At 58.7% G+C, this 49938-nt stretch carries 41 protein-coding genes, 2 rRNA genes and 4 pseudogenes (2 of these 47 cut by a window edge); 27 read left to right on the top strand and 20 right to left on the bottom strand.

The window, feature by feature from the left end; genetic code table 11:
- The 3 genes from ACTG2B_RS22400 to tcdA form a co-directional block, all read left to right on the top strand.
- Positions 1-689 (top strand): 23S ribosomal RNA (locus ACTG2B_RS22400) (it extends 2201 nt beyond the left edge of the window).
- 81 nt (positions 690-770) lie between these two features.
- Positions 771-885 (top strand): 5S ribosomal RNA (gene rrf, locus ACTG2B_RS22395).
- A 194-nt stretch (positions 886-1079) separates the two neighbouring features.
- On the top strand, positions 1080-1916 hold the full coding sequence (gene tcdA / locus ACTG2B_RS22390) for a tRNA cyclic N6-threonylcarbamoyladenosine(37) synthase TcdA (protein ID WP_421347447.1): 837 nt from the start codon (positions 1080-1082) through the stop codon (positions 1914-1916).
- A gap of 21 nt (positions 1917-1937) precedes the next feature.
- On the opposite strand, the gene ACTG2B_RS22385 is transcribed toward tcdA, so the two are convergent.
- The gene (locus tag ACTG2B_RS22385) at positions 1938-2372 is read right to left on the bottom strand and encodes a SufE family protein (protein ID WP_213387855.1); all 435 of its coding nucleotides are present in this window, start codon (positions 2370-2372) and stop codon (positions 1938-1940) included.
- Between the two features lie 13 nt (positions 2373-2385).
- Positions 2386-3605, bottom strand: a pseudogene (locus ACTG2B_RS22380) (aminotransferase class V-fold PLP-dependent enzyme).
- A gap of 180 nt (positions 3606-3785) precedes the next feature.
- On the opposite strand from ACTG2B_RS22380, the gene rep reads away from it, so the two are divergent.
- The gene (gene rep / locus ACTG2B_RS22375) at positions 3786-5798 is read left to right on the top strand and encodes a DNA helicase Rep (protein ID WP_202003547.1); all 2013 of its coding nucleotides are present in this window, start codon (positions 3786-3788) and stop codon (positions 5796-5798) included.
- A gap of 2 nt (positions 5799-5800) precedes the next feature.
- Here rep and ACTG2B_RS22370 read toward each other — a convergent pair.
- The 5 genes and pseudogenes from ACTG2B_RS22370 to ACTG2B_RS22350 all read right to left on the bottom strand — a co-directional run bounded on the left by ACTG2B_RS22370 (position 5801) and on the right by ACTG2B_RS22350 (position 11847).
- Positions 5801-8075: pseudogene (locus ACTG2B_RS22370) on the bottom strand (putative bifunctional diguanylate cyclase/phosphodiesterase).
- A gap of 84 nt (positions 8076-8159) precedes the next feature.
- The gene (locus ACTG2B_RS22365) at positions 8160-8615 is read right to left on the bottom strand and encodes a c-type cytochrome (RefSeq protein WP_041234042.1); all 456 of its coding nucleotides are present in this window, start codon (positions 8613-8615) and stop codon (positions 8160-8162) included.
- Between the two features lie 197 nt (positions 8616-8812).
- The gene (gene tdh / locus ACTG2B_RS22360; protein WP_439996868.1) at positions 8813-9841 is read right to left on the bottom strand and encodes an L-threonine 3-dehydrogenase; all 1029 of its coding nucleotides are present in this window, start codon (positions 9839-9841) and stop codon (positions 8813-8815) included.
- Between the two features lie 55 nt (positions 9842-9896).
- Positions 9897-11087, bottom strand: coding sequence for a glycine C-acetyltransferase (locus ACTG2B_RS22355; protein WP_263085105.1), 1191 nt, complete (start codon positions 11085-11087; stop codon positions 9897-9899).
- Between the two features lie 115 nt (positions 11088-11202).
- A complete protein-coding gene (locus ACTG2B_RS22350; protein WP_005340848.1) occupies positions 11203-11847 on the bottom strand; it encodes a TetR/AcrR family transcriptional regulator in 645 nt (214 codons plus the stop codon).
- A 158-nt stretch (positions 11848-12005) separates the two neighbouring features.
- Here ACTG2B_RS22350 and rfaD point away from each other — a divergent pair, with 158 nt between their 5' ends.
- The 8 genes from rfaD to ACTG2B_RS22310 all read left to right on the top strand — a co-directional run bounded on the left by rfaD (position 12006) and on the right by ACTG2B_RS22310 (position 21378).
- Complete coding sequence (rfaD, locus tag ACTG2B_RS22345; RefSeq protein WP_005340846.1) at positions 12006-12962, top strand: ADP-glyceromanno-heptose 6-epimerase; 957 nt, start codon at positions 12006-12008, stop codon at positions 12960-12962.
- A 118-nt stretch (positions 12963-13080) separates the two neighbouring features.
- On the top strand, positions 13081-14844 hold the full coding sequence (locus ACTG2B_RS22340; RefSeq protein WP_439996867.1) for a polysaccharide deacetylase family protein: 1764 nt from the start codon (positions 13081-13083) through the stop codon (positions 14842-14844).
- A 2-nt stretch (positions 14845-14846) separates the two neighbouring features.
- On the top strand, positions 14847-16055 hold the full coding sequence (locus ACTG2B_RS22335) for an O-antigen ligase family protein (RefSeq protein ID WP_429202053.1): 1209 nt from the start codon (positions 14847-14849) through the stop codon (positions 16053-16055).
- Positions 16052-17143, top strand: coding sequence for a glycosyltransferase (locus tag ACTG2B_RS22330; protein WP_429202055.1), 1092 nt, complete (start codon positions 16052-16054; stop codon positions 17141-17143). Before ACTG2B_RS22335 ends, ACTG2B_RS22330 begins: the two co-directional genes overlap by 4 nt.
- A 40-nt stretch (positions 17144-17183) precedes the next feature.
- On the top strand, positions 17184-17897 hold the full coding sequence (locus tag ACTG2B_RS22325) for a glycosyltransferase family 25 protein (RefSeq protein ID WP_234822124.1): 714 nt from the start codon (positions 17184-17186) through the stop codon (positions 17895-17897).
- Between the two features lie 3 nt (positions 17898-17900).
- On the top strand, positions 17901-18917 hold the full coding sequence (locus ACTG2B_RS22320) for a glycosyltransferase family 9 protein (protein WP_234822041.1): 1017 nt from the start codon (positions 17901-17903) through the stop codon (positions 18915-18917).
- Between the two features lie 28 nt (positions 18918-18945).
- Positions 18946-20043: a glycosyltransferase family 9 protein gene (locus ACTG2B_RS22315; protein WP_115522751.1), complete on the top strand. Its 1098-nt coding sequence runs from the start codon at positions 18946-18948 to the stop codon at positions 20041-20043.
- Positions 20044-20178: 135 nt separating this feature from the next.
- Entirely contained in the window at positions 20179-21378 is a 1200-nt protein-coding gene (locus ACTG2B_RS22310; RefSeq protein ID WP_139463390.1) for a 3-deoxy-D-manno-octulosonic acid transferase, read from the top strand.
- Positions 21379-21421: 43 nt separating this feature from the next.
- Here the strand turns inward: ACTG2B_RS22310 and ACTG2B_RS22305 are convergent, their stop codons facing one another.
- Entirely contained in the window at positions 21422-21961 is a 540-nt protein-coding gene (locus ACTG2B_RS22305) for a hypothetical protein (protein WP_042079897.1), read from the bottom strand.
- Positions 21962-22260: 299 nt separating this feature from the next.
- On the opposite strand from ACTG2B_RS22305, the gene ACTG2B_RS22300 reads away from it, so the two are divergent.
- The 7 genes from ACTG2B_RS22300 (at position 22261) to ACTG2B_RS22270 (ending at position 27871) form a co-directional block, all read left to right on the top strand.
- Positions 22261-22977, top strand: coding sequence for a substrate-binding periplasmic protein (locus ACTG2B_RS22300; protein WP_439996866.1), 717 nt, complete (start codon positions 22261-22263; stop codon positions 22975-22977).
- A gap of 60 nt (positions 22978-23037) precedes the next feature.
- The gene (locus tag ACTG2B_RS22295) at positions 23038-23859 is read left to right on the top strand and encodes an AraC family transcriptional regulator (RefSeq protein WP_439996865.1); all 822 of its coding nucleotides are present in this window, start codon (positions 23038-23040) and stop codon (positions 23857-23859) included.
- 40 nt (positions 23860-23899) lie between these two features.
- The gene (locus ACTG2B_RS22290) at positions 23900-24535 is read left to right on the top strand and encodes a LysE family translocator (protein WP_159142747.1); all 636 of its coding nucleotides are present in this window, start codon (positions 23900-23902) and stop codon (positions 24533-24535) included.
- 57 nt (positions 24536-24592) lie between these two features.
- On the top strand, positions 24593-25723 hold the full coding sequence (locus ACTG2B_RS22285) for an ABC transporter substrate-binding protein (RefSeq protein WP_429072412.1): 1131 nt from the start codon (positions 24593-24595) through the stop codon (positions 25721-25723).
- A 390-nt stretch (positions 25724-26113) separates the two neighbouring features.
- Entirely contained in the window at positions 26114-26770 is a 657-nt protein-coding gene (locus ACTG2B_RS22280) for a DUF3313 domain-containing protein (RefSeq protein WP_139748100.1), read from the top strand.
- A gap of 100 nt (positions 26771-26870) precedes the next feature.
- On the top strand, positions 26871-27233 hold the full coding sequence (locus ACTG2B_RS22275; protein ID WP_439996864.1) for a cystatin domain-containing protein: 363 nt from the start codon (positions 26871-26873) through the stop codon (positions 27231-27233).
- A gap of 125 nt (positions 27234-27358) precedes the next feature.
- Positions 27359-27871, top strand: a complete 513-nt coding sequence (locus tag ACTG2B_RS22270; protein ID WP_124928175.1) for a cupin domain-containing protein — start codon at positions 27359-27361, stop codon at positions 27869-27871.
- Positions 27872-27972: 101 nt separating this feature from the next.
- Here the strand turns inward: ACTG2B_RS22270 and ACTG2B_RS22265 are convergent, their stop codons facing one another.
- Positions 27973-28473: a DUF1993 domain-containing protein gene (locus ACTG2B_RS22265; protein WP_439996863.1), complete on the bottom strand. Its 501-nt coding sequence runs from the start codon at positions 28471-28473 to the stop codon at positions 27973-27975.
- A gap of 311 nt (positions 28474-28784) precedes the next feature.
- On the opposite strand from ACTG2B_RS22265, the gene ydfZ reads away from it, so the two are divergent.
- Complete coding sequence (gene ydfZ / locus ACTG2B_RS22260) at positions 28785-28982, top strand: putative selenium delivery protein YdfZ (RefSeq protein ID WP_439996862.1); 198 nt, start codon at positions 28785-28787, stop codon at positions 28980-28982.
- A 204-nt stretch (positions 28983-29186) separates the two neighbouring features.
- The gene (locus ACTG2B_RS22255; RefSeq protein ID WP_439996861.1) at positions 29187-29588 is read left to right on the top strand and encodes a DUF2846 domain-containing protein; all 402 of its coding nucleotides are present in this window, start codon (positions 29187-29189) and stop codon (positions 29586-29588) included.
- Here the strand turns inward: ACTG2B_RS22255 and ACTG2B_RS22250 are convergent.
- Positions 29519-30681, bottom strand: a protein-coding gene (locus ACTG2B_RS22250; RefSeq protein ID WP_439995850.1) for an IS3 family transposase whose coding sequence is annotated in 2 segments (ribosomal slippage) — positions 29519-30426 and positions 30426-30681 — 1164 coding nt in all. Because the reading frame shifts where the segments join, the coding sequence is not laid out codon by codon here. The two genes, ACTG2B_RS22255 and ACTG2B_RS22250, sit on opposite strands and share 70 nt — an antisense overlap.
- Positions 30682-30749: 68 nt before the next feature.
- Here ACTG2B_RS22250 and ACTG2B_RS22245 point away from each other — a divergent pair.
- Together ACTG2B_RS22245 and ACTG2B_RS22240 are read left to right on the top strand one after the other, a co-directional pair.
- A pseudogene (locus ACTG2B_RS22245) lies at positions 30750-30866 on the top strand (DUF2846 domain-containing protein); the annotation flags it as partial.
- A gap of 225 nt (positions 30867-31091) precedes the next feature.
- Positions 31092-31622, top strand: a complete 531-nt coding sequence (locus ACTG2B_RS22240; protein WP_258721930.1) for an REP-associated tyrosine transposase — start codon at positions 31092-31094, stop codon at positions 31620-31622.
- 50 nt (positions 31623-31672) lie between these two features.
- Here the strand turns inward: ACTG2B_RS22240 and ACTG2B_RS22235 are convergent, their stop codons facing one another.
- Positions 31673-32227 carry a hypothetical protein gene (locus ACTG2B_RS22235; RefSeq protein ID WP_042039882.1) on the bottom strand — a complete coding sequence of 185 codons (555 nt, stop codon included), beginning with the start codon at positions 32225-32227 and terminating at the stop codon, positions 31673-31675.
- 150 nt (positions 32228-32377) lie between these two features.
- Positions 32378-34549, bottom strand: a complete 2172-nt coding sequence (gene uvrD / locus ACTG2B_RS22230) for a DNA helicase II (protein WP_439996860.1) — start codon at positions 34547-34549, stop codon at positions 32378-32380.
- Positions 34550-35055: 506 nt separating this feature from the next.
- Here uvrD and ACTG2B_RS22225 point away from each other — a divergent pair.
- The 4 genes and pseudogenes from ACTG2B_RS22225 to ACTG2B_RS22210 all read left to right on the top strand — a co-directional run bounded on the left by ACTG2B_RS22225 (position 35056) and on the right by ACTG2B_RS22210 (position 39793).
- Positions 35056-36054, top strand: coding sequence for a BMP family lipoprotein (locus ACTG2B_RS22225; RefSeq protein ID WP_005340803.1), 999 nt, complete (start codon positions 35056-35058; stop codon positions 36052-36054).
- A gap of 85 nt (positions 36055-36139) precedes the next feature.
- The gene (locus tag ACTG2B_RS22220; RefSeq protein ID WP_043821432.1) at positions 36140-37705 is read left to right on the top strand and encodes an ABC transporter ATP-binding protein; all 1566 of its coding nucleotides are present in this window, start codon (positions 36140-36142) and stop codon (positions 37703-37705) included.
- Positions 37705-38825, top strand: a pseudogene (locus tag ACTG2B_RS22215) (ABC transporter permease). Before ACTG2B_RS22220 ends, ACTG2B_RS22215 begins: the two are co-directional and overlap by 1 nt.
- Positions 38826-38827: 2 nt before the next feature.
- The gene (locus ACTG2B_RS22210) at positions 38828-39793 is read left to right on the top strand and encodes an ABC transporter permease (RefSeq protein ID WP_021230728.1); all 966 of its coding nucleotides are present in this window, start codon (positions 38828-38830) and stop codon (positions 39791-39793) included.
- Positions 39794-39877: 84 nt separating this feature from the next.
- On the opposite strand, the gene mgtE is transcribed toward ACTG2B_RS22210, so the two are convergent.
- From mgtE to ACTG2B_RS22170, 8 genes are all read right to left on the bottom strand, one after another.
- The gene (gene mgtE, locus ACTG2B_RS22205; protein ID WP_201902629.1) at positions 39878-41302 is read right to left on the bottom strand and encodes a magnesium transporter; all 1425 of its coding nucleotides are present in this window, start codon (positions 41300-41302) and stop codon (positions 39878-39880) included.
- 146 nt (positions 41303-41448) lie between these two features.
- Positions 41449-42849 (bottom strand): siroheme synthase CysG, encoded by a 1401-nt coding sequence (cysG, locus tag ACTG2B_RS22200; protein WP_439996859.1) that lies wholly within the window; start codon positions 42847-42849, stop codon positions 41449-41451.
- Positions 42850-42861: 12 nt separating this feature from the next.
- Positions 42862-43674 (bottom strand): nitrite transporter NirC, encoded by an 813-nt coding sequence (gene nirC / locus ACTG2B_RS22195; RefSeq protein ID WP_236320592.1) that lies wholly within the window; start codon positions 43672-43674, stop codon positions 42862-42864.
- A gap of 56 nt (positions 43675-43730) precedes the next feature.
- The gene (gene nirD, locus ACTG2B_RS22190; RefSeq protein ID WP_042079916.1) at positions 43731-44048 is read right to left on the bottom strand and encodes a nitrite reductase small subunit NirD; all 318 of its coding nucleotides are present in this window, start codon (positions 44046-44048) and stop codon (positions 43731-43733) included.
- Positions 44048-46594 (bottom strand): nitrite reductase large subunit NirB, encoded by a 2547-nt coding sequence (nirB, locus tag ACTG2B_RS22185; RefSeq protein ID WP_439996858.1) that lies wholly within the window; start codon positions 46592-46594, stop codon positions 44048-44050. Before nirB ends, nirD begins: the two co-directional genes overlap by 1 nt.
- 297 nt (positions 46595-46891) lie before the next feature.
- Positions 46892-47980 (bottom strand): ABC transporter permease, encoded by a 1089-nt coding sequence (locus ACTG2B_RS22180; RefSeq protein ID WP_439996857.1) that lies wholly within the window; start codon positions 47978-47980, stop codon positions 46892-46894.
- A 3-nt stretch (positions 47981-47983) separates the two neighbouring features.
- Positions 47984-49093 (bottom strand): ABC transporter permease, encoded by a 1110-nt coding sequence (locus tag ACTG2B_RS22175; RefSeq protein ID WP_439996856.1) that lies wholly within the window; start codon positions 49091-49093, stop codon positions 47984-47986.
- Positions 49090-49938: the end of an ATP-binding cassette domain-containing protein gene (locus ACTG2B_RS22170; protein WP_439996855.1), read on the bottom strand. The gene runs 921 nt beyond the window's last position; the window shows 849 of its 1770 coding nt (coding positions 922-1770); its start codon lies beyond the right edge, outside the window; it ends in the stop codon at positions 49090-49092. The genes ACTG2B_RS22175 and ACTG2B_RS22170 overlap by 4 nt, the downstream gene beginning before the upstream one ends.

Raw genomic sequence — 49938 nt, 5'->3', positions numbered from 1 at the left:
GGCTCGCGGACAGTGCCTGGTGGGTAGTTTGACTGGGGCGGTCTCCTCCCAAAGAGTAACGGAGGAGCACGAAGGTTGGCTAATCCTGGTCGGACATCAGGAGGTTAGTGCAATGGCATAAGCCAGCTTAACTGCGAGACGGACAGGTCGAGCAGGTACGAAAGTAGGTCATAGTGATCCGGTGGTTCTGAATGGAAGGGCCATCGCTCAACGGATAAAAGGTACTCCGGGGATAACAGGCTGATACCGCCCAAGAGTTCATATCGACGGCGGTGTTTGGCACCTCGATGTCGGCTCATCACATCCTGGGGCTGAAGTCGGTCCCAAGGGTATGGCTGTTCGCCATTTAAAGTGGTACGCGAGCTGGGTTCAGAACGTCGTGAGACAGTTCGGTCCCTATCTGCCGTGGGCGTTGGATGATTGAAGGGAGTTGCTCCTAGTACGAGAGGACCGGAGTGAACGAACCTCTGGTGTTCGGGTTGTCACGCCAGTGGCACTGCCCGGTAGCTAAGTTCGGAATCGATAACCGCTGAAAGCATCTAAGCGGGAAGCGAGCCCTGAGATGAGTCATCCCTGACCCCTTGAGGGTCCTAAAGGGCCGTTGGAGACCACAACGTTGATAGGTGGGGTGTGTAAGCGCGGCGACGTGTTGAGCTAACCCATACTAATTACCCGTGAGGCTTAACCATACAACACCCAAGAAGTGTTCTAAGGCTTGTAGCAAATACGAACGAATTACTTACGTCAGCTTTCTCAGATTGAAGAATTTGCCTGGCGGCCATAGCGCCGTGGAACCACCTGATCCCATGCCGAACTCAGAAGTGAAACGCGGTAGCGCCGATGGTAGTGTGGCATTCGCCATGCGAGAGTAGGACACTGCCAGGCACCAAATACAAGAAACCCCGCTCAATGAGCGGGGTTTTTTATTGGCTGCCATTCAGAAAGTCGGCTGATAATTGACCTTTTATTCTCTCTTCCCTGCCGTTTTCTCCATTTTTCCTCCTCGATTTTCTCCGGTTCTGCCATCGCGGCTGGCGGTGGTTGCCGTTATAATGGCCGCCCTCAAGCAAGGTGGTGGTATGAAAGCAGAATATCTACAGCGATTCGGGGGCATTGCCCGTCTTTATGGTCAGAATGCCCTGCGTTCCTTTAGCCAGGCCAAGGTCTGTGTGGTGGGGATCGGCGGCGTGGGCTCCTGGGCGGCCGAGGCGCTGGCTCGTGCTGGCATCAACCAGATCACCCTGATCGACATGGACGATATCTGCATCACCAACACCAATCGCCAGATCCACGCCTTGCTGGGTACGGTTGGTCGCCTCAAGACCGAGGTGATGGCCGAGCGCATTCGCGCCATCAATCCGGATTGCGAAGTGATCGAGGTGGACGATTTCGTTACCGCCGATAACCTGGCCGAGCATATCAAGCGGGAGTGTGACTATGTGGTGGACGCCATCGACTCGGTCAAGGCCAAGGTGGCGCTGATTGCCTTCTGCAAGCGTAACAAGATCCCGGTGATTGTAGCGGGTGGTGCTGGCGGGCAGATGGATCCGACCCAAATCACAGTGGCCGATCTGGCCAAGACTATTCAGGATCCGTTGGCGGCCAAAGTGCGCTCCGACCTGCGCAGATTGCATAACTTCAGCAAGAATCCGGCGCGCAAATTCGGAGTGGAGTGTGTCTTCTCAACCGAGCAGCTGAGTTATCCGGATGGCAATGGCGGTACCTGTCAGGCCAAGGCGGCCAGCGATGGCACCATGAAGATGGATTGCGCCTCCGGTTTTGGCGCCGTGACGCCGGTGACGGCAACCTTCGGACTGGTTGCCGCGTCCCGGGTATTGAAGAAGATTGCAGAGCGGGGCGCCCGAGCCGAGAAAGAGGCCGGGAATGAAGATGCTGGGTCGATTGGCGAAGCCTAATCGACCACTGAACAAGGCGGGTTAGGCCGCTTGTTCCCGGATCGCCAGTACGATCGCTCTGAGCCCGTTACCTCGTGACGGGCTCAAGTGTTTCTCAAGCCCCAGTTCGCTGAAATACCCTTCCATATCAAAAGCCTGGATCGCCGCAGACGATTGGTGGTTGAGCGCCGCCAGCACGATGACGATAAGGCCCCGCACGATGCGAGCATCGGAATCACAGGCAAAGTGCCAGCAGCCATCCTCGCTTTTTTCTCCCTTCAGCCACGCCTGACTTTCACACCCCTTGAGGCGGAACTCCTCCTGCTGCCATTCGCCGGGTAGCACCGGCAGCTGTTTGCCGAGCTGGATGATGAGCCGGTACTGGTTCTCCCAGCCGTGAGCGGCGGCAAACTGCTGGCGGACGGTGTCGGCGTTGGGCTCAAGGCCAATCTGGGTATATCTTGCGAGGTCACTCATTCGGTTGTCTGCCTTAGAAGAAGTCACTGAGTTTGTGCAGGGCGGCCAGCAGGGTGTCGACATCGTCCCGATTGTTGTAGCAGGCCAGCGAGGCGCGCATGGTGCCGCCGATCCCGAGGGATTCCATCAGTGGCATGGCGCAGTGATGGCCGACTCGCAGGGCGATCCCCTGCATATCGAGCAGGGTAGCAGCATCTTGCGGGTGGATGTCGTCGAGCAAGAAAGAGACCGCACCGGCGCGTTTGCCGGGTTCGCCGATCAGACGCAGCCCTGGCACCTGTTGCAGACCAGCGGCCAGATAGTCGGTCAGTGCCTGCTCATGTTGGGCGAGCCATTCCCTATCTTGCCCCATCACAAAGTCGATGGCGGCGGCGAGGCCGATAGCGCCAGCGATATGGGGGGTGCCGCCTCGAATTTGAAAGGCAGGGTATTGAAGGTAGTGCCGCTGAAACTGACCCGATCGATCATCTCGCCACCGGCTTGCCAAGGCGGCATCCGCTCCAATAGCTCGGTGCGGCCCCACAACACACCGATGCCGGTCGGGCCATAGAGCTTGTGGCCGGAGAAGGCGTAGAAGTCGCAACCGATGGCTTGCACATCCACCTCGAGATGAGCCACTGCCTGGGCGCCGTCGATTAGCGTCACGGCGCCAACCGTTTTGGCGGCAGCCACTATCTCTTTGACTGGATTGACGGTACCGAGGGCATTGGAGACGTGGGCTACGGTCACCAGCCGGGTGCGTGGCCCCAGCATGGCGTGATAGGAGGCCAGATCGAGATCGCCCCGCTCATTGAGCGGGATGACCCGGATCACCGCGCCGGTACGCTGGGTAACCAGCTGCCACGGGACGATATTGGCGTGGTGCTCCAGCGTACTGAGGATGATTTCATCCCCCGCCTTGAGCTCGCTCATCCCCCAGCTCTGGGCCACCAGATTGATCGCCTCCGTGGTGCCACGGGTCCAGATAACTTCGTGGCTGCGAGGCGCATTGATAAAGCGGGCGACCGTTTCGCGGGCAGCTTCGAAGGCGCGGGTAGCGCGGCCACTCAGAGCATGGGCGGCGCGGTGCACATTGGCATTGTCGGCCCCATAGTAGTGAGCGATGGCATCCAGTACCGTTTGAGGCTTCTGGGTGGTGGCGGCGTTGTCCAGATAGACCAGAGGGTGGCCGTTTACCTCCTGCGCCAAGGCCGGAAACTGGCTGCGCAGTTGGTCGTGCTGTTGCTGATTCATGCTCCCCTCATCATCTGGAAAAAGTCATCATCTCGAAAGGTCGGCCATGATCCTGAAAATAGCGCCCGAACACAAGGCGGATAAGCCCGATGGGCGGTTGCCTGCCGTGCAGCAGGTACGGCTCATCGAGAGATTTCTGGTACAATGCCGCCCCTCATCATAAGCCAAGAGATCCGGCCCATGAAGCTCAACCCCAATCAGAACGAAGCGGTCAAGTATGTTTCCGGCCCTTGCCTGGTGCTGGCGGGTGCCGGATCGGGCAAGACCCGCGTCATCACCAACAAGATTGCCTATCTGGTGCAGCAGTGCGGCTACAGTGCGCGCAACATAGCTGCGGTCACCTTTACCAACAAGGCGGCGCGGGAGATGAAGGAGCGGGTCGGCCAGACCCTGGGTCGCAAGGAGGCGCGGGGGCTGATGGTCTCCACCTTCCATACTCTGGGTCTCGATATCATTCGTCGGGAGCACAAGAGCCTGAATCTCAAGGCGAACTTCTCCCTGTTCGATGACACCGACCAGCTGGCGCTGCTGAAAGAGTTGACTGAAGACGAGCTCGACAACGACAAGGACAAGCTCTCGGCCCTTATCAGCCAAATCTCCAACTGGAAAAACGACCTTATCCTGCCAGCCCGCGCCATGCGCATCGCTCGCGGGCCGGAAGAGGTGTTGATGGCCCAGCTCTACGAGCGTTATCACCGCCAGATGGTGGCCTATAACGCGCTGGATTTTGACGACCTCATCGTGATGCCGACCCTGCTGCTCAAGAGCAATCAGGAGGTGCGCGAGCGCTGGCAGAACAAGATCCGCTATCTGCTGGTCGATGAGTATCAGGACACCAACACCAGCCAATACGAGCTGGTGAAGCAGATCGTCGGCGAGCGGGCACGTTTTACCGTGGTAGGGGATGATGACCAGTCTATCTACTCCTGGCGCGGTGCCAAGCCGCAGAATCTGGTGCTGCTGAGCGAGGATTTCCCCAGCCTCAAGCTGATCAAGCTGGAGCAGAACTACCGCTCCAAGCGGCGGATCCTCAAGTGCGCCAACATCCTGATCGCCAACAACCCCCACGTCTATGACAAGGCGCTCTTCTCCGAGTTGGATGAAGGGGTGAAGCTCAAGGTGCTGTTTGCCAAGAACGAGGAGCACGAAGCGGAGCGGATCGCCGCCGAGATGATGGGACACAAGTTTATGAACCGCACCCGGTTCAAGGATTACGCCATCCTCTATCGGGGCAACCATCAGTCGCGCATCTTCGAGAAGGCGCTGATGACCAACCGGATCCCTTACCGTATCTCCGGCGGCACCTCGTTTTTCTCCCGCACCGAGATCAAGGACATCATGGCCTACCTCAAGCTGCTGGTGAATCCGGATGAGGACACCGCCTTCCTGCGGGTGGTCAACCTGCCGCGTCGCGAGATCGGCCCCACCACCCTCGAAAAGCTTGGCCAATACGCCAACCAGCGCGGTAAGAGTCTGTTTGCTGCCAGCTTCGAGCTGGGGCTGGAGCAGCACCTCTCCGGCCGTGGCCTCGTGGCCCTGCAGGCCTTCACCAACTGGCTGGTTCGCCTTGGCGATCAGGCGCAGCGTGGCAATCCGGTGGAGGCGGTGCGGGACATGATTAAGGAGATCCACTACGAAGAGTGGCTCTACGAGACCTCCCCCAGCCCGAAAGCGGCCGAGATGCGGATGCAGAACGTCTCCACCCTCTATCGCTGGATCACCGAGATGCTGGAAGGGGATGAGCTGGAGGAGTCGATGACGCTGGCTCAGGTGGTCACTCGCCTCACCCTGCGCGACATGATGGAGCGCAACGAGGGGGAAGATGATGCGGATCAGGTGCAGTTGATGACGCTGCATGCCTCAAAGGGGCTGGAGTTCCCCTATGTCTACATGGTGGGGATGGAGGAGGGCTTGCTGCCCCACCAGACCAGCATAGATGAAGACAACGTGGAGGAGGAGCGGCGTCTCGCCTACGTGGGGATCACCCGGGCTCAGACCGAACTGACCTTCACCCTCTGCAAGGAGCGGCGTCAGTTTGGCGAGTCGGTACGGCCAGAGCCGAGCCGCTTCCTGCTGGAGCTGCCGCAGGATGACCTTGAATGGGAAAACCAGAAGAAGGTGACAGCCGAGGAACGCCAGCAGAAGGGGCAGGTCGGTGTTGCCAACCTGCGGGCGTTGTTCAAGAAGGATTAATCCTAAGGATTGGCCGGGGTCAGTAGCGGTACTATGTCTGCTCCCGGCATGGGCGGTGAGATATAGCGCCCTTGCCCCATCCGGCAGCCGATATCAATCAGCTTCTGCAATTGCTGCTGGTTCTCGATCCCCTCGACGACCAGGGTGTAATCAAGATCCTGACAGATATCCCGCATGGCGCGGATCAGCGCCAAATCTTTGGGTGATTGCAGCATCCGCTGGGTAAAGCTGTCATCCACCTTGATGTAATCCACCGGGAAGTGGAACAGGGCGTTGAGGGAGGAGAAGCCGGTGCCGAAATCATCGAGGCTGATCTGGATACCCTTGGCCCTCAGGTCATGCAGGGATGCCAGCGCATCGGAATCTTGCCGCGACAGCTCCCGCTCGTTGAATTCAAAAATCAGATAGCCGGGGGCGACCCCCTCCTCTTCGATAATTCCCATCAGCCGCATGATGTGGTCATGGTTGACCAGATGTGCCCGACAGATTGATGGCGATCTTGAACTTGCCCTGCCCGGAGATTGGCAGCCAGTTCTTCAGCTGTTGGCAGGTGTGGCGCAGGATCTGGTAATCCAGCTCCAGAATCAGGCCGCACTGCTCCGCCAGCGGAATAAAGTCGAACGCATCCTTCAGAATCCCCTCCTCGGTCAGCCAGCGCGCCATCACCTCCAGTCCGGTCAGGCGGCTATCCTGCAGCCGGATCACCGGTTGGAAATAGGGGACGATACGCCCCTCCCGCAGGGCTCTGGCCAGCATCTCTTCCGGCGAATTCCAGTTCTGGTTGATGCAATCATCCGAGTAGCTGACGATGCGACTGCGGCCATTGCGCTTGGCCTGATACATGGCCAGATCGGCCTGATGGAGCAGCTGGCTGATATCTGAGGTTTGCTCGGATACGCTCGATACCCCAAGGCTGACGGTAATGCTCAGCTCGTTGCCGAGTAGCCGGAAAGGGTAGGAGAGACGGCTGATAATGCGGTTGAGCACCGGGCTGATGTCATCGTCGCTCTTACTGCTGTCCAGATAGATGACGAACTCATCGCCCCCCAGTCTGGCCACCAGATCGTTTTGCCGGATGCAGGTCTGCAGGCGGCGGCTGACCTCCTTGAGCAGCTGATCGCCAGCACTGTGGCCCAGGGTGTCATTGATCTGCTTGAAATGATCCACATCGATAAAAATTACCGCGAATCCCGGCGACTTGTAGCGGTTGTAGTGGGTCATGGCATGGTTGAGGTGGTTCATCAACAGCGCGCGGTTGGGCAGCTGGGTCAGCGGGTCGTGAAGCGCATCGAATTGCAGCCGCCGTTCCAGCTCCTGATGCTGCTTGAGCTGCTTTTGCAGCCTGAGGTTGGTCTGACGCAGCTGTTGCAGCCGCTGGTTGATGGAGTCTTCGGTATTGATGTCGTTGAGCTGCTGGCGGATCCGTCTCAGCTCCAGCAGCAGGGTGAGCTGACCACGCAGGAAGTCGAGAAACAGCTTGTCGTCGGTCTCAAGCGGTTGAGCCGTACTGATGATGAAGTGGGCGAAGTACTGTTGTTGCAGCCGCAGCGGCATGCTGTGCCAGTAGCGGGACTCCCTGCTCACCTCGATATTGCTGGTGCTGTGGCACAAGCCGCTGATGAACTCGTCTCCCTGATGGGGATGGGCAGGGTAGATCTTTTCCAGCTTCTGACTGGTTAACCTGACCAGCAGCATGTCCTCGATGGTGAGCATCTGGCGCAGTACCGCTTCCAGTTGGGAGAAGAGCGCCTGAGCCGGCAGGGTATTGGCGAGCCGCATGATGCGGCTGATGCTCTCGATTTTCTTTTTCCAGTTCGGGTCTTTGCGGATCAGCGGCGAAGGCAGCTCGGTGAGATGGGATCCCGCCTGGGTTTCGGTCAGCCGTTTGGCCAGACACTCCAGCAGCAGACGCAGGGTCGGCAGGTCGGCTGGTGTGCCACGCGCCAGCAACCACTGTATCTGGCCATGCTCGATGGGGAAGACGCACCACCCTTCGGCCTCATCCAGCTGGGTGAGTTGATCGGTGATGCGGGACTGCTCCCGGCCCAGCTGTTGCTTGAAGATGTCGCTGACCTTGTAGGCGTAAAGCCAGTTCAGACCGGTATCGGAGAGGCCCAGCATGCCGAAATGTTGCAGCGGGCAGAGTTGGTCAATCTGCTGGATCAGGGCATCGTAATCGTCAGACGTGGCGGTTTGTGGCGCCGGGAAGTCCATAATGGCAGAGACCAACGCCAACAGAGGAGTTGAGTAGTGGGGTTCGATGGATTGGGCCGACATGTGCAACTCCCGATATGTCTACCTTACAAGAGTAGTCGGAAGCCGATAGATTGAAAGGGCCGCAATTGCGGCCCTTTCAAATACTTACAGCTTGTCGATCATGTAGTGAATGGCGTTTTCAATCTCTTCATCACTACAGTTCGCACAGGTGCCGCGCGGAGGCATCATGCCGGACTTGCCGGTAAAGCCTTCAATGGCATGTTTCTTGAGAGTATCAATGCCCTGGGCGATGCGAGGATCCCAGGCTGCCTTGTCACCCCGTTTGGGGGCACCGGCGGCGCCGGTGTCGTGACAGGCAAAGCAGGCGCCCTTGTATACCGTTTCGCCATCGCGGGGACCGGAAGAGGCGGCCGCCGTCGGTGCAGCACTCGCGCCGGCAATACCTTCCAGATCCTTGGCGGTATAGACCTGACCGATTGGTTTGATCCGCTCGGCAATGGCCTCCGGTGACATCTCATCGGCAGCAAGCACTGCCCCAGACAAGCTGGCGGCCGTCATCCCGACAGCCAGCAAATAGCTCAGTTTTTTCAACACGCTCATATACTCCCAGCAGTCTTTTATTATCCATGTAAACGACGGGATTATAACCGAATAGTTACAGCCATTTAAACGCTTGTGTGTGAAGTGTTAAACACTCTGCGTACAAAGTTTTGGCCGATATCACGGCAATTCAGGCGGTGGAGATAAAAAGAAACCCGGCATTCGCCGGGTTTCGGGTACCCAAGGGGTGAAATGGGTTATTTGTCCCAGCTCAGGATCACCTTGCCGGAGTGGCCGGAACGCATCGCATCGAACCCCTGCTGGAATTCGTCGATGTGGAATCTGTGGGTGATGATGGGGGAGAGATCCAGCCCGGACTGGATCAGGCTGGCCATCTTGTACCAGGTCTCGAACATCTCGCGGCCATAGATCCCTTTGATAAACAGCCCCTTGAAGATCACCTTGTTCCAGTCGATGGCCATGGTGGAGGGGGGGATGCCGAGCATGGCGATCTTGCCGCCGTGGTTCATCTTGTCGAGCATCTCCTGGAAGGCGCTCGGGACGCCGGACATCTCCAGCCCCACGTCGAAGCCTTCGGTCATGCCCAGCTCGCTCATCACGTCGGCCAGCTTCTCCTTGGCCACGTTGACCGCGCGGGTGGCGCCCATCTTGCGGGCCAGCTCCAGTCGATATTCGTTGACGTCGGTGATCACCACGTGGCGTGCACTCACATGGCGGCAGACGGCGGCTGCCATGATGCCGATGGGGCCTGCCCCGGTGATGAGCACATCTTCACCCACCAGATCGAAGGAGAGGGCGGTGTGCACCGCATTGCCGAACGGGTCGAAGATGGCGGCCAGCTCGTCCGGGATGTTGTCCGGCAGCTTGAAGGCGTTGAATGCGGGGATCACCAGATACTCGGCAAAGGCACCCGGGCGGTTGACGCCAACGCCAATGGTGTTGCGACAGAGGTGAGTGCGCCCGGCGCGGCAGTTGCGGCAGTGACCGCAGGTGATGTGCCCTTCACCGGAGACCCGATCGCCGATGGCGAAGCCACGCACCTCCTGACCGATGGCGACCACTTCCCCAACATATTCGTGGCCGACCACCATGGGTACCGGAATGGTCTTCTGGGACCACTCGTCCCAGTTGTAGATGTGGATATCGGTGCCGCAGATGGCGGTTTTGCGGATCTTGATCAGCAGGTCGTTGTGGCCGAGCTCGGGGGCCGGCACATCCGTCATCCAGATGCCGACCTCTTTGTGCAGTTTGGAGAGTGCTTTCATGGCTGTTCCTTCAATATGAATGCAGAAAAAAGGGGCTGCAGCCCCTTGATTCAAATCAGATAACGCCGAGTTCACGGCCGATGCGGATAAAGGCGTCGATCGCCTTGTCCAGCTGCTCGCGGGTATGGGCGGCAGACATCTGGGTGCGAATGCGGGCCTGACCCTTGGGCACGACCGGGAAGGAGAAGCCCACCACATAGATGCCGGCTGCCAGCATGCGGTTCGCCATTTCGGAGGCCAGCTTGGCATCCCCCAGCATCACCGGAATGATGGCGTGGTCGGCGCCTGCCAGAGTGAAGCCAGCGGCGCTCATCCGCTCGCGGAAGTAACGGCTGTTCTCTTTCAGACGTGCTCGCAGGTCGTGACCTTCCGCCAGCATGTCGATCACCTTGATGGTGGCGGCAACGATGGAGGGGGCCAGCGAGTTGGAGAAGAGGTACGGGCGGGAGCGCTGACGCAGCCAGTCGATCACCTCTTTCTTGCCGGAGGTATAACCGCCGGATGCGCCGCCGAGCGCTTTGCCCAGGGTGCCGGTGATGATGTCGACCCGCTCCATCACGCCGCAATATTCGTGGGTGCCGCGACCGTTTTCGCCGATAAAGCCGACGGCGTGGGAGTCATCCACCATCACCAGCGCATCGTATTTGTCTGCCAGATCGCAGATGGATTTGAGGTCGGCGATGACGCCATCCATGGAGAAGACACCGTCAGTGGCGATCAGCTTGAAGCGGGCGCCGTCGGCATCAGCCTGCTTGAGCTGGGCTTCCAGCTCGGCCATGTCGTTGTTGGCGTAGCGATAACGCTTGGCCTTGCACAGCCGCACACCGTCGATGATGGAGGCGTGGTTGAGGGCATCGGAGATGATGGCATCTTCGGCGCCGAACAGGGTTTCAAAAAGACCACCATTGGCATCGAAACAGGAGGAGTAGAGGATGGTGTCTTCGGTACCGAGGAAGGCAGACATCTTCTGCTCCAGCGCTTTATGCTGGTCCTGGGTGCCACAGATAAAGCGCACCGAGGCCATGCCGAAGCCGTGGCTGTCGAGTCCCTGATGGGCGGCAGCGATCAGGTCCGGGTGGTTGGCCAGTCCCAGATAGTTGTTGGCACAGAAGTTCAGTACCTGCTCACCGCCGACGGCGATACTGGCCTGCTGGGCGGAGGTGATGATGCGCTCCTGCTTGTACAACCCTTCAGCTTGCACCTGGTTCAGTTGCTCGGTCAGGTGACGATAGAATCCGTTAGACATCCTCGATCCTTATTGGCTATTTCAGCTGCGTATCAACAGAGGGCGACATTTTACTGCAATCTGTTGCGGTAAATTCAAATGATTGTGCTGATATTCAACAAATGTGAAACAGATCTCACCCAGCTGGTTGGGCCAGCTGACGGTAGTGCTGTTCCAGTTGCTGGATCTGTCCGGCCACCTGGGGTTGCACATAAGGGCGCAGCAGGAACAGCACCTTCAACACGCCCTGATAGAGCAGCGGTTTGGTGATGCGGGTGTTGGGGGCCTGGGCAATCTGGAACGGGATCCAGCAGGTCACCACCATCTTGATGGTCTGGCCCAGATCCGGCAGGTCTTCATCGCTGACATCGATAATGCCCCCTTCGCGCAGGCTCCGGAGCAGCGCGACCACGGAGGAGCGCATCTGCTCTTGGGCCTTGAGGTACTTCTGTTGCAGTGGTTCGTCACGGCTCAGGATGTCCGGCAGATTGGCGTAGAAGAAGCGGAACTGCCACATCAGATAGAAGATGGCATCCAGATAGCCCATCAGATCCTGCAGGGTGATTTCACGGTTGCGGGTCGGCACGAAGCTCTCGCTCAGGTGACGGGCATACTGGTCGAAGATGGAGTGGATGATGTCTTCTTTATTGCGGAAGTGGTAGTAGAGGTTGCCCGGGCTGATACCCATGTGCGCCGCAATATGGTTGGTGGTGATGTTGCGTTCACCCTGATCGTTGAACAGCTCGGTCGCGCTGTGAATGATCCTGTCTCTGGTTTTCATCACTCATTCCTCCAACAGGTTCCGATCGGGGCAGTTTTGAACAAGGTCGAATCCCCGGACGGCCCGTGATAAACTTTTCGGCAATTTCAAATTGGCTCACTATACACAGCTTTAACAAGCAGTCACATGTAGCCATCAACGTACGAGAGGCAAACTCCATGATCGTAGTAACTGGCGGTGCTGGCTTTATCGGCAGCAATCTGGTCAAGCAGCTGAACGCTCAAGGACGGACCGATATCGTGGTCATTGATGACCTGACCGACGGCACCAAGTTCGTCAACCTGGTCGATCTGACCATCGCTGACTACATGGACAAAGACGAGTTTCAGGCGCGCATCGTCTCCGGTGACGAGTTTGAAGAGTGGGATAACGGCATCGAGGTGATCTTCCACGAAGGCGCTTGCTCTGCCACCACCGAATGGAACGGCAAGTTCATCATGGAGGTCAACTACGAGTACTCCAAGGATCTGTTCCACTACTGCATCGAGCGTGAAATCCCGTTTATTTACGCCTCCTCTGCCGCGACCTACGGTGGCCGCAACGACAACTTCATCGAAGATCCCAAGTTCGAACAGCCGCTCAACGTCTATGGCTACTCCAAGCAGCTGTTTGACCAGTACGTGCGCCGCTGGATGCCGGAGATCAACTCTCAGGTCGTTGGCCTCAAGTACTTCAACGTCTACGGCCCGCGCGAGCAGCACAAAGGCTCCATGGCTTCCGTCGCCTTCCACCTCAATACCCAGGTGAAGAAGGGCGAGAATCCCAAGCTGTTCGAAGGTTGCGATGGCTTCCCGAACGGTGGTCAGATGCGTGACTTCATCTATATTGACGACGTCTGCAAGGTAAACCTCTGGTTCTGGCAGAACCCGCAACACTCCGGCATCTTCAACTGCGGTACCGGCCGTGCCGAGCCGTTCCAGAACGTGGCCGAAGCAGTGATCAAGCATCATCAGAAGGGAGCCATTGAGTACATTCCCTTCCCGGATCACCTCAAGGGCCGCTACCAGAGCTTCACCCAGGCTGATATGACCAAGCTGCGCAGCGTGGGTTATGACGCCGAGTTCAAAACCGTTGCCGAAGGGGTAGCGGATTACATGGCCTGGCTCAACCGCTAACAGGTGAGCACAACGCGGCAGTTTGAGCGCAAAACCGGAAGTGGGCACTCGCCTGCTTCCGGTTTCTGGTCTCTGTGGCTGCTTGCCGTTCCTCTCTTATCTACCGGGTAACCGCGCGATGAATATATTGATGGCACTCTCCCAGCTCGAGGTAACGGGAGCTGAGGTCTATGCCACCACGGTCGGTAACGAACTGACCCTGCGTGGTCACCACGTCTTTTATGTGTCAGATACCCTGACCAAGCCGACCCTTGGCCCCGTCTTCAAGCTGAGATTCAATAAGCGCAGCATTCTGCGCCGCTTCTGGCACGTCTTCTACCTCATCTACCTCATCAAGAAGCATCATATTCAGTTGGTGCATGCTCACTCCCGCGCCTCCGGCTGGAGCAGTTATGTGGCCTGCAAGTTGACTGGCACCCCGATGATCACTACGGTTCATGGTCGCCAGCCGGTGCACGCTTCGCGCAAAGCCTTCCATGCTCTCGGCTATCGGGCGGTTGCCGTTTGTGAAGATATTGCCCATCAGATAGTCGACAATCTGGGGGTCGATCCCGCGATCGTGCAGGTGCTGCGCAACGGTATCGAAACCGACAAATTCCAGCCTGTGCCTGTGCCGGACAACCCAAAGCCGGTGATTGCCATCATCGGGCGCCTGAGTGGCCCCAAGGGGGAGCTCTGTTACCGTTTGCTCGATGAAGTGCTCGACCTGGATGCCTGCAAGGTGCGGATTGTCAGCGGTACCAAGGTACCGGAGCGCTTTGCCCGTTTCGCAGGACGCGCCGAGTTTGTTGGGTACGTCGATGATGTTCCCGCTCTGCTGGCTGGCAGCGATTTGGTGATAGGCGCCGGTCGGGTAGCGATGGAAGCACTGCTCTGCGGTCGGCCCGCCTTTGCCATTGGTGAAGCCAAGGCAGTTGGTCTGGTAACCGAACAGAATCTGGATGATGCTCTGGCGAGTAATTTTGGCGATATCGGCCCCAAGGATCTAGCTATCGATTTTGCTGCGCTGAAGGCTGAGATTGCATCTGCCTTGGCCAGTAAAACAGTGCCGGAAGCCATTCGCCAACGCATTCAGGATGAGTATGGCTTGCAGGGGGTAGTATCCGGCCTCGAAACCATCTATCAGGATGCCGTAGTCGAAACCCTGCGCCGCGAGATGCCCGTCATCATGTACCACCGTTTTATCGAGCAGGATAGCGAGAAAGGAGTGCATGGCACCTGGATGCCGATCACCATGTTCGAGAAGCATCTGCGACTGATGAAGTGGCTCGGATATGAGACCCTGACTTTCCGCGATTTGGCGGACAAAGGTTTTATCCACCGTCTGCAATACGGCAAGAAGTACCTGATGATCACTGCCGATGACGGCTATCAGGACAACCTGACCCGCATGCTGCCGCTGCTGGAAAAATATGGTTATAAAGCCGTGGTGTACGTGGTCACCGGTGAAGGCTATAACCGTTGGGATGTGGAGCATCCGACTAATCCGGATACCAAGGTTTCATTGATGAGTGGTGAGCAGGTCAAGGCGTTGGCCGCCAGCGGTCATGTGGAAATTGGTGGTCATACCCTGACCCATCCCCGCTTGAGTCAACTTACTGCCGAACAACAAGTCCATGAAATTCAGGAGAATAAACGCCAACTGGAGGCCCTGCTTGGCCATCCGTTGCTCTCGTTTGCCTATCCTTACGGAGACATCAACGACAGTGCTAAAGAGCAGGCCATAGCCGCAGGGTATCGTTTTGCCGTTGCCACCAACAGCGGCCCCAAAGCGATGCACCAGGACCCTTTCCAGATCCGCCGGATTGCCATCTTCCCCCGCACAGATGTATTCGGGCTGTGGCGCAAAATTCGTGGGAATTATGTTTTTAGAAAGGCATGACCATGACGCTAGCTGCAAAATACTGTCATCGACTTAGTGTTGTACTCTGTTCATTAACGTTATTTTTCACATTGTGTGGGCTATTCATTGTTCCGTTAGGCCCGCATTATCTGACCAATTTGCTGGTTTTTTCATCCGTAGTAGGGGTGATAAATTACTTTGTGGGAAATAAAACTCTGGTTGGGGTATCAGCAAGGAATCTTTATTGGTGTGTTATTATTTATATTATAGCAATTGGTATCAGTCGCTTAGTCCACGATGATGAAAGCTGGTTGATTAGAAACCTGTTATATATTTTGGCATTCTTCTTGTTAATGCCAAGAGAGCCAGTTTTGGTTAATGCATTCAAGTTGGGTTCCCTTGTTGGTGGGATTGCTATTGGTTTGCTTGCTGTGTGGCAATATCATAATGGAATGCTTCGGGTTGAAGGGTTTACCAATGCTATCCTGTTTGCTCAAGGAGCTCTGATTTTAGCCATTTTGAACAGTTTTTTCGCACAAGAGTCATCTACTGTTTTAACCAGATATAGTTATATTGTTAGTGCAATGTTTGCAATTTCGGCCATATATTTTTCTCAAAGCCGAGGTGTATGGCTGGCACTGATTGTCGTAGTTACGTTTGTACTTTTTGCTAAAGCAATAAAAGAACCAATAAAATATTTGTCATGGTTTTTAATACTATCTTGTGTACTGGCAATAACTTTCTATGAGAGTGATATCTTAAGAGCACGTATTCATGAAAGTATTTCTGAAGTCAATATGCTGGAAAGTAACAATTACACATCATCGTGGGGACTGAGGCTAATGGCATGGAAGAGCGCCTGGGCAGGGTTTGTTGGTGACCCATTGCTAGGTGTAGGGTTAGATGGTTTTAAAACCATGCAGCAACAACAACTACAGGATGGCATAGTAAATGATTTCTATGTTAGTTTTGGCATGTATCATGCGCATAACCAGTTTATGCAAAATATGGTCATCAGAGGTATTGTGGGACTGCTAGCTGCATTGGCCATATTAGTTTATCCAATGAGATTGTTTTGGCACCAATCAAAACTTGTTTCTGTAGGCTTTATAATAACATTGGGCACATTCGTTTGTGCTCTTACGGATGTTCCAATAGAACACCAAAATACTCTTTATATATATTTGATTTCTTTGTTTGTTATCTTCTTTAAGAACGAAGGAAGATTCAATGACAAGGTTGCCTCATGACTAAACGCCTTCTGTTTTTTATCCATTCGCTAGGTATGGGGGGGGCAGAAAAAGTTCTCCTCACTTACGTAAATGGATTGGTGGATAATTATGGCTACCATATTACTATTGCTACCAACGAGGATAGCAGCGAATATGTTGTTGCTAAAGATATCGCCAAAATAGCAACAATTGTAAATGTCGATTTTAATGTTGGTTACTCTATCTTTTCAAAATTAATTTGCTCAATAAAGAAAAGACAAAAAATCAATAAACTTGTTGAAAGTAGCGATCTGGTGGTTGATTTCCTTGACGGCGATTTCTTCAAGTATTTGAAACACTGCTCCAAGCCAAAGGTAATGTGGTTGCATTCAAGTTTTTATAATCTTGAGTTGCGAAAAAGACATATGAGGAAAAGGTGTGATAAATACGATAGGGTCGTTTTGATCTGTCAGGATATGTTCGCTGAACTTCAGTGTGAGAAAATGAATTGGTTAGAGAGAACACATGTTATTTACAATCCATTTGATTTTTCTCATATATTAAGTCTCAGTGAAAAACATGAAGAGAATTCCTTTGCTGAAATAACTTTTTTACAAAAAAAATATGTCTTAAGTGTTTCTCGTCTGGATGAGCAGACCAAGGACATTGAAGGCTTAATACTGGCTTATGCCAAAGCGTTGGATCATGACTTTGATAAAGACCTGGTTATTATTGGTGATGGTCCAGATCGGGACTATCTGGAATCGGTAGCCGCTAACTTGAATTTGCATGACAGAGTCCACTTTATTGGTCTTAAAGCCAACCCCTATGTATGGATGAAGCATGCTGATACCTTCGTGCTGAGTTCACGGGGAGAGGGATTTGGGTTGGTGTTGGTAGAGGCATTATTGCTATGTGGCCGGGTTATTTCTACCGATTGCCCTGTTGGCCCCAGTGAGGTACTTGAGCGTGGGCGGCTAGGTACCTTGGTACCTATGGGGGATGTGTCTGCATTGACTGATGCATTGCTCAACCCTCCCCCGAAATTATCAAATATTGACCTTGCCAAATATTCAAGTGAGAGTGTCTTGAGAGAATTTGATAATATGTTGCGCGAGCTTTTATAAACAATTTCATCCCCCTTGCTCGATGAATGAGGGGGTTCGGATGGTAGATAACATGATCCCAGTTTTTGTCATCAGTCTTTCCCGTAGTGCCGAACGCCGAGAGATGGCGTGCAAGCAGATGAAGCATTTAGGTATTGAGTTCAGCTTTTTTGATGCCATTGATGGCCGTAACTTGACGGAAGGAGATATCGGGCTGGTTGATATGGTTGAAGCCAAGGCTTTTTCCGGACATGAACTGAGCCCTGGCGAGATTGGGTGCGCACTTAGCCATATCAAGCTTTACGAGATGATGGTCGCAAAGGGTATCGAGCGTTGTGTCATTCTTGAAGATGACGCTTACCTGCATATGTACTTTAAGAAAATCGTTGAAAAGATAGCCTCCTGCAATCGCTCCGACATTGTCTTCCTGCACCATGGTAAGGCTAAAAAATGGCCTCTTTTGCGAGCCCTGCCAGAAGGTTACAGACTTGCCAAATACAGAACGCCCAGCAAAGGTTCAAAGCGAGCGGTGCTGTCTGCTGCCGGTTACATATTGACGCTGGAGGGTGCCAAAAAATTATTGGCCAAGGCCTATCCGGTACGGATGCCGGCTGACTACCTGACGGGTCTCCTGCAGCTGACGGGCGTGAGTGCGTCTGGTGTTGAGCCCTGCTGTCTCGATGTCGATCTGTTTGCCACCACTATTGACGATCGTGCCTATGGCCACTATCTCGAGCAGAACGCTGACGGCAAGCCGTCTGTGCTGGGCGAATAGATCATGAATCTGAAGAAATTTGCCAAGTTCCGGTTTGCTCGCCATCTGCTCCGTGCCCAGCCTGCGGCGAAGAAGATTGAAGAGCCAGTCCGTTCTCTGCTTGTTATCTGTTTCGATGCCATCGGTGACTTTGTGTTGTCACTGCCAGCACTGGATGCCTTGAAACGGCGTTATCCAGAGGCCGCCGTTGAGCTGCTGTGCAGCCCGCGCAATGCCGCCTTGGCTCGTACCGTGGACGGAGTGGTGGCCTGTCATTCTGTTACGTTGAACGATCGTCTGTGGGATGCAGACGGTTGGCGTCAGTTGCGAGCATTGAAGGCACGACAGTTTGATCTGGTGATCAATCTCTTTGATGAGCCGGACGAATTGGCCATGGCCAAGATGCTGTTTGTTGCCAATGGTCGCTTGGTCTCTCTACCGCTGCGGCGCAAAAGTGACAATCAACAGAGATTGATGCCCGATTTCCGGCAGCGAGCTCGTGAAGTGGTGGCCGCTCGCGAGCCTCATTTCGTCAACAGGATGCTGGCTATTGCTGAGGGGGAAACCTCAGCAATCAATATTCCCTGCCCTTGCAATCCCGATTATGAGACCGGCAGTTTTGGGCGCTATGTGATCGTCAATCTGGCTGGCAGCCAGCGTGGCAATACCATTGGCCGTGAGCTGCAAGGTGAGTTGCTGCGGGCTCTTCCTGCTCATGACAAGCTTCGCTATCTGCTCTTTAGTCGCGAACCCCTTGCTGTTGCCCGACCTGACCTCACTGTAATCTATCCGGATTCGATTCTGGATTCAGCGACGCTGATCCGCGATGCCTGCGCCGTGTTATCCACCGATACCTCGATTATCCACATTGCGGCCTCCTACGAGGTTCCCACTCTGATCCTGATGAACAGCGAGCCGTGGCGCGATGCATTTATTCCCCTTTATGGTCCCTATCAGCTGGTGAGAGCCCCGGGAGAGAGCCTCGCGACCCTGAAGGTGGCCGAAGTGAGTGCCGCCCTCAATAGCATGCTGGTATCCTGAGCCTCTTTGTTTGCATTCCGAGGTCTCCATGGGTCTGATTAATGAGCTGCAACTGGTGCGTGATGTAATGCGCCGTCGGTTGGGTCGCTGGTTGTTTGACCGGGCGCGCAGTCGCCCAGCTGACGATGGCAATGGCAAGGTGGTGCTGCTTCGTTGGGATGCCAAGCTGGGTGATGCCATCGTCTCCTCCTGGGTTGCACGGGAAATCCGCCGGGCCCAGCCAGAGCGGGAAGTGTGGGTCGTGACGACCCATGCCATGGCCCCGCTATTTCGCGATCATCTGGGAGCAGATCGAGTCATCGAGGTACCCAAGCGTCCGGCTTATGGCGAGCTGAAAGCGCTGGCGCACTCGCTGGGGCGGGTCGGATATCTGGTCCATCTTGGCAAGTCGCTGAAGATGAAAGATATCTACTTTTTGAATCAGGTCGATGCCTGCCACATTGCGGGCATGGATGATGTGCTGGCTTCCATTGATATCAAGCTTGGCGAACGCACGGCCGGACGCCACTTTGCCGACAAGTTCGCGGCGCTGCTGGACAGCATGGGGATTCGCGACCCCGATACCCGATATGTGATCCCCCATAGTCCCGAGTGGGAGCAAAATCTGGCAGCATGGTGGCCTGCCGCGCAACAGGTGATCGCTTTCAACCCGTATGGCAGCGGCGGCGCGCGCCGTCTGCGACCGGAGATGATTGCCCGCATGCTGGAGCTGATGCTGGCCCATTGCCAGCAAACCCTCTGCCTGCTTTTCCCGCCAGGGATGGAGCAGGAGGTCGCCACATTGCGCGATAAAGCCAGCGAGCCAGCACGGATCCTGCTGTCGCCAGAGGCGCCATCGCTCGGCGGGCTCTTTACCCAGCTGCGTCACTCGGTTGGTCTGGTGTCGGTGGATACCGCTACCGTGCATATTGCTGCGGGGCTGAACTTGCCGATCCTGGGGCTCTATAACCCGGATCTGGGCGGGGGAGGCGAAAATTACGCTGAGTGGCACCCCAATACCCGGGATGCCATGACGCTGTTTTCCAAGTCGCTGACCAGTCAGGATATCAATTCGCTGGATATGAACGAGTTCGAGCAGACCTTCGTCAGATGGATTGCCTCGATGAATAGCAAGAACCCTATATAACAGGAGCCACAGGGATTGAACGAATTACAAAAGAGGAGCGGATCCAAAGGGTTGTTTTATCTGGGCCTTGGTGGGGGGCTGCTGATCTCCCTGATTTTCTTCCAGTTGCAACTCCTCACCGGCGATCAGACCCAGATGCTTTACAAGGGCTACCTTGGGGCTTATGAGGGGGTCTGGCTCAGCTATGGCAATGCGGCGAGTGCGGTGGGCAATGTACCGGGGAGCTTGTCGGCCTGGCTGATTGGCGGGCCGCTGCTGCTGTGGGATTCTCCCTATGCCCCCATGGTGTTGCTGCTGGCGATGCGGTTGGTCGGATTCCTGCTGTTTGATGCGGTGATCCGTCAGGTGTTTGATGACAGGGTGCGTCTGCTGTTTCTGGTGCTCTGCTGGCTCAACCCCTGGTTCCAGTACGAGAGTCTGCTCTACAACCCCTCCTATCTGTTCCTCTTCTCGGCCATGCACTGCTGGTCGGCCTGGCATATGCGCGAGCGGGCCTCCTTCTGGCACATGATCGTTCACCTGCTGGCCATCGGCATGGCGATGCAGCTGCACTACTCCTGGCCGCTGCTGGCGGTAATGTCCACCTATCTGTTCTGGCGCCGCATTCTCAAGGTGAGCTGGAGCGGGGTGGTGGTCGCTACCCTGCTGATCGGTGCCTCCCTGATCCCTTATGCCATGGAAGTGATGAGCAACAGCCATATCACCCAGAACGTCGATCCCGAGGCGCGCCAGCGCTATATCGGCTGGGGGCTGGTGCATGTCTATCCGGTGCTGAAATCAGTGCTCTACTGGCTGCGTTACGGCTCTTGGCTGTTTGCCAGCAAGCTGGTCAACGATACCCAGTTCATCTGGTTGGCGGGGCACGAATATCTGCAGATGGCGGCAGTCTGGCTGTGGCGGGTGGTGATTTACGGGGTAGGCTCGGCGACTGTGCTGCTGGCGGCAAAGGCCAACTGGCAGCTGTGGCGTGAGCTCAAGCCGCGCCTGCTGCGCAGCGACCGTGCGCCAGTGGATGGTGAAAGCTGGCTCGGTCTCTATGCGCTGGCGGCGGTGCTGGCGGTGCTGGTGAGTGCGGCGCTCTCGCCCATCATCTTCAACTACTGGCACCTGATGCTGATCTTCCCCTACGCCCTGTTCCCGATCCTGCTGTTACTGGTGCGTTGGAGCCGCCGTTACCCGCAGTGGCTTGGCAAGGGGCTGCTGGCAGCCACTCTGTTCTGCACCGCGGTCAACCTGATTGCGGCGTGCGACAGCACCAAGTTCTCCTATCAGGCGGACTACAAAACCCAGGTGCTGGAGTATCTGCAAGAGATGAAGCTGCAACCCAAGCAGTGAGCCATCCACGGCCAGCTCCCCGATCTCGGGGGGCTGGCTGTCACTATTCGAAACGGTCCATATGGGCGAAGTTTTTGGCTTCGGCAACCCAACCCTCACGTCCCTGCTTGTCCCGGATTTTTACCCACCACTGGTTCTGCGGTGACCGGCCGTATCTGATCTCTTTGCGCGCATAGTCATAATCGAGGATGTAGGTTTTGCCCTTGTACCAGAACAGGCTATTGCCTTCGCCCAGTCCGCCGAGGATATAAAGCGTTTCCCCTGCCTTCATATTCAACAGTGGCCCTTTGCCCTCCTTGCTGTAGCCCAGCTTGACCGATCTGAGTATTTCGACGATCCCCGGTTGTTCGGTAATGACAACCCCGGTCAGTCCTTCCACCTGTTGGCCGCGGGGTAGCCGGAACAGCGCTTTGGCCGTCAGGGATGGCTCGGCTCTGACGATCACCTCTTGCTTGGTGGTCCATGTCTTATAGGTACAACCTTCAAACGGGCAGCGACCCCAGTCGTAATAGGGCAGGCGCGGCTTTTCATCAGAACTTACAGTCGCAGCAAACAACGACAACAACAGCAAAAACAGTCTCATGAATCTACCTGTCCGGCGGGGCGCTCATCCGCCGGTTTGATGAATGGGGCCGCACTATATCTCAAGAGACCAAAATCCATCAAAGCAGCGGGATTATTGATTTTCACCGCAATAAAACGGGGGCCCATTGGTCATGGGAGTAGGGGGTGCAAGAGGCCGAAGCGCGGCAGGAGCGGATAGCCCGCTCATTTGCCTTGTGTCATGCTGATGGCTATCAGGGCATCGGGTCGGCACTTATGGGCATCTCTCGTTCGGGCACGCGTTTGGTATTACTGCTATCGGCACTTCTTCTCCCTCTTATGACCATCAGCCAGGCCGTGGCGATCAACGCGCCACTGCGGGGATGCGTCTTTCAGCTGGCGCCGCTGGTCACCATTGATCAGCAGGGCGAGGTCTCCGGGCCGGTGATCGACTACTTTCGCCGTCATATCGAACCCGCGATCGGGCGTACCATCGAGTGGCAGGGGCTCAATGTGGCGCGGCTGCTCAGCAACCTCGAGAGCGGCGAGTGCGATCTGACCCCGCTGCTGAGTTACAGTCCCGAGCGTGCTCGTCACTTTCGCTATATCGACCCCCACCTGTTGCTGCTGCGGCCAGTGCTGGTGGTACTGGTGCCATCGCGACTTCACTCGGTCGAACGGCAAGAAGATCTCTTCGGCACCACCATCGGCTGGTCGAGTCAGGCGATCGTGCCGCCGCTCTTGCAGCATCCGCAGATCCATATCGACACCCTCTCCCAGCTCAGCTGGGAGCATGGCAACATGCAGAAGTTGCTGCGTGGGCGCATCGATGCCGCGCTCTTCTCCAACGATATTTCCGCCAACCATTTTCGTGCCAAGCTCCCTGCGGCGACCCGCCTCATCTACCTGCCGGTCACCCCGCTGCAGGTGCATATCGTGCTGAACAAGTCGTTGGGGGATGGCAATCCCGAACTGGTGCAGCGTATGCGTCAGATGGTGGAGCGGGTGCCGCTCGCCTCACTGGTGGAGCCAACCCCGCGGCTGTGGGGGCGTTGAGAGGGGGTTGCGTGCAATAATCTACAAGTCCAAGGCCCGCTTCTGGTGTATCTATAACCCATGAATACCACCGATTCCCTCATCCGCTACTGGCAATCCCCGCACCTGCCGGGGGTCGAGCTGTCACACTCCCACCACAGGGCGTTCAGCTACGGCCGCCATGTCCATCTCGACTACCATATCGGGCTGGTGCAGCGGGGTGGCCAGAAGTTTATCCACAAGGGAAATAGCCACCATCTGGTGCGCGGAGTGCTCTCTACCGTCAACCCGGATGAGGTGCACGACGGCCTCAGCCTGTTGCCGGAAGGGTATGAGGTGCGGGTCTTTGCCATCGATCCGCAGCAGCTGGCGCTCTGGCTGCCGGAGCAGCCAGAACCCTTCTTCGACAAGGGATTGCAGAGCCGCCCCGACCTCTATCAGGGCTTTGCCCAGCTGCACGGCTATCTCGACAACCCCAATTCCGATGGCCTGCTGATCGAGAGCCAACTGCTCGCCCTGCTGGGGGAGCTGCTGCATCTGGCCCCCGAGGTACACCAGTTGGCGGATCCCCAGTTGCGATTCCTGCGCGACTACCTGATGGCCGCCCTCGACGAGCCCCACTCGCTGGAAGAGCTGGCGGGGCTGCTTGGGCTCGATCGCTTCGCCTTCCTGCGCCAGTTCAAGAAGCGCAGCGGCATGACTCCCTACGCCTGGCTGAAACGGCTGCGGCTGGAGCAGGGCAAGCGGCTGCTGGCGAGCGGCATGGCGGTGAGCGAGGTGGCGCTGGCGGTCGGTTTCTTCGATCAGAGTCACTTCCACCACGGTTTTCGCCAGGCATTCGGTCTGACGCCCGCCGAATTTCGTGCCCAGATGCAATCTTTTACAAGCCGCGTCCCCCGCTGATCCGCCATGCTGACTCTCCGTCGTTAAAGCGAGAGTTGTTATGCTGACCAGTCTGTTCGTTACCCTCGGCCTGATGCACCTGATTGCACTGGCCAGCCCCGGCCCCGATTTCGCCCTGATCCTGCGTACCAGCCTGCACCGGCCGACAGCCCTTGGCGCGGCGCTGGGCATCTCGCTGGCGATCATGGTGCACGCCACCCTGAGTCTGACCGGGATCAGCATGCTGATTGCGAGCCATCCGCTGCTGTTTATGGTGATCAAGTGCTGCGGCGCCCTCTATCTGGGCTGGTTGGGGTGGGGCGCCCTGATGGCGGCTCGCCAACAGAGCAGCACCCTGATGGCCAGCGCCGCCAACGAGCTACGCGGCTGGGGCAGGGGCGTGCGCACTGGCCTTGCCACCAACCTGCTCAACCCCAAGGCGCTGGTGTTCTTTATCGGTCTGCTGGCCGCCATGGTGACGCCAGAGGTGGATGGAATGACCCGCAGCCTGCTGGTGGGCGAGCTCTTCATCATTTCCCTCTGCTGGTTCGGGCTGCTGGCGTGGAGCCTCTCCACCGATCGCGCCCAGCGCTTGCTGCTGCGGGTGCAGCGGCCGCTCAATCTGGTGACTGGCGTGCTGTTTGCGGTGGTCAGCTTCTCCATTCTGGCGAGCATGGGGGCCGAGCTGGTGGCCTGACGAGTGGGCGCATGGGCCTATACTCCAACAAGGTTTACCTGTCAGGAGTACCCGGCCATGCGTCTACTGCCTCTTTGCTGGTTGTTGGGGATGACCCCGGCGCTGGCGGCCCCGGTTCAGCTGAAATTGCTGGAGTGGGGCTATCTGCCTGCGGGTTATGAACAACAGTTTGCCGACTACGCCAAAGCCCATGGGGTGGAGGCGACGGTCAGCCGGATCGAACCGCTGCTGACCGATTTCGACAGCGTCTACCGCTCCCTGCGCACCCGCAGCGCCGATGTGGTGCTGCCGACCAGCTACTTCTACAAGGCCCATCACCAGCCGCTGTTCAAGCTGCTGCTCCCCATCGATTTCAGCCGTCTGCAGCACTACGCCGAGGTGAAGCCAGCCCTCAAGAACACCGAGTATGACAAGCAGGGGGAGCGCAACTACTCGGTACCCTTCTCCTACGCCATGTTCAGCCTCGCCTATGACAGCAAGCAGGTGCCGCAAGCGCCAACCAGTTGGCAGGTGCTCGCCAACAGCTCGCCGCCGGGTCAGTTTGCCGAGTTCTGCGACCAGTTCGAGCCGCTGCTCTTTTCGGTGCTGCTCTCGCTGGGCAAGTCGCCCGCCCTGTTTGCCAGCGGCGAGATGCTGGCCGACAAGACCTTGCAGCAAGAGGTGGAGCAGCAGCTCTCGCAGCGGCTGCGAGCCAGTCGCGGCTTCTGGTTCAATCAGGCCAACCGCTGTGAGGATCTGCGCCAGCAGACCTTTGCCACCACCTGGGGGCTGGAGCTGGTGGAGTGCAACAAGCAGAACGAGCAGCAGTGGCGGATCGCCATGGTGCAGGAGGGGGCCATCTATGCCCTCGATGCGATCTCCATCGCCCGCCATGTTGGCGATGATCCTGTACGGCTCAAGGCGGCCTACCTGCTGGTGGATTTTCTGCTGAGCGCGCCGCTGCAACGCCAGATGCTGGTGGGCACGCCCACCATCTCGGCCAGTAATATTGCCTCCCGGCCGCCCCTCAGCCCGCAGGAGCAGGCGGTGCTGCCGGATCGCCCGCTGCCGGAGTTTGACGAGCGACTGTTGGTGCCCGCGTTGCCCGCCCATATCAAGAATCGCTACAAACGGATGGTGCAGCAGGCGATCGTCGCCAGCGGCAAAGAGGGGCTGGTCAAGCAGTGCCCCTGGGATCTCGATAACTGATGAATGAGCCTGCCGCTTCTCCGGCGGCAGGCAAGTTTGCGCAAGATGGCTGATGATCGGTCATCGCGCGTTCCAGGGCATTCCCCCGTTCAACTCACGCCGCTCGCTGGCCTCTATCGTTTGAAAAAACTGAGCGCTTTCCGCCGCCCCATTTAGCCGGATTAAACAACCGAACCCTCGCCAGATTGCCGTTCGTACCCTGGCTGACCCTGTACAAAAGTGCCTCAATTGTGACAACTTGGATGTGAGCTGAACAATCCTGATCTGTCCCTTGTAGGAAGGTGATGAATAGGTTATTTCTCTGTGACATTGGCGGCATCCGGCACGGGTTCTCCAGCCATGTGGTGCGAAATCCACAGCAAAAACAAACAGTAAAATGCAGGAGCAAATATGAAAAAGGTCGTGATGGTTGCCGTGGCTGCGGCCCTTCTGGGTGGCTGCGCCGTCAAGAATCAGGTATCCCACAGCTTGCAGGCGATCCCGCTGACAGCCTTCCAGCAGAGCGAGAGCAACCCCAATCAGCGCGTCTACAAGGAGCCGGGCGTTGATCTGCGCCAATACAATGAGGTGCTGCTCGATCCGCTGCAGTTTATTCGGCAGGAGAACGGTCAGTGGTATCTGCTGACCGCCAACGAACAGAACCAGATTGGCCGTTACTACCACGACAAGTTCCAGAGCGAGCTGATCAAGCAGGGCGTCAAGATCGCCACCGCCCCCGGCCCGAAAGTCATGCGGATCCAGGCAGCCGTCACCAACTTCGACCTGACCCGCCCCGACCCCAAGCTGCGTGACCTGCTGCCAGCCAAGATCGCCATCAACGTCACCCGTGAAGTGATCGGCAAGGAGCCCTACCTGCTCAAGGTGGGCAGCATGGCCCAGCTGCTCGACTCCCGGAGTGGCAAGCTGCTGGTGCGGGTGATGGATGCCCGTGAGAGTACGGACAGCACCCACAAGGATGAGCCCATCACCGCCGAGGAGATGGAGAAGATGATCGACCAGTGGGCGGCCAGCCGCGCCAAACAGCTGGCGGACAATCTGGGGCGCTGATCGATTGGTGCGTCCAAGCGGGGCGCAGCGGGAGCCTTTTGGGCTGCAATAATGGCAAGATGTTGATAAGGTGGTCATTTTGCAGGCAGGAGAAAATGATATGAAACGTGTGTTGTTACCCATCCTTGTTGCTGGCCTGTTGAGTGCCTGCAGCACCTCGTCACCCACGCCTGAGTGTGCGCCGATGGCGGGTGGCTGGCAGAGTCAGCCGTTGCCCAATACTGAAGGGGAGGCTGCGCTGGCCAGCGTGCTGGCTCGCATGAACACGACCGCCAAACTGCAGAGCATCCGCGAGGTGCGCAGCCAGGTGGTCTCCGGGGTCAACTACGACATCGAGTTCCAGCTCGACAACGGAGAGGTGTGGAACACCCGTGTCTATCGGGATCTTGCTGGCAACTACCAGATGACCCGCACGGCTGCACAGGGCGAGCTTCCGCCCTTGCCTTGCGTCAAGGCCAAGTAATTCCTGCTTGTTGAGCCCCTCGTCAGAGGGGCTCATCTGACCAGAAAATTTCTGCTTTTCTCCCCGCATTCTGGCAGTCAGGATGACCCTTCCCGTGACTGCATCCTCATAGAAAAGGAACCGCTATGAATCGCCACCCCTGCATCAAACACTGGAGCGAGCTGCAAGAGCAGACGCCGCGCTACTACTCCGGCAGTCAGGAGCCCCTTTCTCGCGGCTGTGCCCTCGGCAAGCACTTCGGCTTTAGCCGCATCGGCATTCACCACGAGATCGTCGAGCCCGGCCATCGCACCAGCTGGCCCCATGCCGAAAAGACCGAGGATGAGTTCGTTCACGTGCTGGAAGGGACGCCGGATGTCTGGCTCGACGGCGTGCTCTATCGGCTGCAACCGGGGGATTCGGTGGGCTTCAAGGCCGGTGACGGGCTGGCCCACGCCTTTATCAACAACACCGAAGAGACTGTCCGCCTGCTCTGCATTGGCGATACCGACCGGGAGGACAACCGCATCCACTACGCCGTGCATCCCGAGCGCAATATCACCCTTGGCAAGCTGCACTGGGATGATGTGCCCGAGCGCGAGCTGGGGGATCACGACGGCCTGCCCGACAAGCTGCGCGAGAACAACGGCCCCTTCTAGGGCGCAGCTCTTCTGCGCACCAGATCTGCACCACCCGATATAAAAAAGCCTGCCGCGTGGCAGGCTTTTGCTATCTGTTTGCCGCCTGTGGCGTGCAACGCTTATTGCAGGTTGAGCCCGCCCAGATAGTCGCGCTTGCCGAGATCGACCCCGGCGCGGCGCAGCAGGGCGTAGGCCATGGTGAGGTGGAAGTAGAAGTTGGGAATGCCGTACTCATGGACGCAGGTATGGCCATCCATCCCCTTGCCGCCCGCCCAGTGGGGCACGTAACGGCCGCTGGCGTACTGGCTGTAGTCCGCGTCTAGCTTGCCTTGCAGATAAGTGATGGTCTTGCCGATATGGGCGCGCAGATCGGCGATGGTTTTGGGATCATCGCCCATGGCCGGCAGTTCGCTGTGGCTGGCGGTGGCCACCACGGCGCGGGCTGCATCGCAGCAGATCAGCACCTGCTTGGACAGCGGCAGCATATCGACGATCAGCCGCTCGCCGAAGAAGTTCTCCACGTTGAACTGCTTCGCCGCGGCGTGGGCCTCGGCCTTGGCCAGACAGTGGTCGAGGTTGGTCAGCATCTTGATAAACTGGGCGGTATTGTCGCGATTCATGAGCACTCTCCATCTTGTTGAAACAGCGGCCCGCATGTGCGGCCACGGTGAATGAGACTGGCTAATCGGCCACCAATATACCCCAACCGCTGCCGGGTTCGAGCCCGCCACGACGAAAAGGGCAGGGCAGCGGTACTTCGCGCGACAGCCGCTGGCCAAGGGGCCATGCTCGCTTTCTGAACCTGTGAGTCCCTTATCGCCCCTTTTTTGATCTGTGACATAAATCACCTTTTTTCAGGGGCGTAGGCTGAATGCCGTTGTCCTGGACAGACGCCTGCGCATCCGCCAGGACACAAGAAAAGGAGAATGAGATGAAGATCTATGACCGTAACCGCAATGTGCTGAACCTGGGTCAGCGCGTCATGATTGCCGCCACTGGCGCAGTCGATTGTCTGAAAGAGGCCCACACCGACAATATGACCCCCTATCAGGCGGAGCATGAGAAGTGCGTGCTGCTGGCAAACTCCGGTGAGCGCTACGCCCCCATCGAGTTGATTAGACTAGGCTGATCCCTTTCCCTGTCACCCTACTCTTTACAATTCACCCGACCGCCGAGCCCATCTGGCGGCCGGGTTTCTGATTTCCCCCACCTTCATCCCACCAAATGCTGAAAAATTGAGCCGGGTCACATCCCGCTCGATTTGAGCGATTGTCAGCCAGCGCAGGCTCATGCGAACCTTTAAATCCCGTTAACTCACTAAAAAATAACGACTATGTTCAGGCAAATAATGATGAGTGCCGCCCTGCTGTCGGCGGCGCTACTTTCCGGTTGTGCTTCCGTACCCATGGCCGATGCCACCGTAGACGCGCAGGCCAAGCAGTTTGTGGCGCCCAAGGATGCGGCCAACCTCTATATCTATCGCAACGAGACCTTCGGTGCGGCGGTGAAAATGCCGCTGCTGGTGGATGGTATGGCGGTCGGCGATACCGTGGCCCACACCTATATCCTCAAGCAGGTGACGCCGGGCAGCCACACCATCACCTCCAAGTCGGAGAACGATGCCACCCTGACCCTCAGTACCGAGGCGGGTAAAAACTGTAGTGGTCAACTAAATCCGGACACTGGGTTAGGCCGAACCTCGGCTTTTGCTGGCGGTATCCCGTCATTGTGGTGATGTGGACGCCGCCAGTTGTAGTAATCCATCAGGTAGTAACTGATATCCCGCTTCGCCTCTCGCAAGCTCATATATCCCGTTGCCGGGAGCCACTCTGACTTCAGGCTTCTGAACAACCGTTCCATCGGGGCATTATCCCAGCAGTTGCCACGCCGACTCATACTCTGGGTCATGCGATAGCGCCACAGTCGTTGCCGAAATGCTCGGCTACCATATTGGCTGCCCTGGTCAGAGTGAAATAGCACACCGGATGGGCAACCCCGCTGCTGATAGGCCATCTCCAGTGCTTTGATTGCCAATTCTGCATCAGGTTTGTCAGACATCGCCCAGCCCACGACCCGTCGGGTGTACAGGTCAAGCACCGCTGCCAGGTAATGCCAACGACAACCTGCCCAGACGTAGGTAATATCGCCACACCACACCTGATTGGGTTGCTGGACATCAAATTCGCGGGCCAGCAGATTGGGAATGTCCGGTCGTTCAGACCGTGCCACCTTATAACGGTGTGCGCCCGGCTGTTTGGATACCAACTCGGCTTCCTTCATCAGGTTACGTACTTTGAATCGGCCAATCTGATACCCCAACTCCCGCATCATCGACATCAAGGCACGGCTGCCCGCTGAGTTCCGGCTCGCTTTGAACAAACGGCGCAGCTCACAGCGCGGTTGCATACGTTCACGGTTAATCGCCCGCCTGCGAGCCAGATAGTCGTAAAAACAGGATGTTGGAACATCGAAAGCGCAGCAGACCAGGGTGATGGGGGCTTGCTCCCTTAATCGGTCTATCAGCGCGTACGTGTGAAGTCGTCCGCCATCAAGAGAGCAGTAGCCTTTTTTAGAATGTCCTTTTCACGTTCGAGTCGATTGATACGGGCTTCCAGCTCCTGGATTTTCTGCTGCTCAGGAGTTAGCGCTTTGCTGATTGGGGTTGTGCCGCAGCGTTCGGATTGGAGCTGCTGAACCCAGCGGCGCAGTACGGTTTCACCGACATCCAGTGAACGGCTGGCTTCGGGGACTGAATATCCCTGGTCGAGCACCAGGGATGCGGCTTCGAGTTTGAATTCGGCAGTAAATGAGCGACGTAATCTTGTCATTGAACACCTCAGGTCATGGTGGCGACTGTACCACCTAAAATGATGTCCGGGATGATTAGACCACTACAAACTACTACGTCTGGCAGGAGGTCAAGATGGGCCTGCTGATGGCCCGCTCCAAGCTGAGTCAGGTCAGTGAAGAGGAGGGCAAACAAGGGGTGATGGAGAGCAAGTTGGTTAAGTGACCAGAGGCTTCCACCAAAAACAAGGCGTAGCTCCACCAGTTACGCCTTTGCCCGAAAGTGGGTGTTCCAGATTTCCTGTCCATGTAGGTTCGATTAGCGAAGCGTAATCGGACGATCGCGTAATCGAACATCCGCGTAATGGAACATCCGCCTCATCACGCCCGCAAGCAGATCGAAGTGAGGCAAGGCTATGCTTGGCTTTTCGGTCTCAACGAGGGGAAGAGGATGGCCAATTGGCGGCGGGCATGGTGGCCCGGAGGAACCTGGTTCTTTACGGTCAACCTGCTGGAGCGACGCAACAACCGGTTGCTGGTGGAGCAGATCGACCTGCTGCGTCAAAGCGTTACCAAGGTGCAACAGGCTCACCCCTTCGCCATTCACGCATGGGTGGTGTTGCCCGACCACCTCCACTGCATCCTCTCTTTACCGGAAGGGGACACCGATTTCCCCCTGCGTTGGCGGCTGATCAAAAGCCACTTTTCCCGTGCCCTGCCGGTCAATGAGCGGCGCAACCAGACCCGGCTACGCCACGGGGAGCGGGGCATCTGGCAGCGCCATTATTGGGAACACCTGATCCGGGATGAGCAGGATTACCGCCACCATATGGATTACGTCCATATCAACCCGCTCAAACATGGTCATGTCACGCGGGTGGCCGATTGGCCGTATTCCACCTTCCATCGTTATGTAGCGAGCGGCGTCTATCCGCCGGATTGGTGTGAGTCGGTGGATGGAGTATTGGGGGGATCGGAGTAAACCTATCAAGGGTTATGTCAATGTGAATGTCCGATTACGCGATCGTCCGATTACGCTTCGCTAATCGAACCTACAGACCTATTTATCTTTAAGGTGCGCATGAATTCCAACGTGTCTAAAAATAAATCAGAAAGTTCTTGTCGAGAAATCACCATATCTTCATTAACTTGCCAAGCTATACCGACGTCATAATCAAAGCCTGGATACGCTATCTGGAAGTCTGTTTTCTTGTAGTCTCTAGCTGGTTCCAGTTTTGCCAGTGGTATTCGCAAACGCGCGAATCGGGTTCTTGCAGCCTGGAATCGATGCAATACTACTACTGGGTCATCACTTTTTTGTTCTTTAAGGAGCTGAGTTAGCGTTCGCACAACCTCATACGCCCCCAAAATCCATAAATAAGAATGTGTAAGATGACGTTGTATCAAGTCATAATCGTTATTGGCATCACCACCATTCTTGTATTTTTGAACCAACTCAAAATCTATCTTGCATAGGTTTGCATCCATTTCGCCAAGATTTTGCACAAGGCTCATTAAAAAAGGCTCAAACCTGATCAATCCAATTGATACTTTAAGCCAGCGTTCAAAACGTAATTCACTATTCATTATCTATTCCGTGGAAATGGAAATTTAAAAACTCCGTAGGTTCGAATAGCGAAGCGTATTCGGACGATCGCGTATTTAAAGTCGTCGCGATGTAGCATATATAACCAACCCGCCCTAAGCCGGGTTGGTGCAGTTAAAAAGCGAGAAAAGCTACAGCGCTTCCAGTCTGGCATACGCCGTTACCAGCCATTTGGCGCCGACGTCGTCGAACTGGATCTGCACCCGGCTCTGCTGGCCGACCCCTTCGAAGTTGAGTACCACCCCTTCGCCGAATTTTGGATGGAGCACCCGCTGGCCGAGCTTGATGCCGCTGGCGTCGAAGCTCTGCTGCACCTCGTTCTGGCTAAAGCGGCCGTACTGGGTGGGGCGGCTGACCTGAGTGCGCAGCCTGATCTCTTCCAGACACTCGGCGGGCATCTCGCGGATAAAGCGGCTCGGCTTGTGGAACATCTCGCGGCCGTAGATGCGGCGGCTCTCGGCATAACAGATGTAGAGCTTCTCCATGGCGCGGGTCATGCCGACGTAACAGAGGCGGCGCTCCTCTTCCAGCCGACCCGACTCCTCGGTCGATTGCTGGCTGGGGAACATGCCCTCTTCGACGCCGACCAGCAGTACCAGCGGGAACTCCAGCCCCTTGGCGCTGTGCAAGGTCATCAGCTGCACCGCGTCGGCATATTCGTCCGCCTGATTCTCGCCCGATTCCAGCGCCGCGTGGGCGAGGAAGGCGGAGAGATCGCTCATATCTTCCAGCTCGTCCGGGCGCTGGTACTGGCGGCAGGCGGTGACCAGCTCGTCCAGGTTCTCTACCCGCGCCTGGGATTTCTCGCCTTTTTCCGCCAGATACATCGCCTTGAGGCCGGAGTTCTGGATGGCGATATCCGCCTGCTGGTGCAGCGGCAGCAGGGAGACCTGTTCCTCCAGCGCATCAATAAGATCGACAAAGCCGCGCACCGCGTTACCGGCGCGACCGGTCAGCACCTTGTCGTTGAGCAGCGCCTTGGCCGATTGCCACAGGTTGAGCCCCTGATCGCGGGCGTTGTTGCGCAGTATCTCGAGGGTGCGATCGCCGATGCCACGGGTCGGGGTATTGACCACCCGCTCGAAGCTGGCGTCGTCGCCACGGTTGTTGATAAGACGCAGATAGGCCATGGCGTCTTTAATTTCCTGCCGTTCGAAGAAGCGCAGGCCGCCGTAGATACGATACGGCATGGCGTCCTGCATCAGCGCCTCTTCCAGCACCCGCGACTGGGCATTGGAGCGATAGAGGATGGCGCAGTCGGCCAGGAGGCCGCCCTTTTCCTTCCAATCCTTGAGGCGGCCGACCACGAAGCGCGCTTCGTCCACCTCGTTGAAGGCGGCATACAGCGAAATCGGCTCGCCCTCGGCCCCTTCGGTCCACAGCTCCTTGCCAAGGCGCTCGGCGTTGTTGGCGATGACGCTGTTGGCCGCTTTCAGGATATTGGCGGTGGAGCGGTAGTTCTGCTCGAGGCGGATGGTCTCGGCGCCCTGATAGTCGGTCAGGAAGCGCTGGATATTCTCGATCTTGGCGCCGCGCCAGCCGTAGATGGACTGGTCATCGTCACCGACGATCATCACCTTGCCGCTGTTGCCTGCCAGCATCCGCAGCCAGGCGTACTGGATGCCGTTGGTATCCTGAAACTCGTCCACCAGGATGTTCTGGAAGCGGTCGCGGTAGTGCTCGAGGATGTGCGGCTTGTTGAGCCACAGCTCGTGGGCACGCAGCAAGAGTTCTGCAAAGTCCACCAGACCGGAGCGATCGCAGGTCTCCTGATAGGTCTTGTAGATCTGCTGATAGGTGCGGGTGACGGGGTCGCCGTAGAGGTCGATGTCGCCGGGGCGCAAGCCTTCATCCTTCTTGCCGTTGATGTAGCCCATCACGGCGCGCGGGGCCCAGTGCTTCTCGTCAAGGTTGAGCGCCTTGAGCACCCGGCGGATCAGCCGGTACTGGTCGTCGGAGTCGAGGATCTGGAAATCCTGCGGCAAGCCCGCATCCAGATGGTGGGCCCGCAGCAGGCGGTGGGCGATACCGTGGAAGGTGCCGATCCACATGCCGCGCACGCCGTCGCCGATCACTTTTTCGACCCGGCCGCGCATCTCGGCCGCCGCCTTGTTGGTAAAGGTGACCGCGATGATGGAGAAGGGTGAACAGCGTTCCACCTGCATCAGCCAGGCGATACGGTGCACCAGCACCCGGGTCTTGCCCGAACCGGCACCGGCCAGCACTAGCAGGTTGCTGCGGGGCGCCGCAACGGCATCTCTTTGCTTGTCGTTGAGCCCGTCGAGCAGGGTTGAAACGTCCATCACCACTCCTGTTTATTTATACAGGCGGGGATTATACGGCCATCCCCCTGCCAGACCAAATCCAAACTCGGGGGGAGGGGCGAGATGGGGGCTTGCGGGGGCGCCGGTGCGGCCATTTTTGGCTGGCGCAGAGAGAACGGGACGGGGAGGTTTCCAGCTGTAGCCAATCCTTGCTCGCGCGGTTTGTGGGGATTTTGCGAGCCGGATCACGGGCTTGCCGGGGGGCTGGATGAATAACAGGGGAAAACGGTTTACAGTAACTTGCTGAACAATAAGAGAAATGTCGTTTGGGTCTTTTGGTTGTTAGCATAAAAAACTGAAAAGTAGCTAAAAAACAACTGCTTATAAGGTTATTTGCTTAGAATTCAAACCGTTAACGCAAACGTTTTTCCCTTATCATTTGCTTGACCCGCATCGGGGCTGACTTAGAGTAAGCCTGCGTGCTAGATAGCCTGCTCTGACAGGCAAGCAAGTTCCCTCACTTAATAACAATCAAGGATACGATCGTGACTAAAGTGCTCAAGCTGGCCACTGTGGCCTCCCTCACTCTCGCTGCTCTCTCTGCTCAGGCTGCTTCCGAGCCAGCCGTCATTTATGACACCGCGGGCAAGTATGACAAATCATTCAACGAAGCCGTGTTCCGTAACGGCGTCGAGCTCTACAACAAGGACAAGGGCGTCAAGGTCAAAGAGTTTGAACCCCAGAACGAAGCCCAGCGCGAGCAGGGTCTGCGTCGTCTGGCCAGCCGTGGCAACGGCCCGATCGTGGCGGTCGGTTTCAATATGGGTTCTGCGGTAGAGAAGGTTGCGACCGAATTCCCGAAAACCCAGTTCACCATCATCGACATGGTGGTCGACAAGCCGAACGTCCAGTCCGTCATCTTCAAGGAGCATGAAGGTTCCTTCCTGGTGGGTGCGCTGGCTGCCATCGCTTCCAAGAGCGGCAAGGTCGGCTTCGTGGGCGGCATGGATATCCCGCTGATCCGCAAATTCCAGTGCGGCTACGAGCAGGGTGCCAAGTTCGTCAATCCGAAGATCGAAGTGTTCCAGAACATGGCGGGCTCTACCCCGGCCGCGTTTGCTGACCCGGCGAAAGGTGCCGAGCTGGCCAAGTCCCAGTTCGCCAAGGGCGCTGACGTGGTTTACGCCGCGGCTGGCGGTACCGGTATCGGTGTCTATCAGGCAGCCAAGGACAGCGGCAAGTTCGCCATCGGGGTGGACTCCAACCAGAACCACCTGCAACCGGGCACCATGCTGACCTCCATGGTCAAGTCTGTGGGTCTGGCCGCTTACCAGACCTGGGATGACGCTGCCAAAGGCGAGTGGAAGCCGGGTATCAAGAACCTGGGTCTGGCTGAAGGCGGTGTGGATTGGGCACTCGACAAGGACAACGAGAAGCTGATCACCCCGGAAATGAAAGCCAAGGTGGATGCCATCAAGGCTGAAATCATCGCTGGCAAGGTCAAGGTTCATGACTACATGAGCGATAACACCTGCAAATACTAATTAGATAGTTGCTACGACTCTCAACGCACCACCGGCCCGCACGGGCCGGTTTTTAGTCTTATTTCATGAAACGCAGGGCTGCATCATGGACCAGACAGATCGCTATGCCATCGAATTAAGAGGTATCGATAAGCGGTTCGGCGAAGTGTACGCCAACAAGCTGATCGACCTTAAGGTTCGCAAAGGCAGTATCCACGGCATTGTCGGCGAAAATGGCGCCGGTAAGTCCACCCTGATGAGCATCATTTATGGTTTCTACCATGCCGATAAAGGCGAGATGCTGATCGACGGGAATCCTTTCAAACCCCATGGCTCACAAGATGCGATTGCCGCAGGGGTGGGCATGGTTCACCAGCACTTCATGCTGGTCAATAACTTCACCGTATTGGAAAACGTCATCCTCGGCGCTGAGAACGGCTGGCACCTTCAGCAGAGCGTGGCGTCAGCCGAAAAGCTGCTTGGCGAACTGGCGCGGGATTATGGCCTCGACGTGCCGTTGCACGAGAAGGTCGAAGATCTGCCGGTTGGCTTGCAACAGCGGGTCGAAATTCTCAAGGCGCTCTATCGCGGCGCCCGCATCCTGATCCTCGACGAGCCGACCGGGGTACTGACCCCGCAAGAGGCGGATCACCTGTTCGAGGTGCTGAAAAAGCTGCGGGATCAGGGGGCGACCATCATCCTTATCACCCACAAGCTGCGGGAGATCTTGGCCATTACCGATCAGGTCTCCATCATGCGCCGTGGCGAGATGGTGGCCCACGTCGCCACCAAGGATACCGACAAGGAGCAGCTGGCCGAACTGATGGTGGGCCGCAAGGTGCGCCTCAAGGTCGACAAGGGGCCAACCCAGCCCGGTGAAGCCAAGCTGAAGATCGAAGGGCTCAGCTACGTCGACGCCAGCAAGGTGGAGCGGGTCAAATCGGTCAGTTTCGAAGTGCGGGCCGGTGAAGTGGTCGGCATCGCCGGGGTCTCCGGCAACGGCCAGTCCGAACTGCTCAGCCTGCTTGGCGGTATTCTCAAGCCGAGCAAGGGCGGCTTTACCATCAGCAGCCGCAGCGGCGTGCACAAGGTGAGCGCGGAGCACCCGGCCGATCCCGAGCTGGTGCGCAACTACGGCCTCGGCCATGTGCCGGAAGATCGCCACAAGATGGGGCTGATCAACCGCTTCGAGGCGAAAGAGGCTTTTATCCTCGGTTATCACCGCCGTCCGCAATACAACAAGGGGTGGCTGCAGAACAAGGAGGCGATCCAGCAGGATTGTCAGGCCAAGATGGAGAAGTGGGACGTGCGCCCGCCCCATCCCGATCACAAGACCGCCAACTTCTCCGGTGGCAACCAGCAGAAGCTGGTGATCGCCCGTGAAGTGGAGCAGGACCCGGATGTGCTGTTGATCGGCCAGCCGACCCGCGGGGTCGACATCGGCGCCATCGAGTATATCCATCAGCAGATCATCGCCATGCGCGACAAGGGCAAGGCCGTCTTGCTGGTCTCGGTGGAGCTGGACGAGATCATGAGCCTCGCAGATCGCATTCTGGTCATTGCCGATGGTCGCATCGTCGGCGAGCTGGATGGTGCCAAGGCGGATGAGCGCACCATTGGTCTGATGATGGCGAACATAGTGCCGGACGAAGTTGCCAAGGAGGCCCACTGATGAGCCAAGTACGTATTCCTGCCTGGGTCTCCGTAGGCGTCTTGTCTGCGGTCAACATCCTGCTGGCCTTCCTGGTGTCGGCCATTATTCTGTTCTACTACCTCGACATCAACCCGGTCGATGCCGCCAAGATCATGTGGTACGGCGCGTTCGGCACAGGTGAAGGGGTCGGCTTCACCCTCTACTACGCAACCGGCTTTATCTTTACCGGTCTGTCGGTGGCGGTCGCCTTTCACGCCGGTCTGTTCAATATCGGTGGCGAAGGTCAGGCCTATATCGGCGGTCTCGGTGTGGGTCTGGTCTGTCTGATGCTCGGCGATGTGCTGCCGTTTGCCCTGCTGTTGCCGCTCTCCATCATTGCCGGTGGTCTGTTCGGTGCGGCCTGGGCCTTTATTCCGGCCTGGCTGCAAGCCAAGCGCGGTAGTCACATCGTGATCACCACCATCATGTTCAACTTCATCGCCGCCTCGCTGATGGCCTATCTGCTGGTGGAGGTGTTCAAGCCGCCCGGCTCGATGGCGACCGAGAGCAAGGTGTTTGCCGAAGCAAGCTGGCTGCCCAAGATGAGCGGGCTGGCGAGCCTGTTCGGATGGAGATCCCCAACAGCCCGCTCAATATCAGCTTCTTCTGGGCGCTGATCTGTGCGGTGCTGGTGTGGGTCTTTATCTGGCACACCCGCTGGGGTTACGAGATCCGCTCGGTCGGCGCCAGCCAAAGTGCCTCCGCCTATGCCGGTATCTCCTATCCCAAGGTGGTGATCCTAGCCATGGTCATCTCCGGCATGCTGTCGGGCTTCTTCGCCCTCAACGTGCTGCAGGGTGAGCTGCACCAGATCAAGCTCAACTTCGTGGAAGGGTTCGGCTTCACCGGTATCGCGGTAGCGCTGATGGGGCGCAACCATCCGGTCGGCGTCATCATCGCCAGCCTGCTGTTCGGTTTCCTCTATCAGGGGGGCGCCGAGCTCAGCTTCGAGTTCGGTGTCGACCGCAACATCGTGGTGGTGTTGCAGGGTCTGGTGATCCTGTTCTGTGGCGCCCTTGAGCACATGATGCGTCCGCGTATCGAGCAGCTCTATCTGGCGTTTGCCAACCGCTCAGCCGCGCAAGCTAAAGGAGTCTGATCATGTTTGAAATTCTGATCCTGATGCTGGATGCGACCATTCGGACCGCACCACCGTTGATTCTGGCCGCCATGGCGGGCATGTTTTGCGAGCGCTCCGGGGTGGTCAATATCGCGCTGGAAGGCAAACTGCTGGCAGCAGCGTTCGCCAGTGGTGCGGCTGCGGCGGTCTCCGGTTCTGCCTGGATAGGTCTGGGTGCCGGGGTGGGTGTCTCCATCCTGTTTGCCCTGATGCACGGCTTTGCCACCATCACTCACCGCGGTGATCAGGTGGTGAGCGGCATGGCCATCAACATTCTGGCGGCCGGTCTGACCGTGACCCTGGGCCGTTACTGGTTCGATCAGGGTGGCCAGACCCCGGCGCTCTCCGGTGATGCCCGGTTCGCCCCCATCGATCTGCCCTATGCCAAGGAGCTGTGGGATGTGCCGGTGATCGGCCAGCTCTACAGCGAGCTGCTGAGCGGCCACTCCCTGCTGGAGTACGTGGCGTTCGCCTGTGTGCCGCTGGCCTGGTGGGTGATGTTTCGTACCCGCTTCGGTCTGCGTCTACGGGCGGTGGGTGAGGCACCGGCAGCAGTCGATACCGCCGGTATCTCTGTGGTGCGGATGCGCTACACCGCGCTCCTCATCGGCGGCCTGCTGGCCGGTATCGGTGGCACCTATCTGGCTGTGGCCCAGACGGCCCAGTTCATCCCCAACATGAGTGCGGGCAAGGGCTTTATGGCACTGGCGGCGCTGGTGTTCGGCAAGTGGCGCCCCTGGAATGCCATGGCAGCCTGCCTGCTGTTCGGTTTCCTCGATGCGGTCGCCATCCGCTTGCAAGGGGTCAGTATCGGTGGCTTCGCCATTCCGGTGCAGGCCATTGAGGCTCTGCCCTACATCCTGACCGTGTTCCTGCTGGCCGGTTTTATCGGCCGTGCCGTGGCACCCAAGGCACTTGGTACACCTTATGTGAAGGAGCGGGAGTAGCGCCCTTTAGCGCGATACTCCCACCCACGCAAATAACAGCAGGCCCACTTCGGTGGGCCTGTTTTTTATGGTTTGAGTGGCTGGTTACAGCAGGAACAGGGTCGCCAGCCCTAGGAAGATAAAGAAGCCGCCGGTGTCGGTGATGGCGGTGATCATCACGCTGGCACCGACTGCCGGGTCGCGGCCGAGTCGGGTCATGGTCATGGGGATGATGACTCCCATCAGGGCGGCCACCAGCAGGTTGAGCATCATGGCGAGCGTCATCACGGCGCCGAGCGCCGCATCCTGATAGAGCAGGTAGGTGGCAATGCCCATGGTGCCGCCCCACACCAGCCCGTTGATAAAGGCGACCCCGAGTTCCCGCAGCAGCAGGAAGGAGAGGTTGCCCGCCTGAATGTGTTGCAGCGCCAGCGCCCGCACTATCATGGTGATGGTCTGGTTGCCGGTGTTGCCGCCGATCCCGGCGACGATGGGCATCAGGGCCGCCAGCGCCACCAGTTGCGAGATGGTGTGCTCGAACAGGCCGATCACCCGCGAGGCGACAAAGGCGGTGCAGAGGTTGATGGCAAGCCAGGCCCAGCGGGTCTTGACCGCTTTGGAGACGGGCGCGAATACGTCTTCATCCTCGCTGATACCCCCCATCCGGCGCAGGTCGGTGTCGCTCTCTTCATAGACCAGGTCCACCACCTCTTCGACGGTGAGGCGGCCCATCAGCTTGCCCTTGCCATCCACCACGGCGGCGGAGAGCAGGTCATCCCGCTCGAAGGTGCGGGCGGCCGCTTCGTCGTTATCCTCCGGATCGAAGGTGACCGGATCCCGCTCCATCACGTCGCTCACCAGGGTGGCGGGCTTGTGCAGCAGCACAGTGGTGAGGGCCAGCTCCCCCAGCAAATGGTTGCGCCGATCGATGACGAACAGCTTGTCGGTGTTGGCGGGGATCTTGCCGCGCAGGCGCAGGTAGCGCTGCACCGTGGCCAGACTCACCTCGGGGCGGATGGTGATGATCTCGAAGTCCATCATGGCGCCGACGGTGTGCTTGCCGTAGCGGATCACCTCCCGCACCCGATCCCTCTCGGCGGGGGCCATATAGGTGAGCAGCCGCCCCATCAGGTTGCGCGGCAGGTACTGGCCCAGATAGATCTGGTCGTCGATATCCAGGGTGCGCAGGGCGTGCAGCAGCTCCTTGTCGCTCATCCCGCTGATGAGGCTGTCCCACACCGTCTCCGACGCTTCGACCAGGATCTGGCCGCGCTTCTCCTCCTCCACCAGCGCCCACAGGGCATGACGCTCATCGGGCGGCAGCGATTCCAGCGCATCGGCGACGTCGGCGGCGGGCAACCCGTTGACCAGCGCTGTGAGTTCGCTGGTCTGGTCACGCTGTTCGGCATCCTGCACCGCCTGCGGATCGAGCAGGCTGTCGGTGAGGGCATCATCGCGCAGCAGCAGGGTGAGAATGCGGGATCTGTCATCCGCGCGCTGCCGGGCGCTGTTCTTGATGGGAAGAGACATGGGATGAATTCCTGAGATGGTGGCCAAGGGCTCAATGCCCATAGGATACCAGACTTAAAACAACAGGTTATGACCGTGATGGGAGAATAGAGAGGTAAAAGTGAGGCCACCTGCTGGTGGCCTCATGGTGAGTTGCCGATGATCCCTTAGGCGAGGGCTCGCTGGCGCTGTGGTGCCTCGCCAAACCAGGCGAGCCGGTCGGCCAGCGTCACCACCGAGCCCACCATGATCAGCGCCGGACTCTCGACCCCCACAGCCAGCGCGGGCAACTGATCGAGGGTACCGCGAATGACCCGCTGGCTTGGCTGGGTGCCGCGCTCGATCAGCGCCACCGGGGTGTGGCCCGCCTTGCCGTGGGCCAGCAGTTGCTCGCGGATGGTGGCACAGGAGGAGAGCCCCATGTAGAACACCAGGGTCTGCTTGTCCTTGGCCAAGAGCGGCCAGTCGAGATCCCGGGCGCCACCCTTGCCGTGGGCGGTGACGAAACGCACGCTCTGGGCGTGATCGCGGTGGGTCAGCGGAATACCGGCGTAGGCCGCGCAGCCGCTGGCCGCCGTGATCCCCGGCACCACCTGAAAACCGATGCCGCTGCCGACCAGCGTCTCCAGCTCCTCGCCGCCACGGCCGAAGATAAAGGGGTCTCCCCCCTTCAGCCGCACCACCCGCTGCCCCTTCTTCGCCTCCTCCAGCAAGAGCTGGTTGACCCCCTCCTGCGGCACGCAGTGGTTGCCCGCCTGCTTGCCGACGAAGATGCGCTTGGCATCCCGGCGCACCAGTGCCATCACCTCGTCGGAGACCAGTCGGTCATAGACCACCACGTCCGCCTGCTGCATCTGGCGCAGGGCGTGCAGAGTGAGCAGACCCGGATCGCCGGGGCCGGCTCCCACCAACACCACCTCACCTCCGGTCTGGCTCTCGTCGGCAAACAGGTTGTCGGCCAGCTGGTTGGCAGAGGCGCTATTGCCCCGCGCCAGCGCCTGACCGAGTCGGTCCGCCCCGAGTAGCCGCTCCCAGAAGCGGCGCCGCTCTCCCATGTTGGCGAATCGCGCCTTGACCCGCTCCCGCAGGCTGCCGGCGAAGGCCGCCACGGCCCCCAGATGCTGCGGCAGCAGGGCTTCGAGTTTTTCCCGTAGCAGGCGGGCCAGCACCGGTGCCTTGCCGCCGGAGGAGATGGCCACCATCAGCGGTGAGCGATCGATGAGCGACGGCATGATGAAGCTGGAGCGTTTCGGGTCATCCACCACGTTGGCAAAGATCCGCGCCTGATTGGCGCTCTGGTAAACCAGCGCATTCACCTCGCGCCGATCGGTGGCGGCCACCACCAGCCACTTGCCCGCCAGTTGTTCCGGCACAAATTCACCGGCCAGCCACTCGATGCTGCCGTTGGCCGCCAGTTCCGCCAGCTCGGGGTCGAGCTCGGGCGCCACGACTGTGAGGTGGGCACCGGCATCCAGCAGCAGACGCGCCTTGCGTTCCGCTACCTCGCCGCCGCCGACCAGCAGCACGGGTTTGTTGTCGAGTCGGCAAAAGATGGGCAAGTAGTCCATGGGGCCTCCGGATCAGGCGGTTCGGGTCTGGTTGGCGGTGCTGGTGGTCTCGCTCACTGCAACCGGGCGCTCTGCTTTCGGGGTGGCATACCAGTAGCCGAGGCCCATAAAGAGGACGCCGGAGACGGTGTTGCCCAGCGTCACCCACAGCAGGTTGTGGCCGATGCCGCTCAGGGTGTAGGCCTCGGAGTGGGCGCCAAACCAGGAGAGGGCGAACAGGGTCATGTTGGCGATGGAGTGCTCGTAGCCGGAAGCGATAAAGGCCAGCAGGCACCACCAGATGGCGATGAAGCGGGCGGCCCCTTCGGTGCGCAGCGCCATCCAGATGGCGAGGCAGACCAGCCAGTTGCAGAGGATCCCCTTCATAAACAGGGTCAGCGCCGGTGCCTGGGTTTTGGCCAGCGCCACCTTGTGGGCCAGACTGCCCGCATCCGGCAGCAGGCTGCCGCCGTAGGAGTAGATGAGTGCCACCACAACGGAGCCAATCAGATTGCCCGCCCAGGTCTGCGGCAGGATGCGCAGCAGGTCGGCCATGGTGATCTTGCCCGTCTTCACCCCGAAGGTGAGGAACATGGTGTGGCCGGTAAACAGCTCGGAGCCGGCGATGATGACCAGCGTCAGGGCGATGCCGAAGGTGGCCCCCATCACCAGCGGCCGGATGGCGGGGTCCACCAGATTGCCGAGGGTGAAGATGAGGATGATGCCGAGGCCCACATAGGCCCCCGCCATGGCGGAGCTGAGCCAGAAGCCGAGCTTGTCGCTGCGCTCGAAGCGGTTGATGCGGGCCGCGTTGGCGGCGCACTTGTTAATGGTTTCCGTATACATCTTGTGAGTCCTTGAAAGGGCTGCCCACAGGCAGCCCGAAAGAGAGTGAAATCGGCTTAGACGGCGACCCAGACCTGCTGGTCGCGCACTTCAACGGGGTAGCTCTGCACCGACATGGCCGGGTTGTCGAAACAGTGGCCATCGCTCAGGCGAAAGCGCTGCTTCTTGAGCGGGCTGGCGACCCAGAGCTCGCCGTCGTGTTCGCAAATCAGGCCCCGCGACAGCACGTTGGCGGCGAAGAAGGGATCCCGGTTGTCGATGGCGAACACCTCGGCCGCCGCGTTCGGGCGAAACAGGGCGATCTGGCGCCCCTCGATCAGAGCGCAGACACCGGTTCCCGGCAGGATGTCGTTGAGTTGGCAGGCAAGTTTCATCATTTGGTCTCCACCTCGATCTGGTAGACGGGGATGCGCTCGGCCGGGGTCGCCGGTCTGTGCTGGTCGCGCTCGGCGACGAACTGAACGTCCGGGTCGCGCTTGTCGCTGTTGATGAAGTGGCTGAAGCGCTTGAGCGCCTCCTCTTCATTGAGGGTGCGCGACCATTCGCACTCGTAGCTGTCGATAAGGGTCTGGATATCGCGCTCGAGCGTCTCGGCCAGCCCCAGCTTGTCGTCGACGATCACCTCGCGCAGGTAGTCGACGCCCCCTTCCAGATTGCCGAGCCAGACCGAGGTGCGCTGCAGTTTGTCGGCGCTGGTGACGTAAAACATCATAAAGCGGTCGATCAGCTTGATGAGGGTCTCGCGGTCGAGGTCAGAAGCCAGCAGATCGGCGTGGCGCGGCTTCATGCCGCCGTTGCCGCCCACATAGAGGTTCCAACCCGCATCGGTGGCGATGATGCCGACATCCTTACCTTGGGCTTCCGCACATTCGCGGGTACAGCCGGAGACGCCGAACTTCATCTTGTGGGGGGTGCGAATGCCCTTGTAGCGGTTCTCGAGGAAGACCCCGAGGCCGACGCTGTCCTGCACGCCGAAGCGGCACCAGGTGCTGCCGACGCAGGTCTTGGCCATGCGCAGCGCCTTGGCGTAGGCCTGACCGGTCTCGAATCCGGCGGCCAGCAGCTTGCGCCAGATGGCGGGCAGATCATCCTTCTGGGCCCCGAACAGACCGATGCGCTGGGCGCCGGTGATCTTGGTGTAGAGCTTGTAGTCGCGGGCCACTTCGGCCACCGCCAGCAGCCCTTCCGGAGTCACTTCGCCACCGGCCATGCGCGGGATGACGGAGTAGCTGCCGTCCTTCTGCATGTTGCCGAGGAAGATGTCGTTGGTGTCCTGCAGCGGGATGTTGCGCGGGCTCAGCACATGCTCGTTCCAGCAGGAGGCGAGAATGGAGCCGACGGTCGGTTTGCACACCTCGCAGCCATAGCCCTGACCGTGCTTGGCCAGCAGCTCGTCGAAGCTCTTGATCCCCTCCACCTTGACCAGATGGAACAGCTCCTGTCGGGAGTGGGGGAAGTGGGCGCAGAGGTGGTTGTTGACCTCGATACCCTGCTTCACCAGCTCGGCGTTGAGCACCTGACTGATGAGCGGCACGCAGCCGCCGCAGCCGGTACCGGCCTTGGTGTGCTGCTTGATGGCGGCCAGCGTGGTGTGACCCTCGGCGACGGCCTGGGCGATGTCGCCCTTGGAGACGTCGAAGCAGGAGCAGATCTGGGCGCTTTCCGGCAGGGCATCCACCCCCAGCGTCGGCTTGGCACCGGCGTAGGCGGGCAGGATCAGGGTATCCGGGTGGCTCGGCAGCGGCAGCGCATTGAGCATCATCTGCAGCAGGTTGCCGTAATCTTCCACGTCACCCACCAGCACGGCGCCGAGCAATCGGCTGTTGTCTTCGTTCACCACGATTTTCTTGTAGACGCCGGCCTGGTCGTCCTGGAACACATAGCTGTGGCTGCCCGGGGTGCGGCCGTGGGCATCACCGATGGAGCCGACGGAGACGCCGAGCAGCTTGAGCTTGGCGCTCATGTCTGCCCCCTCGAAACGGCTGTCGCCGCCGAGCAGGTGGTCGACGGTGATTTGGGCCATCTTGTAGCCCGGCGCCACCAGCCCGAAGAAGCGGCCCTGCCAGGCGGCGCACTCGCCGATGGCATAGATGTCGGGATCGGAGGTGAGGCAGTGATCGTCGATGACGATGCCGCTGCGCTCGGCGATAGCGAGATCACCGTAACGGCCCAGGGTATCTTGCGGGCGAATGCCGGTGGAGAAGACCACCACGTCCACTTCCAGCTGGCTGCCGTCGGTGAAGGCGAGGCGGTGTTTCGCCTGTTCTCCGCCGTGCATCAGGATCTCGCTGGTGCTCTTGCTGGTGTGTACCTGCACCCCCATGGATTCAATCTTGCGGCGCAGCAGCTGGCCGCCCTGACCGTCGAGCTGCTCGGCCATCAGCACAGGAGCAAACTCCACAACGTGGGTCTCGAGACCCAGCGCCTTGAGGGCACCGGCCGCTTCGAGGCCAAGCAGGCCGCCCCCGATCACCACCCCGCTCTTGCCACTCTTGGCGGCGCTGCGAATGGCTTTCAGATCCTCGATGGTGCGATAGACGAAGCACTCGTGGTGCTGACTGCCCGCAATGGGCGGCACCCAGGGGTAGGAGCCGGTGGCCAGCACCAGCTTGTCGTATCCGACCACAGTGCCCTTGTTGGAGTGCACTTCGCGGTTGGCCCTGTCGATTTTTTTCACTGCTTCGCCGAGCAGCAGGCGGATGCCGTGCTTGTCGTAGAAACCGGGTTTGACGAGGGAGAGATCTTCGCTGGTGTGATGGGAGAAGTAGGAGGAGAGATGGACGCGATCGTAGGCGGGACGGGGTTCTGCACCGAAGACGGTGATCTCGTAGCGGCCCGGCTCGGCCCGCTCGATCAACTCTTCGATGAAGCGGTGCCCCACCATGCCGTTGCCCACAACGACCAGTCTGAGTTTGCTCATGATTGCCTCTAGTTTGGAGTAATAAAACATCATTCTGGGGTTAGGCTACCCAGTCAGTCGGGGCGGGCAATTGATGCAAATCAAGTGTCTATTTATATATCTCGTCAGGGGTAATTCGATAAAATTCAAAGATATACAAAAATAGGTATACCAGTTGATGATTTCTGCGCTGGCTTGGAGTGAGGGATGGTGGAGAGCAGCAGAGTGCTTTAGCAAAAGCCGGGGAGTGAAAACTGCTGTCGGAAAAAGCCGATCTCGCACTGGGCGAGACCGGCATCAGCCGAGCAAGGCGGCGCGTCAGGCGATATGGCGGCGGAACATGGTGAGCGCCAGCGACAGGGTGACCCCGGAGATGGCGAGCAGCGGCCAGAGCAGGGGCCAGGCGGCCGACCAGTCAAACCCTTTGAGGAAGACCCCCTTGAGCAGCACGATGAAGTGGGTGAGGGGATCGATGGCCGCCAGCCACTGGAACACCTGCGGCATGTTCTCCACCGGCGAGATGTAGCCCGAGAGGATCACTGCCGGGACGGTGAAGGAGAAGACTCCGAGAAAGGCCTGCTGCTGTGTCGAGCAGAACGACGAGATGAAGAGCCCGATCCCGGCCAGTGCCAGCCCGTAGCAGACCATGCCCGCCATCAGCAGGCTGAGGCTGCCGGCAAAGGGGAGGTGAAAGACAAAACGGGCGGCCAGCGCGACTATGCATCCTTGTCCCACCGCCACCATGATGCCGGGCACCGCCTTGCCCGCCATGATCCAGCCTGCGGTGAGGGGGGAGACCAGCAGCTGATCGAAGGTGCCCTCTTCCCGCTCCCGCGCGACCGAGAGGGCGGTGACAATCAGGCAGCCGGTGGTGGTGATGATGGCCACCAGCGCCGGCAGTATATGCCAGTGGAACTCGACGTTGGGGTTGTAGAGGTTGCGCACCGCCAGCTCGGGTTGCCCCTTGCCCTCACTTTGCCAGCGGGCAATCACCTGACTGATGTAGCCCGCCGCCACCTGACCACTGTTGGAGCGGCGTCCATCGATAATCAGCTGCACCCTGGCCGGTTCGCCCCGCGCCAGCCGGCGCGAGAAATCGCCCGGAATAATCAGCCCTAGCAGCGCCTGCTGTCCGGTGATGACCTCGGTCATGCCTGCCTCGCCTTGCACCGGAATGATGCTGGTGAAGGCGGGCATATGGGTGAGGCGCTCCAGCAGCTCGCGGCTCTGGGCGCCGCCATCCTGGTTGTAGATGGCCAGCGTGTTGCCGGTCACCTCCAGAGTGGCGGCGAACGGGAAGAGGGCGGTTTGCAGCAGCACCGGCATGATGAGCAGAAAGCGCCCCTGGGTATTGCCCATCAGGGCCTGCAGCTCTTTTCGGATCAGCCACCAGAGTCGGATCAGCATGGGTTACTCCAGAGTGCGCCGCGTCTTGCGGGCGGTCAGGGCTAGCCAGAAACCCGCCAGCAGCAGCAGACAGAAACCGTTGACCAGCAGGACCGAGAAGACGCTGCCCGCCTGATAGAGGGTCTGCAGCGAACTGGCGAAATAGCGGGCCGGAATGAGGTGGGTGATGGCCCGCAGCAGCGGCGGCATGCTGGCGATCTCGAACACGAAGCCCGACAGCATCACGGCGGGCAGAAAGGCTGCGATCAGGGCTGCCTGCGCGGCGTTGAACTGGCTGCGCATCACGGTGGAGAGAAACAGCCCGAGTCCGAGGGCGCTGCCGAGAAAGACGCTGGTGACCAGAAAGAGCAGCAGCAGGGAGCCGCGCCATGGCACGCCCATTACAGCCACCGAGAAGAGCAGGCAGAGCAGCATGGCGATGATGCCGAGGCCGTAGTAGGGCTGCAGCTTGGAGAGCAGCAGCTCCCCCTTGGTGACCGGGGTGGCGAGCAGCGCCTCCATGGTGCCGCGCTCCCACTCCCGCGCCACCACCAGCGAGGTGAGCAGGGCGCCTATGATGGTCATCACCACCGCAATGGAGCCCGGCACCAGACAGTTGCGGCTCACCAGCGCCGGGTTGAACCAGGCGCGGCTCTCTATCGACACCGGCATGGCGACCCCCTCGCCAGCGAGCCACCCCTGCCAGATCCCCTGCACATAGTTGGTGACGAAGTTGGCGGTGTTGGGCTCGGAGCCGTCGGTCAGCAGCAGCGCTTGCGGCGTGCCATTGCCCTGACCGGCCAGCGCGCGGGAGAAGCCGTCATCGATCACCAGCAGGCCGCGGATCTCGCCACGGGCCAGACTGGCGAGCAGGGACTCCTTGCTCGGGCCGCTGTGGATCTCCAGTGCGGTAGAGCCGCGCAGGGCCTGCTCCAGCCGCACCGCCGGGGCGCCGCTGTCGGTGCGCCAGATGCCGAGGCGCAGATGGTCCACATCCAGATTGATGGCGTAACCCATCACCACCAGCAGCACCACCGGCATGATGAAGGCGATGAGGATGCTGCTCGGGTCACGGACGATTTGCAGCATCTCCTTGCGACACAGGGCCAGCAGTCGCCGACGGTTGATACTCATGCGTCCTCCTCGCTGGCCCGCTCGACTAGGGTGATAAAGGCCTCTTCCATTGTTGGCAAAGAACAGGTCGGCAAGGAGCCGGTTGGCAAAGAGGTCGCCGCCTCTTTGGCGGCCAGCCCCTTGAGATCGTCTGGAGTGCCGAGGGCCAGCAGCTTGCCGCGATAGATGAGGGCAATGCGGTCGCAATACTCCGCCTCATCCATAAAGTGGGTGGTGACCAGCACTGTGACGCCGTGGTCGGCCAGCGCGTTGATGTGCGACCAGAACTCGCGCCGGGTTACCGGATCGACCCCGGAGGTGGGCTCGTCGAGAAACAGCAGCGGCGGCTCGTGCAGCAGGGCGCAGGCGAGCGACAAGCGCTGGCGCAGGCCGAGCGGCAGGGATTCCGCCTTCTGATCGAGCCAGGGGGCGAGGGCAAAGGCAGTCACCATGGCATCGATCCGCGTCTGCTGGTGGCGGCCGAACAGGCCGTAGATACCGGCGAAGAAGGAGAGGTTCTGGGCCACGGTGAGCTGCTTGTAGAGGGAGAACTTCTGCGCCATGTAGCCGAGGTGCTGGCGCGCCGCCGAGGGGCTGTGGGCCAGATCGATGCCGGTCACCAGTGCCTGCCCCTCGCTCGGGCGCAGCAGGCCGCACTCCATCTTGAAGGTGGTGGACTTGCCCGCCCCGTTGGGGCCGAGCAGGCCGAAGATCTCGCCGCGGCGCACCGCAAAGCTGACGTCATCGGTGGCGGCAAAATCGCCGAAGCGCTTGGTGAGGTGGCGCGCCTCGATCACCGCCTCGGGGGAGACCCCCTGCGGCAGTTCCGCTTCGCGCATCCCGGCTGCCAGACTCGACTCACCGTC

It is taken from the genome of Aeromonas sp. 30P (assembly GCF_051919805.1).
GTDB classification, from domain to species: Bacteria; Pseudomonadota; Gammaproteobacteria; order Enterobacterales; family Aeromonadaceae; genus Aeromonas; species Aeromonas veronii.
Note: the sequence above shows the minus strand (reverse complement) of the source record. Positions and strands in the feature narration are given on the sequence as shown.

Coding starts and splice junctions, on each gene's coding strand:
- tcdA (WP_421347447.1), top strand. CDS start 1,080: ATGAAAGCAGAATATCTACAGCGATTCGGGGGCATTGCCCGTCTTTAT.
- ACTG2B_RS22385 (WP_213387855.1), bottom strand. CDS start 2,372: ATGAGTGACCTCGCAAGATATACCCAGATTGGCCTTGAGCCCAACGCC.
- rep (WP_202003547.1), top strand. CDS start 3,786: ATGAAGCTCAACCCCAATCAGAACGAAGCGGTCAAGTATGTTTCCGGC.
- ACTG2B_RS22365 (WP_041234042.1), bottom strand. CDS start 8,615: ATGAGCGTGTTGAAAAAACTGAGCTATTTGCTGGCTGTCGGGATGACG.
- tdh (WP_439996868.1), bottom strand. CDS start 9,841: ATGAAAGCACTCTCCAAACTGCACAAAGAGGTCGGCATCTGGATGACG.
- ACTG2B_RS22355 (WP_263085105.1), bottom strand. CDS start 11,087: ATGTCTAACGGATTCTATCGTCACCTGACCGAGCAACTGAACCAGGTG.
- ACTG2B_RS22350 (WP_005340848.1), bottom strand. CDS start 11,847: ATGAAAACCAGAGACAGGATCATTCACAGCGCGACCGAGCTGTTCAAC.
- rfaD (WP_005340846.1), top strand. CDS start 12,006: ATGATCGTAGTAACTGGCGGTGCTGGCTTTATCGGCAGCAATCTGGTC.
- ACTG2B_RS22340 (WP_439996867.1), top strand. CDS start 13,081: ATGAATATATTGATGGCACTCTCCCAGCTCGAGGTAACGGGAGCTGAG.
- ACTG2B_RS22335 (WP_429202053.1), top strand. CDS start 14,847: ATGACGCTAGCTGCAAAATACTGTCATCGACTTAGTGTTGTACTCTGT.
- ACTG2B_RS22330 (WP_429202055.1), top strand. CDS start 16,052: ATGACTAAACGCCTTCTGTTTTTTATCCATTCGCTAGGTATGGGGGGG.
- ACTG2B_RS22325 (WP_234822124.1), top strand. CDS start 17,184: ATGGTAGATAACATGATCCCAGTTTTTGTCATCAGTCTTTCCCGTAGT.
- ACTG2B_RS22320 (WP_234822041.1), top strand. CDS start 17,901: ATGAATCTGAAGAAATTTGCCAAGTTCCGGTTTGCTCGCCATCTGCTC.
- ACTG2B_RS22315 (WP_115522751.1), top strand. CDS start 18,946: ATGGGTCTGATTAATGAGCTGCAACTGGTGCGTGATGTAATGCGCCGT.
- ACTG2B_RS22310 (WP_139463390.1), top strand. CDS start 20,179: ATGCTTTACAAGGGCTACCTTGGGGCTTATGAGGGGGTCTGGCTCAGC.
- ACTG2B_RS22305 (WP_042079897.1), bottom strand. CDS start 21,961: ATGAGACTGTTTTTGCTGTTGTTGTCGTTGTTTGCTGCGACTGTAAGT.
- ACTG2B_RS22300 (WP_439996866.1), top strand. CDS start 22,261: ATGACCATCAGCCAGGCCGTGGCGATCAACGCGCCACTGCGGGGATGC.
- ACTG2B_RS22295 (WP_439996865.1), top strand. CDS start 23,038: ATGAATACCACCGATTCCCTCATCCGCTACTGGCAATCCCCGCACCTG.
- ACTG2B_RS22290 (WP_159142747.1), top strand. CDS start 23,900: ATGCTGACCAGTCTGTTCGTTACCCTCGGCCTGATGCACCTGATTGCA.
- ACTG2B_RS22285 (WP_429072412.1), top strand. CDS start 24,593: ATGCGTCTACTGCCTCTTTGCTGGTTGTTGGGGATGACCCCGGCGCTG.
- ACTG2B_RS22280 (WP_139748100.1), top strand. CDS start 26,114: ATGAAAAAGGTCGTGATGGTTGCCGTGGCTGCGGCCCTTCTGGGTGGC.
- ACTG2B_RS22275 (WP_439996864.1), top strand. CDS start 26,871: ATGAAACGTGTGTTGTTACCCATCCTTGTTGCTGGCCTGTTGAGTGCC.
- ACTG2B_RS22270 (WP_124928175.1), top strand. CDS start 27,359: ATGAATCGCCACCCCTGCATCAAACACTGGAGCGAGCTGCAAGAGCAG.
- ACTG2B_RS22265 (WP_439996863.1), bottom strand. CDS start 28,473: ATGAATCGCGACAATACCGCCCAGTTTATCAAGATGCTGACCAACCTC.
- ydfZ (WP_439996862.1), top strand. CDS start 28,785: ATGAAGATCTATGACCGTAACCGCAATGTGCTGAACCTGGGTCAGCGC.
- ACTG2B_RS22255 (WP_439996861.1), top strand. CDS start 29,187: ATGTTCAGGCAAATAATGATGAGTGCCGCCCTGCTGTCGGCGGCGCTA.
- ACTG2B_RS22240 (WP_258721930.1), top strand. CDS start 31,092: ATGGCCAATTGGCGGCGGGCATGGTGGCCCGGAGGAACCTGGTTCTTT.
- ACTG2B_RS22235 (WP_042039882.1), bottom strand. CDS start 32,227: ATGAATAGTGAATTACGTTTTGAACGCTGGCTTAAAGTATCAATTGGA.
- uvrD (WP_439996860.1), bottom strand. CDS start 34,549: ATGGACGTTTCAACCCTGCTCGACGGGCTCAACGACAAGCAAAGAGAT.
- ACTG2B_RS22220 (WP_043821432.1), top strand. CDS start 36,140: ATGGACCAGACAGATCGCTATGCCATCGAATTAAGAGGTATCGATAAG.
- ACTG2B_RS22210 (WP_021230728.1), top strand. CDS start 38,828: ATGTTTGAAATTCTGATCCTGATGCTGGATGCGACCATTCGGACCGCA.
- mgtE (WP_201902629.1), bottom strand. CDS start 41,302: ATGTCTCTTCCCATCAAGAACAGCGCCCGGCAGCGCGCGGATGACAGA.
- cysG (WP_439996859.1), bottom strand. CDS start 42,849: ATGGACTACTTGCCCATCTTTTGCCGACTCGACAACAAACCCGTGCTG.
- nirC (WP_236320592.1), bottom strand. CDS start 43,674: ATGTATACGGAAACCATTAACAAGTGCGCCGCCAACGCGGCCCGCATC.
- nirD (WP_042079916.1), bottom strand. CDS start 44,048: ATGAAACTTGCCTGCCAACTCAACGACATCCTGCCGGGAACCGGTGTC.
- nirB (WP_439996858.1), bottom strand. CDS start 46,594: ATGAGCAAACTCAGACTGGTCGTTGTGGGCAACGGCATGGTGGGGCAC.
- ACTG2B_RS22180 (WP_439996857.1), bottom strand. CDS start 47,980: ATGCTGATCCGACTCTGGTGGCTGATCCGAAAAGAGCTGCAGGCCCTG.
- ACTG2B_RS22175 (WP_439996856.1), bottom strand. CDS start 49,093: ATGAGTATCAACCGTCGGCGACTGCTGGCCCTGTGTCGCAAGGAGATG.